41 protein-coding genes and 2 pseudogenes are annotated in these 44454 nt (G+C 70.5%); 29 read left to right on the top strand and 14 right to left on the bottom strand.

What is annotated here, in order from left to right; genetic code table 11:
• Positions 1–54 precede the first annotated feature (54 nt).
• Positions 55–1395: a UDP-N-acetylglucosamine 1-carboxyvinyltransferase gene (gene murA, locus ADL12_RS17515; RefSeq protein ID WP_062703450.1), complete on the bottom strand. Its 1341-nt coding sequence runs from the start codon at positions 1393–1395 to the stop codon at positions 55–57.
• Between the two features lie 252 nt (positions 1396–1647).
• Here murA and ADL12_RS17510 point away from each other — a divergent pair, with 252 nt between their 5' ends.
• The 12 genes and pseudogenes from ADL12_RS17510 to ADL12_RS17455 all read left to right on the top strand — a co-directional run bounded on the left by ADL12_RS17510 (position 1648) and on the right by ADL12_RS17455 (position 15280).
• Entirely contained in the window at positions 1648–2220 is a 573-nt protein-coding gene (locus ADL12_RS17510; RefSeq protein ID WP_062156127.1) for a YqgE/AlgH family protein, read from the top strand.
• A 30-nt stretch (positions 2221–2250) separates the two neighbouring features.
• A complete protein-coding gene (locus ADL12_RS17505) occupies positions 2251–2544 on the top strand; it encodes a DUF3039 domain-containing protein (protein WP_062703448.1) in 294 nt (97 codons plus the stop codon).
• Between the two features lie 185 nt (positions 2545–2729).
• Positions 2730–4022, top strand: coding sequence for an extracellular solute-binding protein (locus ADL12_RS17500; RefSeq protein ID WP_062703446.1), 1293 nt, complete (start codon positions 2730–2732; stop codon positions 4020–4022).
• A complete protein-coding gene (locus tag ADL12_RS17495; RefSeq protein WP_062703445.1) occupies positions 4019–5029 on the top strand; it encodes a carbohydrate ABC transporter permease in 1011 nt (336 codons plus the stop codon). Before ADL12_RS17500 ends, ADL12_RS17495 begins: the two co-directional genes overlap by 4 nt.
• Before the next feature lie 5 nt (positions 5030–5034).
• The gene (locus tag ADL12_RS17490; protein WP_244187923.1) at positions 5035–5886 is read left to right on the top strand and encodes a carbohydrate ABC transporter permease; all 852 of its coding nucleotides are present in this window, start codon (positions 5035–5037) and stop codon (positions 5884–5886) included.
• Between the two features lie 15 nt (positions 5887–5901).
• The gene (locus ADL12_RS17485) at positions 5902–7527 is read left to right on the top strand and encodes a beta-N-acetylhexosaminidase (protein ID WP_079052093.1); all 1626 of its coding nucleotides are present in this window, start codon (positions 5902–5904) and stop codon (positions 7525–7527) included.
• A gap of 225 nt (positions 7528–7752) precedes the next feature.
• Positions 7753–8646, top strand: a complete 894-nt coding sequence (locus ADL12_RS17480) for an FAD binding domain-containing protein (protein WP_062703439.1) — start codon at positions 7753–7755, stop codon at positions 8644–8646.
• Complete coding sequence (locus ADL12_RS17475) at positions 8643–10295, top strand: 2Fe-2S iron-sulfur cluster-binding protein (RefSeq protein ID WP_062703432.1); 1653 nt, start codon at positions 8643–8645, stop codon at positions 10293–10295. The genes ADL12_RS17480 and ADL12_RS17475 overlap by 4 nt, the downstream gene beginning before the upstream one ends.
• Positions 10292–12601, top strand: a complete 2310-nt coding sequence (locus tag ADL12_RS17470) for a xanthine dehydrogenase family protein molybdopterin-binding subunit (RefSeq protein WP_062703430.1) — start codon at positions 10292–10294, stop codon at positions 12599–12601. Before ADL12_RS17475 ends, ADL12_RS17470 begins: the two co-directional genes overlap by 4 nt.
• A gap of 66 nt (positions 12602–12667) precedes the next feature.
• Positions 12668–13196 (top strand): annotated as a pseudogene (locus tag ADL12_RS17465) (phosphotransferase).
• A gap of 191 nt (positions 13197–13387) precedes the next feature.
• A complete protein-coding gene (locus tag ADL12_RS17460; RefSeq protein WP_079052092.1) occupies positions 13388–14635 on the top strand; it encodes an SUKH-4 family immunity protein in 1248 nt (415 codons plus the stop codon).
• Between the two features lie 42 nt (positions 14636–14677).
• On the top strand, positions 14678–15280 hold the full coding sequence (locus tag ADL12_RS17455) for a GNAT family N-acetyltransferase (RefSeq protein WP_244187922.1): 603 nt from the start codon (positions 14678–14680) through the stop codon (positions 15278–15280).
• Here the strand turns inward: ADL12_RS17455 and ADL12_RS17450 are convergent.
• Positions 15237–16496, bottom strand: coding sequence for an LPXTG cell wall anchor domain-containing protein (locus ADL12_RS17450; RefSeq protein WP_062703424.1), 1260 nt, complete (start codon positions 16494–16496; stop codon positions 15237–15239). The two genes, ADL12_RS17455 and ADL12_RS17450, sit on opposite strands and share 44 nt — an antisense overlap.
• 237 nt (positions 16497–16733) lie before the next feature.
• Between ADL12_RS17450 and ADL12_RS17445 the strand changes: the two genes are divergently transcribed.
• The 8 genes from ADL12_RS17445 to ADL12_RS17410 all read left to right on the top strand — a co-directional run bounded on the left by ADL12_RS17445 (position 16734) and on the right by ADL12_RS17410 (position 24597).
• A complete protein-coding gene (locus ADL12_RS17445) occupies positions 16734–18194 on the top strand; it encodes an MFS transporter (protein WP_062703494.1) in 1461 nt (486 codons plus the stop codon).
• Between the two features lie 32 nt (positions 18195–18226).
• On the top strand, positions 18227–18424 hold the full coding sequence (locus ADL12_RS17440; protein WP_048583275.1) for a hypothetical protein: 198 nt from the start codon (positions 18227–18229) through the stop codon (positions 18422–18424).
• Positions 18424–18792, top strand: a complete 369-nt coding sequence (locus tag ADL12_RS17435; protein WP_062703422.1) for a type II toxin-antitoxin system death-on-curing family toxin — start codon at positions 18424–18426, stop codon at positions 18790–18792. The genes ADL12_RS17440 and ADL12_RS17435 overlap by 1 nt, the downstream gene beginning before the upstream one ends.
• A gap of 122 nt (positions 18793–18914) precedes the next feature.
• Positions 18915–20708 carry a DEAD/DEAH box helicase gene (locus ADL12_RS17430; protein WP_062703420.1) on the top strand — a complete coding sequence of 598 codons (1794 nt, stop codon included), beginning with the start codon at positions 18915–18917 and terminating at the stop codon, positions 20706–20708.
• Positions 20709–21120: 412 nt separating this feature from the next.
• A complete protein-coding gene (locus ADL12_RS17425; protein ID WP_062703418.1) occupies positions 21121–21762 on the top strand; it encodes an IclR family transcriptional regulator in 642 nt (213 codons plus the stop codon).
• A gap of 94 nt (positions 21763–21856) precedes the next feature.
• A complete protein-coding gene (locus tag ADL12_RS17420) occupies positions 21857–22633 on the top strand; it encodes a hypothetical protein (RefSeq protein WP_062703416.1) in 777 nt (258 codons plus the stop codon).
• Positions 22630–23739 (top strand): o-succinylbenzoate synthase, encoded by a 1110-nt coding sequence (gene menC, locus ADL12_RS17415; protein WP_062703414.1) that lies wholly within the window; start codon positions 22630–22632, stop codon positions 23737–23739. Before ADL12_RS17420 ends, menC begins: the two co-directional genes overlap by 4 nt.
• Positions 23740–23805: 66 nt before the next feature.
• Positions 23806–24597: a YlbL family protein gene (locus tag ADL12_RS17410; RefSeq protein WP_062703413.1), complete on the top strand. Its 792-nt coding sequence runs from the start codon at positions 23806–23808 to the stop codon at positions 24595–24597.
• Here ADL12_RS17410 and ADL12_RS17405 read toward each other — a convergent pair.
• From ADL12_RS17405 to ADL12_RS17375, 7 genes are all read right to left on the bottom strand, one after another.
• Positions 24594–24779 carry a hypothetical protein gene (locus ADL12_RS17405; protein ID WP_062703410.1) on the bottom strand — a complete coding sequence of 62 codons (186 nt, stop codon included), beginning with the start codon at positions 24777–24779 and terminating at the stop codon, positions 24594–24596. The two genes, ADL12_RS17410 and ADL12_RS17405, sit on opposite strands and share 4 nt — an antisense overlap.
• Positions 24780–24793: 14 nt before the next feature.
• Positions 24794–25378: an ArsR/SmtB family transcription factor gene (locus tag ADL12_RS17400; RefSeq protein WP_062703408.1), complete on the bottom strand. Its 585-nt coding sequence runs from the start codon at positions 25376–25378 to the stop codon at positions 24794–24796.
• 54 nt (positions 25379–25432) lie between these two features.
• A complete protein-coding gene (locus tag ADL12_RS17395; protein WP_062703406.1) occupies positions 25433–26353 on the bottom strand; it encodes a glycine betaine ABC transporter substrate-binding protein in 921 nt (306 codons plus the stop codon).
• Positions 26354–27036: 683 nt separating this feature from the next.
• Entirely contained in the window at positions 27037–27813 is a 777-nt protein-coding gene (locus ADL12_RS17390) for an ABC transporter permease (RefSeq protein WP_062703404.1), read from the bottom strand.
• A gap of 71 nt (positions 27814–27884) precedes the next feature.
• Complete coding sequence (locus ADL12_RS17385) at positions 27885–29123, bottom strand: ABC transporter ATP-binding protein (RefSeq protein WP_062703402.1); 1239 nt, start codon at positions 29121–29123, stop codon at positions 27885–27887.
• Positions 29116–29763 carry an ABC transporter permease gene (locus tag ADL12_RS17380; RefSeq protein WP_062703400.1) on the bottom strand — a complete coding sequence of 216 codons (648 nt, stop codon included), beginning with the start codon at positions 29761–29763 and terminating at the stop codon, positions 29116–29118. The genes ADL12_RS17385 and ADL12_RS17380 overlap by 8 nt, the downstream gene beginning before the upstream one ends.
• A gap of 25 nt (positions 29764–29788) precedes the next feature.
• A complete protein-coding gene (locus ADL12_RS17375; protein ID WP_062703398.1) occupies positions 29789–30268 on the bottom strand; it encodes an Lrp/AsnC family transcriptional regulator in 480 nt (159 codons plus the stop codon).
• 137 nt (positions 30269–30405) lie between these two features.
• Here ADL12_RS17375 and hppD point away from each other — a divergent pair, with 137 nt between their 5' ends.
• On the top strand, positions 30406–31551 hold the full coding sequence (hppD, locus tag ADL12_RS17370) for a 4-hydroxyphenylpyruvate dioxygenase (protein ID WP_062703395.1): 1146 nt from the start codon (positions 30406–30408) through the stop codon (positions 31549–31551).
• Positions 31552–31662: 111 nt separating this feature from the next.
• Complete coding sequence (locus ADL12_RS17365; RefSeq protein ID WP_062703393.1) at positions 31663–32529, top strand: phage baseplate protein; 867 nt, start codon at positions 31663–31665, stop codon at positions 32527–32529.
• Positions 32530–32535: 6 nt separating this feature from the next.
• On the opposite strand, the gene ADL12_RS17360 is transcribed toward ADL12_RS17365, so the two are convergent.
• Positions 32536–33909: a tetratricopeptide repeat protein gene (locus ADL12_RS17360; protein WP_425265107.1), complete on the bottom strand. Its 1374-nt coding sequence runs from the start codon at positions 33907–33909 to the stop codon at positions 32536–32538.
• Between the two features lie 43 nt (positions 33910–33952).
• Between ADL12_RS17360 and ADL12_RS58465 the strand changes: the two are divergent.
• The 3 genes and pseudogenes from ADL12_RS58465 to ADL12_RS17355 form a co-directional block, all read left to right on the top strand.
• Positions 33953–34012 (top strand): annotated as a pseudogene (locus ADL12_RS58465) (hypothetical protein); the annotation flags it as partial.
• Positions 34013–34116: 104 nt separating this feature from the next.
• Positions 34117–34176 (top strand): hypothetical protein, encoded by a 60-nt coding sequence (locus ADL12_RS58460; RefSeq protein ID WP_425265106.1) that lies wholly within the window; start codon positions 34117–34119, stop codon positions 34174–34176.
• An 85-nt stretch (positions 34177–34261) separates the two neighbouring features.
• On the top strand, positions 34262–35668 hold the full coding sequence (locus ADL12_RS17355; RefSeq protein ID WP_062703491.1) for an FAD-binding oxidoreductase: 1407 nt from the start codon (positions 34262–34264) through the stop codon (positions 35666–35668).
• Between the two features lie 23 nt (positions 35669–35691).
• On the opposite strand, the gene ADL12_RS17350 is transcribed toward ADL12_RS17355, so the two are convergent.
• The gene (locus ADL12_RS17350) at positions 35692–36105 is read right to left on the bottom strand and encodes an SsgA family sporulation/cell division regulator (protein WP_062703391.1); all 414 of its coding nucleotides are present in this window, start codon (positions 36103–36105) and stop codon (positions 35692–35694) included.
• Between the two features lie 262 nt (positions 36106–36367).
• Here ADL12_RS17350 and ADL12_RS17345 point away from each other — a divergent pair, with 262 nt between their 5' ends.
• Together ADL12_RS17345 and ADL12_RS17340 are read left to right on the top strand one after the other, a co-directional pair.
• Positions 36368–37948 (top strand): RDD family protein, encoded by a 1581-nt coding sequence (locus ADL12_RS17345; protein ID WP_062703389.1) that lies wholly within the window; start codon positions 36368–36370, stop codon positions 37946–37948.
• 89 nt (positions 37949–38037) lie between these two features.
• The gene (locus tag ADL12_RS17340) at positions 38038–38679 is read left to right on the top strand and encodes an RDD family protein (protein ID WP_062703387.1); all 642 of its coding nucleotides are present in this window, start codon (positions 38038–38040) and stop codon (positions 38677–38679) included.
• Between the two features lie 7 nt (positions 38680–38686).
• Here ADL12_RS17340 and ADL12_RS17335 read toward each other — a convergent pair whose 3' ends face one another.
• A complete protein-coding gene (locus tag ADL12_RS17335) occupies positions 38687–38938 on the bottom strand; it encodes a hypothetical protein (RefSeq protein WP_062703489.1) in 252 nt (83 codons plus the stop codon).
• 397 nt (positions 38939–39335) lie between these two features.
• Here ADL12_RS17335 and ADL12_RS17330 point away from each other — a divergent pair, with 397 nt between their 5' ends.
• Together ADL12_RS17330 and ADL12_RS17325 are read left to right on the top strand one after the other, a co-directional pair.
• Positions 39336–41684 carry an immune inhibitor A domain-containing protein gene (locus tag ADL12_RS17330; RefSeq protein WP_079052089.1) on the top strand — a complete coding sequence of 783 codons (2349 nt, stop codon included), beginning with the start codon at positions 39336–39338 and terminating at the stop codon, positions 41682–41684.
• 122 nt (positions 41685–41806) lie between these two features.
• Entirely contained in the window at positions 41807–42154 is a 348-nt protein-coding gene (locus tag ADL12_RS17325; RefSeq protein ID WP_062703385.1) for a hypothetical protein, read from the top strand.
• 103 nt (positions 42155–42257) lie between these two features.
• On the opposite strand, the gene ADL12_RS17320 is transcribed toward ADL12_RS17325, so the two are convergent.
• Complete coding sequence (locus ADL12_RS17320; protein ID WP_062703382.1) at positions 42258–42848, bottom strand: isochorismatase family protein; 591 nt, start codon at positions 42846–42848, stop codon at positions 42258–42260.
• Between the two features lie 136 nt (positions 42849–42984).
• Complete coding sequence (locus tag ADL12_RS17315; RefSeq protein WP_062703380.1) at positions 42985–44343, bottom strand: nicotinate phosphoribosyltransferase; 1359 nt, start codon at positions 44341–44343, stop codon at positions 42985–42987.
• Between the last annotated feature and the right edge of the window lie 111 nt (positions 44344–44454).

The following is a 44454-nucleotide window of genomic DNA, read 5'->3' as shown; positions in this document are numbered from 1 at the left end:
GCCCCGGACCCCAGCCGGAGCGCGTTGCCTCTGGCCGGGGACGAGAGCCTGGCGTCAGCCGAGTGCCTTGCCTGGCAACTCGACCTTCGCGCCGAGCTCCACGAGCTTCTCCATGAAGTTCTCGTAGCCGCGGTTGATGAGGTCGATGCCGTGGACGCGGGACGTGCCCTGGGCCGCCAGGGCCGCGATGAGGTACGAGAAGCCGCCGCGGAGGTCGGGGATGACGAGGTCGGCGCCCTGGAGCTTGGTGGGGCCCGAGACGACCGCGGAGTGCAGGAAGTTGCGCTGGCCGAAGCGGCAGTCGGAGCTGCCCAGGCACTCGCGGTAGAGCTGGATGTGGGCGCCCATCTGGTTCAGGGCGGAGGTGAAGCCGAGGCGGGACTCGTAGACCGTCTCGTGGATGATGGAGAGGCCTGTCGCCTGCGTGAGGGCCACGACCAGCGGCTGCTGCCAGTCCGTCTGGAAGCCCGGGTGCACGTCGGTTTCGAGGGCGATGGACTTCAACTGGCCGCCGGGGTGCCAGAAACGGATGCCCTCATCGTCGATCTGGAAGGCACCGCCCACCTTCCGGTAGGTGTTGAGGAACGTCATCATCGAGCGCTGCTGGGCGCCACGGACGTAGATGTTGCCCTCGGTCGCCAGCGCCGCGGACGCCCAGGAGGCGGCCTCCAGGCGGTCCGGCAGGGCCTTGTGGTTGTAGCCGCCGAGGCTGTCCACACCGGTGATGCGGATGGTGCGGTCGGTGTCCATCGCGATGATGGCGCCCATCTTCTGCAGCACGCAGATGAGGTCCTCGATCTCCGGCTCCACGGCCGCGTTCGAGAGCTCGGTGACGCCTTCGGCGAGGACGGCCGTCAGCAGCACCTGCTCGGTCGCGCCGACGGACGGGTACGGCAGCCGGATCTTCGTGCCGCGCAGCCGCTGAGGAGCCTCCAGGTACTGCCCGTCGGCCCGCTTCTCGATCGTCGCGCCGAACTGCCGCAGCACCTCGAAGTGGAAGTCGATGGGCCGGCCGCCGATGTCGCAGCCGCCGAGGCCTGGGATGAACGCGTGCCCGAGGCGGTGCAGCAGCGGACCGCACAGCAGGATCGGGATACGGCTGGAACCCGCGTGGGCATCGATGTCAGCGACGTTCGCGCTCTCCACGTGCGACGGGTCCATCACCAGCTCGCCCGGTTCCTCACCCGGGCGGACCGTCACCCCGTGCAGCTGCAGCAGCCCGCGTACGACGCGCACGTCACGGATGTCCGGCACGTTGCGCAGTCGACTTGGCTCGCCGCCCAGCAGAGCGGCGACCATCGCCTTCGGTACGAGGTTCTTCGCACCGCGGACACGGATCTCGCCCTCCAGCGGGGTTCCGCCGTGGACAAGCAGGACATCGTCGTTGACGGTCATGTATCTCGCGTTCCGATGAGTTGGGCAGGGGCCAGGAGGGAAAGGGTAATCGCCGCCGACCCCCCTTCAGTAAGCCCAGGGACGGCTCAGGAACGTCATAGCTCTGTCACAACACGAACCGTTCCCCATCGGCCACAAGCGGTCACCACTCCGGCCGTGCGCCGTGGGTGCTCCTTTCTGCCCTGAGCTGCATTCACTCCCGAACCCGGATTGCCTCCCCACACGAAGGGAAGATGCGGGATCATGTCTGGCATGACCGAGGTGTCCTCGCTCACAGGGCGGCTGCTCGTGGCAACGCCCGCCCTGGCGGACCCGAACTTCGACCGCGCGGTGGTGCTCCTTCTCGACCACGACGAGGAGGGCTCCCTCGGTGTCGTCCTCAACCGTCCGACCCCCGTCGACGTGGGCGACATCCTGGAGGGCTGGGCGGACCTCGCCGGTGAACCCGGCGTCGTCTTCCAGGGTGGCCCGGTGTCCCTCGACTCGGCGCTCGGTGTCGCCGTCATCCCCGGTGACGCGTCCGGCGAGAGCGCCCCGCTGGGCTGGCGCAGGGTGCACGGCGCGATCGGGCTCGTGGACCTGGAGGCGCCGCCGGAACTGCTCGCCTCGGCCGTCGGCAGTCTGAGAATCTTCGCCGGATACGCCGGCTGGGGCCCCGGCCAGCTGGAGGACGAGCTGGTGGAAGGCGCCTGGTACGTCGTCGAGTCCGAGCCGGGAGACGTCTCCTCGCCGTCGCCGGAGCGACTGTGGCGCGAGGTGCTGCGCCGCCAGCGCAACGAGCTCGCGATGGTGGCCACGTATCCGGACGACCCGTCGCTCAATTGATCCGTGTGACCTTCAGTACCCTTGGCACTTATGAGCACTCTTGAGCCCGAGCGCGGGACTGGTACGGGGACCCTCGTAGAGCCGACGCCACAGGTGTCCCACGGCGACGGCGACCACGAGCGCTTCGCCCACTACGTCCAGAAGGACAAGATCATGGCGAGCGCCCTCGACGGCACCCCCGTCGTGGCGCTCTGCGGCAAGGTCTGGGTGCCCGGCCGCGACCCGAAGAAGTACCCGGTGTGTCCCATGTGCAAGGAGATCTACGAGTCCATGGGCGCCGGTGGCGACGACAAGGGCAAGGGCAAGGGCGGGGACAAGAAGTAGTCCCTCCCGCCTGAGATTCATGTGAGGCCCCCGGGGCGCGTTCGGCGCGCTCCAGGGGCCTTCGCGTGTCACGAAGTGGTTGAGACCTCTTGTGGACATGTTCACGCAGTCCCTAGGCTCCGATGCGTTGTGCAGAGCGAAACCGTCATTGCATATGTTGCAACGCATGCTCGGAGGACCGCTCCATGAAGCTCGCCCCCAGACTCGCCGTACTGCTCACCGCCCTGGCCGTCACCGCCTGCGCCCCCCAGACCTCCACCAACTCCTCCTCCGACAAGGACGACAAGACCGGCACCCTGCGCGTCTGGCTCTTCCAGGAGGTCGGCAACGAGCCGAAGGAGAAGGTCGTCGACTCCGTCGTGGCCGCCTTCGAGAAGGAGCACAAAGGCACGAAGGCCGACGTCGAGTACATCCCGGTCGAGACCCGCGCCCAGCGCGTCAAGGCCGCCTTCAACGACCCGGACTCCGCCCCCGACGTGATGGAGTACGGCAACACCGACACCGCCGGCTATGTGAAGGACGGCGGACTCCTCGACGTCACCGGGGAGTTCGGCGACTGGAGCGAGACCAAGGACACCGACCCCACCGCCAAGCAGTCCGTCACCGTGGACGGCAAGGTCTACGGCGCGCCCTTCTACGTCGGCGTCCGCGCCCTGTACTACCGCACGGACGTCTTCGAGCAACTCGGCCTCGAAGTCCCCAAGACCATGGCCGAGTTGGCCGGGACGGCCCGCAAGATCCGCGCCGCGAAGCCCGAGCTGTACGGGCTCGTGGTCGGCGGGGCGTACACGTACGGCGCGATGCCGTTCGTGTGGGCCAACGGCGGTGAGATCGCGGCCGGCAAGGGCGGCTCGTACGCCTCGGCGATCGACAGCCCCGCCGCCCAGAAGGGCATCAAGGCCTACACCTCGCTCTTCACCGACGACAACTGTCCCGCCGCCAAGTGCGCGGGCATGGGCGGCAACGACACGATCACCGCGTTCGCGGCCGGCAAGGCGGGCATGGCGATCGGCGGCGACTTCAGCCATACGGCTGTGGAGGCCGGGAAGGTCAAGGGTAGGTACGCGGTCGTGCCGCTGCCCGGCGTCAAGGCCGGGTCGATCGCCCCTGCCTTCGCCGGCGGCAACAACATCGGCGTACTGAAGAGCACGTCGCACCGCACGCTGGCAGTCGAGCTGATGGAGCGGCTCACGTCGAAGAAGACGCAGGCGTCGATGTTCGAGGCGATGGGATTCCTGCCTACCTTCTCCGACGTGAGGCAGCAGGTTGCGGCGGAGGAGCCGTATGTGAAGCCGTTCGCGCAGACTCTGGCTGCGGGCACCAAGTTCGTTCCGGCCTCGCCTGCGTGGGTACAGATCGACTCCTCGCTGGTGCTGCCGACGATGTTCCAGGAGGTCATCAGCGGTAAGAGGGATGTGGCGGCGGCATCGAAGGACGCGGCGAAGAAGATGGACGACGCGTTCGGCTCCGCCGGATGACGGCGCCCAATAGCTCGGGAGCTGCGGATCGTTTGCGGCTGCCGGTAGTTCGTGGCTTGTCGCGCCCACGCGGCGGTAGCCGCACATTCAACACAGCCCCGCGCCCCTTGGGGCGTGGCAGCGCAGGGCGCCGGAAAGGTACCGCGGCTCCCTGGCTCTACCTCGCCCCTGCCCTGATCGTCCTTGGCGGACTGCTCGTCTACCCCATCTATCAGCTCGGGCTGATCTCGCTCTTCCAGTACACCCAGGCCCAGGTCAGCGGCGGGGAACCGACCACCTTCCAGGGCCTCGGGAACTACATGGAGCTCTTCGGGGACCCGCAGTTCTGGCAGGTGCTGTGGGCGACCGTGCTGTTCGCGGCGGCCTGCGTCGTGTCGACGCTCGCCGTCGGCTGTGCTCTCGCCGTGCTGCTCACGCGCGTGCGTGCCGTGCCGCGGCTGGTGCTGATGCTGGCCGCTATGGGGGCGTGGGCGACGCCCGCCATCACCGGGTCGACGGTGTGGCTGTTCCTGTTCGACCCGGACTTCGGGCCGGTGAACCGGATGCTGGGGCTCGGCGACCACTCGTGGACGTACGGGCGCTTCAGTGCCTTCTTCCTGGTCCTGCTCGAAGTGGTGTGGTGCTCCTTCCCGTTCGTGATGGTGACGGTGTACGCCGGCATCCGTGCCGTACCGGCGGAGGTGCTGGAGGCCGCCGCGCTGGACGGTGCCTCGCAGTGGCGGATCTGGCGGTCGGTGCTGGCGCCGATGCTGCGGCCGATCCTGGTGGTCGTCACCATCCAGTCCGTCATCTGGGACTTCAAGGTCTTCACGCAGATCTACGTCATGACGAACGGCGGCGGCATCGCGGGCCAGAACCTCGTGCTGAACGTGTACGCCTACCAAAAGGCCTTCGCGTCCTCGCAGTACAGCCTGGGCTCGGCGATCGGTGTGGTGATGCTGCTGATCCTGCTGGCGGTGACGCTGGTGTATCTGCGGTTGCTGCGCAGGCAGGGGGAGGAGCTGTGAAGTCCGTGAGGTCCGTAGGTTCCGTGACCTTCGTACGGCGTCCCTGGCGGCTGCTCGCCGAGACGTCCGCGCTGCTGATCGCTCTGGTGGTGGCCTTTCCGCTGTACTGGATGGTGCTCAGCGCCTTCAAGCCGGCCGGGGAGATCGAGTCCAGCGAGCCTCGGCCCTGGACACTGGCACCCTCCCTGGATTCCTTCCGGCGGGTCTTCGAGCAGAACGAATTCGGCCGTTACTTCCTCAACAGCCTTGTCGTCGCATGCACGGTCGTGATCGTCTCGGCGTTGATCGCGTTTCTCGCGGCGACCGCGGTGACCCGATTCCGCTTCCGCTTCCGGACCACCTTGCTGATCATGTTTCTGGTGGCCCAGATGGTGCCGGTGGAGGCCCTGACGATCCCGCTGTTCTTCCTCATGCGGGACTTCGGACAGCTGAACACGCTCGGCTCGCTGATCCTGCCGCACATCGCCTTCTCGCTGCCGTTCGCGATCTGGATGCTGCGGGGGTTTGTGAAGGCGGTTCCCGAGGCCCTGGAGGAGGCCGCGTACATCGACGGGGCGAGCCGGTCGAGATTCCTGTGGCAGATCCTTTTTCCGCTGGTCTTCCCGGGGCTCGTGGCCACGAGCGTGTTTTCCTTCATCTCGGCCTGGAACGACTTCCTGTTCGCCAAGTCCTTCATCATCAGCGACACTTCGCAGTCGACCCTGCCGATGGCCCTGCTCGTGTTCTACAAGCCGGACGAGCCGGACTGGGGCGGGGTGATGGCGGCGTCGACGGTGATGACGATTCCGGTGCTGATCTTCTTCGTACTCGTGCAGCGACGGCTGGTGTCGGGGCTGGGCGGGGCGGTCAAGGACTGAAGGGTCTGATCATTCATGGATCTCATTCCGGCACCTCGCCAGATGGAACGGGCGAAGGGCTTCTACGAACTCGGCGACGGCTTCGGGATCGAGGCCGGGCCGGGCACCGAGGACACCGCGCGCCGGCTGCGCGCGACGCTCGGCGCGGCGACCGGGCTGGCGCTGCCACCCAAGAAGGGGGACGAGTACGACGTCCTCCATCTGTCCGTCCGGCCCGGCCTCGACGCCGAGGCCTACCGCCTCGTCGTGGCCCCCCATGGCGTCCACATCCAGGGCGGCTCGCCCGCCGGTGTCTTCTGGGGCGCCCAGACGCTGCGTCAGCTCCTCGGCCCCGACGCCTTCCGGCGCGCACCTCTTCCCGGCCGTACCTGGCGGCTGCCCCTGACGGAGATCCGGGACGCCCCTCGATTCCGCTGGCGCGGCCTCATGCTCGACGTGGCCCGGCACTTCATGCCCAAGGACGGTGTGCTGCGTTACCTGGACCTGATGGCAGCCCACAAACTCAACGTCTTCCACTTCCACCTGACGGACGACCAGGGCTGGCGCATCGAGATCAGGAAGTACCCCCGGCTCACCGAGGTCGGATCCTGGCGGGCGCGCACGAAATTCGGCCATCGGGCCTCCCCGCTGTGGGACGAGAAGCCGCACGGTGGCTACTACACGCAGGACGACATCCGCGAGATCGTCGCCTACGCCGCCGAGCGGCATATCACCGTCGTCCCCGAAATCGACGTACCCGGCCACTCGCAGGCCGCGATCGCCGCGTACCCGGAACTCGGCAACACCGACGTCATCACTGCATCCATTGAGGGGGGCTCCGCACTCTCCGTCTGGGACACCTGGGGGATCAATCCGAACGTACTCGCCCCCACTGACAACACCCTGCGCTTCTACGAGGGCGTCTTCGAGGAAGTCCTGGAGCTGTTCCCCTCGGAGTTCATTCATGTCGGGGGTGACGAATGCCTCAAGGACCAGTGGCGGCAGTCGGCCGCGGCACAGGAGCGCATCAGGGAACTCGGGCTGAAGGACGAGGATGAGCTCCAGGCGTGGTTCATCGGCCACTTCGACACCTGGCTCGCCGCGCGCGGGCGCCGGCTGATCGGCTGGGACGAGATCCTCGAGGGTGGTCTCGCCCCGGGCGCGGCGGTGTCCTCCTGGCGCGGGTACGCGGGCGGCATCGCGGCGGCCCGCGCGGGCCACGACGTCGTCATGTGCCCCGAGCAGCAGGTGTATCTGGACCACCGTCAGGACGCGGGCGCCGACGAGCCGGTGCCGATCGGCTACGTCCGCACCCTGGAGGACGTCTACCGGTTCGAGCCCGTTCCCGCGGAGTTGACGCCGGACGAGGCCTCGCACGTGCTCGGGACGCAGGCCAACGTGTGGACCGAGGTGATGGAGGACCAAGCGCGGGTGGACTACCAGGCGTTCCCGCGCCTCGCCGCCTTCGCCGAGGTGGCCTGGAGCCGCCTGCCGGCCCCGGCGGAACGGGACTTCGCCGACTTCGAGCGGCGGATGGCCGCCCACTACGGCCGACTCGACGCCCTGGGAGTCGCCTACCGTCCGCCCACGGGACCGCGGCCGTGGCAGCGCCGCCCCGGGGTGCTCGGCCGCCCGATCGACGGCCCGCCCCCGAACAGGTAATGGAAAAAACCGGCAAGGTGTCACCGAAGAGTGTCAATCGTTACGCACCGGTGATGCCGTGCGAAAACGGACCATCTCCCCGATGAGGTGGGCGAATGCCTCCTAGCGGACCCCTGTCTTCGGGTCCTGCGAAGATGTGCCAGAGTTGCCACGTCCGCCCTGTCAGCACGTACCGTACGGCAGCACAGGTGGGACCAGGTGGGGCAGCGGGAAGGGGCAGCCGGTTTGACCACGCACGCACCGCAGGCGGCGCAGGCCGTCACGCTGCCCACGACGCTGGACGAGGCCGTGGCGGCACTCGCCACCACGCCCGCCGCCGTGCCCGTCGCGGGCGGCACCGACCTCATGGCCGCCGTGAACTCCGGGCAGCTCAGGCCCGCTGCGCTGGTCGGCCTCGGCCGGATCAGCGAGATCCGTGGCTGGCAGTACCAGGACGGCCACGCTCTGCTGGGTGCCGGACTCACGCACGCGCGTATGGGCCGCCCCGACTTCGCCGCCCTGATCCCGGCGCTCGCGGCCGCCGCGCGCGCCGCCGGTCCGCCGCAGATCCGCAACGCGGGCACCCTCGGCGGCAACATCGCCTCGGCGTCCCCGACCGGTGACGCGCTGCCGGTCCTGGCCGCCCTCGAAGCGACCCTGATCATCGCGGGCCCGGGCGGAGCCCGCCGGGAGATCCCGGTGTCGCACCTGCTGGCCGGCATGGAGATGCTGCGCGCCGGCGAACTCATCGGCTACGTGCGCGTGCCGCTGCTGCACGCCCCGCAGGTCTTCCTCAAGGCCACCGGCCGTACCGGCCCGGGGCGCGCGATGGCGTCCGTCGCGGTCGTCCTCGACCCCGCCCGGCGCGGAGTCAGGTGCGCCGTGGGTGCCATAGCGCCGATGGCGCTCAGGCCGCTGGAGGCCGAGCACTGGGTCGCCCAGCTGATCGACTGGGACAACAACCGCGCGATCGTCCCCGAGGCGCTGAACGCCTTCGGCGAGTACGTCGCCGCGGCCTGCATCCCCGACCCGGCCCCGGCCGAGGACGGCTCCGTGACCCAGCATCCGCCCGCCGTACTGCACCTGCGGCGCACCGTCGCCGCGCTGGCCCGACGAGCACTCGGGAGGGCGCTGTCGTGACCGACGACCAGCACGGAGAGAGCACGCCCCAGGGCGGGAGCCGCTGGGACCCGCTGCCCCAGGGTGACTACGACGACGGTGCCACCGCCTTCGTCAAACTCCCCGAAGGGGGCATCGACGCTCTCCTGGCCTCCTCCGACAGCCCGCTCGCCGCACCCGGCCACGGGTATGTGCCGCCGCAGATAACGGTCGCGCCGGGACCGGCCGAGGGCGCCGACCCCGCGGCCCCCGGTGGCTGGCCGGTCGCGGGCGCGCCCGTCGAGGGTGCCCAGTGGCCCGACCCGAACGCCGCCCCGCAGGACGCGGGCACCGGCCAGTTCACGTACCACCCCGGGGCCACCCAGCAGTGGAACTTCTCGGAGACGGTGGCCGGCCAGGACGCCGTCGCCGTGCCGGGCCAGGACGTCACCGGGCAGTGGTCGATTCCCGTCGCCGACGGTGACCTTCCGGACGAATCGGGCGAGTTCACCACGTCGTCGCTCGTCGAGCAGTGGGGCGGAACCCCGCCGGCCACACTGCCGGGCGGCGCGCCCGCACCCTGGGCGACCCAGGCGACCGGGCAGCCGTGGGGGCAGCAGGCCGAGGCCGCAGCGGCGACCGACGAGGCGGTGGGAGCCGCACCGGCGACCGGGGAGCTGACGGGAGCCGAGCACGCGCCCGGGCAGCCGGGACAGCCCGGGGCGCACGCCGACGGCCAGCACGCCGTACACCCCCCCGACCAGCCCGGTCCGGACCTCCACGCGCGCGTGGAGCCCGGCTCCGCCGCGCACGCTTCCGGGGAGCCGGTCGCGCCGGCATCCGAGCCGTCGGCCGAGATCGTCGCAGAGGCCGCGCAGAGCGCCCCTGAGCGCGGTGAGGCCGCCACGGACGCCCAAGACGCCCCAGAGGCCGCTGACGGCCCCGCAGAGGCCTCCGCCGAGCCCATCCCGGCCGAGGGCGGCGACTCCGCCCCGGAGGCCGCCGAGGACCCCGCGCAGGCCGCCGCCGACGACGTACCGGCGACCCACGGCGAGGAACACCCCCTCGCCTCCTACGTCCTGCGCGTCAACGGCGCCGACCGGCCCGTCTCGGACGCCTGGATCGGCGAGTCGCTGCTCTACGTGCTGCGCGAGCGGCTCGGACTCGCCGGCGCCAAGGACGGCTGTTCACAGGGCGAGTGCGGGGCCTGCAACGTGCAGGTCGACGGGCGGCTCGTCGCGTCCTGCCTGGTGCCCGCCGTGACCGCCGCCGGCAGCGAGGTCCGTACGGTCGAGGGCCTGGCCGTCGACGGGCAGTCCTCGGACGTGCAGCGGGCGCTCGCGCGCTGCGGCGCCGTGCAGTGCGGCTTCTGCGTGCCGGGCATGGCGATGACCGTGCACGACCTGCTGGAGGGCAACCCGGCGCCGAGCGAGCTGGAGGCCCGCCAGGCGCTGTGCGGCAACCTGTGCCGCTGCTCCGGCTACCGGGGTGTCCTGGAGGCCGTCAAGGAGGTCGTCGCCGAGCGCCAGGCGCACGCGGCGGCCGACGACGGCGAACGGGACGGCGACGAGCCGCGTATCCCTCACCAGGCGGGCCCGGGGGCCGGCGGGGTCAACCCGTCGGCGTTCGAGGCACGGGGTGCCGGGGGACCGCATGACCAGGCGTACGGACAGGACGGAGGCCAGGCGTGAGCAACGAAGCCGCCACCGCGACCACAGCCGCGGAGGCAGCACCGGCCCCCGAGCCGATCCCGCACGGCCTCGGCGCCTCCCTTCCGGCCGCCGACGCCCGCGCCAAGACCGAGGGCACCTTCCCGTACGCGGCCGACCTGTGGGCCGAGGGCCTGCTGTGGGCGGCCGTCCTGCGCTCGCCGCACCCGCACGCGCGCATCACGTCCATCGACACCTCCCACGCGCGCGAGATGCCCGGCGTACGGGCCGTCGTCACGCACGAGGACGTGCCGGGCAGCCCCCTGTTCGGACGCGGCAGAGCCGACCGGCCGGTCTTCGCCTCCGAGGTCGTACGCCACCACGGCGAGCCCATCGCCGCCGTCGCCGCCGACCACCCGGACACCGCGCGCCTGGCCGCCGCGGCCGTGATCGTCGAGTACGAAGTACTCGACCCGATCACCGACCCCGAGCAGGCCTTCGAGGCCGAGCCGCTGCACCCCGACGGCAACCTGATCCGCCACATCCCGCTGCGCCACGGCGACGCCGACGCGGCCGGCGACATCGTCGTGGAGGGCCTGTACCGCATCGGCCGCCAGGACCCGGCCCCCATCGGCGCCGAGGCGGGCCTCGCGGTTCCGCGCCCCGACGGCGGCGTGGAGCTCTACCTGGCCTCCACCGACCCGCACACCGACCGCGACCGGGCCGCCGCCTGCTACGGCCTGGAACCCGAGCGCGTGAAGGTCGTCGTCACCGGCGTCCCCGGCGCCACCGCCGACCGAGAGGACCAGGGCTTCCAGCTCCCGCTCGGTCTGCTGGCGCTGAAGACGGGCTGCCCGGTCAAACTCACCGCCACGCGCGAGGAGTCCTTCCTCGGCCACACGCACCGGCACCCCACCCTCCTGCGCTACCGCCACCACGCGGACGCCGAGGGCAGGCTGGTGAAGGTCGAGGCGCAGATCCTGCTGGACGCGGGCGCGTACGCCGACACCTCCTCCGAGGCCCTCGCCGCCGCGGTCGCCTTCGCCTGCGGCCCGTACGTCGTCCCGAACGCCTTCATCGAGGGCTGGGCCGTACGCACCAACAACCCGCCCTCCGGCCATGTGCGCGGCGAGGGCGCCATGCAGGTGTGCGCCGCCTACGAGGCGCAGATGGACAAGCTGGCCAAGAAGCTCGGCGTGGACCCGGCGGAGCTGCGCCTGCGCAACGTGATGGCGACGGGCGACGTACTCCCGACGGGCCAGACGGTGACCTGCCCGGCCCCGGTCGCGGAACTCCTCCAGGCCGTACGGGACTACCCGCTGCCCGCCCTCCCCAAGGACACACCCGAGGACGAGTGGCTGCTGCCCGGCGGCCCCGAGGGCGCGGGCGAACCGGGCGCGGTGCGGCGGGGCGTCGGCTACGGCCTGGGCATGGTGCACATGCTCGGCGCCGAGGGCGCGGACGAGGTCTCCACGGCGACGGTGAAGGTCCACGACGGCGTCGCGACCGTGCTGTGCGCGGCGGTCGAGTCGGGCCAGGGCTTCACGACGCTGGCCCGGCAGATCGTCCAGGAGACGCTCGGCATCGACGAAGTGCACGTGGCGCCCGTGGACACCGACCAGCCTCCCGCGGGCGCGGGCTGCCGCGGCCGCCACACGTGGGTGTCGGGCGGCGCCGTGGAGCGGGCGGCGAAGATGGTCCGTACACAGCTCCTGCAGCCCCTGGCGCACAAGTTCGGCATGTCCACCGAGCTGCTCCAGATCACCGACGGCAAGATCACGTCGTACGACGGCGTCCTGTCGACCACCGTCACTGAGGCGATGGACGGCAAGGAACTGTGGGCGACGGCCCAGTGCCGCCCGCACCCGACCGAGCCGCTGAACGAATCCGGCCAGGGCGACGCCTTCGTCGGCATGTCCTTCTGCGCGATCCGCGCGGTGGTGGACGTCGACATCGAACTGGGCTCGGTACGGGTCGTCGAGCTGGCGCTCGCCCAGGACGTCGGCCATGTGCTGAACCCGGCCCAGCTGGAGGCGCGGATCGAGGCGGGCGTGACGCAGGGCGTGGGCATAGCGCTCACGGAGAACCTGCGCTCGGCACGCGGCCTGATCCGCCACCCCGACCTGACGGGCTACGCGCTGCCGACGGCCCTGGACGCACCGGACATCCGGATCGTGAAGCTGGTCGAGGAACGCGACGTGGTCGCGCCCTTCGGCGCGAAGGCGGTGAGCGCGGTGCCGGTGGTGACCTCGCCGGCGGCCATCGCGTCGGCCGTACGGGCCGCGACCGGCCGCCCGGTGAACCGCCTGCCGATCCGGCCGCAGGCGGCGGTGGTGACCGGCCAGTGAGCGCGCCCCGGCCGTCCTGATGGACGGGGACTTCTGAAGGACGGGGTTGTTCTCGTCACCGGCGTGATGGCTGCTGGGAAGTCCACGGTCGCGCAGGCGCTGGCGGAGCGGTTGCCGAGGGCGGCGCACGTCCGCGGGGACCTGTTCCGGCGGATGATCGTCTCGGGACGCGTGGACTACGAGCCCGCAGCCGAGGAAGCCCAGGGCGGCGAGGGCGAGGCTCAACTCCGGCTGCGCTACCGGCTACCGGCTGGCGGCGGCGACGGCGACGCGTACGCGCAGGCCGGGTTCACGGCCGTCGTGGAGGACGTGGTGCTGGGTGCCGACCTGGCGGCGTACGTACGGCTGGTGCGCACGCGTCCGCTGTACGTGGTCGTCCTCGCGCCGAGCGCTGCGGCCGTGGCGACGCGGGAGGCCGGGCGGGCGAAGACGGGTTACGGGACGGGCCAAGGGGCTTGGAGGGTCGAGGAGCTGGACGGGGTGCTGCGGGCGGAGACGCCGCGGATCCGGCTGTGGGTGGACTCGTCGGAGCTGACCGTGGGGGGAGACCGTGGAGGCGATTCTGACGGGGCGGGAACGCGCGAGGGTGGACTGAGCGTCTTACCTATGTGAAGCGCTGTCAGTGGTCGTGCTGATCCGGGGCGTTGTGGGTGAGCGTGCTGATCCGGGGCGTTGTCAGTGGTGGCGCGTAGTGTTCTGAGCAGTGGGGGCGGCAGCCGGGCCCGGCGGGCCGGTCGGTGGGCCGTGCCCTGCCCGGGGCGGTGAGCAAGCGCATGCGGGGGAACCATGAGCACGACGATTACGACCTACGGCAGTACGCATTACGTGAGTACGAACAGCGCCGGTGACACGGCGATCGTCCTGACCGACGCCGAGCTGGCTCCGTACGTCACGCACGCGTCGACGCGGCGCTGGCTGACGGGACCCGGACTGCCCTGCGACAGCGGAGTGTTGAGCTTCGCCGAGCTGTGCCGGGAAGGGCGGGAGGGCCGGGCGGGCCTGCGGACGGTGGCGGACTCGACAGGCGATCCGGGCGACCGGCTGGCGGCGGAGCTGCGGGACCAGCTGGTGATAGGCCAACTGCTGGGCCCCGGCGGCCTGCGGACGGAGTCGGTCCTGCTGGACGGCGCGACGGGCGAGATCTCGACGACGTACTTCCTGCACGACCGCCCCGACCTGATGGACCGCCGCCCGCTGGCCCCGTCCCTGCGGACGCTGGTCCGCTTCGCCGAGGCGACGGACGAACTGGCGGGTCTGCGCGGCCAGTTCGCCACCTACGTCGGCCGTTACGGCCCGAAGGCGGTGGCGCAGGCCTCGCAACACCTGCTGGCGGTGTTCGAGGAGGGCGCGGACGGCGAGCCGGCGCCGTACTGGAAGATGGCGGCCCTGATCCGCCCCTTGGCGCTCGTCGCGGGCCGGGCCGGAGAGTCGGGGCTGGCCCTTGACCTGCCGCCGCGCCTCCTGGACCAGGAGTTCGGCCAGGGCAAGGTGGTGCGCGTCGAGGAGGTCGACTTCCCCGCCACGCTCACGCACGAGCCGACCCGCCGCTTCCTGCGCGAGGTGGGCCTGCCGGAGGACGGCTTCCTGTTCTCGCTGGAAACGGATGTGCCGCTGCAGACGCTGGCCGAGTACTACGCCGACGAGGAGCGGATCACCGAACTGCCCGCCCGGGCCGACCACTTGATACGCCTCGGCCATCTCGTCGAGGACAACAGCCTGGTCGTCGACGGTGAGACGGGCGCGGTCCTGAACTGGAGCGAGCCCGAGGCGAGACTGTTCCCCCTGAACACGGACGTCTCGACCCTCGCCTTCACACTCTGGCTGCTGCACCGCGAGCAGGCGATCGACGAGCAGTCGGGCCACGAGCTGACGACCGACACCTACGACCAACTGGCCATGACGATGCTCCAGGTCCTGTCGACGGTCGACCCGACCGGCACCAGGGCCGCCGGCAGGGACGACCGGCACTACTGGACGGAGGCGTTCCAGGACGAGGCGAGTGGGGTGCTGGAGTCGGTCGGTGGGCTGCGGTGAAATGACCGGCGGACAGTGGGACAACAGATCCACAATGCCCGTATGGACGACGACGACATCACCATCCGCCCGGCCGAGCCCGGCGAGTTGGCGGCCGTCGCGGGCCTGCGCTGGCACTGGGTCCTTGAGAACGGCAGCGCACCGGCGGCCGTCGACCGTAACGCATTCGTGCACCACTTCGTCGAGTGGGCCGAGCAGAACTCCTCCTCGCACCGCTGCATGGTCATCGTCGACGGTGACGGACACATCCTCGGCATGGCCTGGCTGGCCGTCGTCCACCGCGTCCCGACGCCGCACGCGCTGCACCGGGCCTCCGGTGACCTGCAGTGCGTGTACGTGGTCCCGCAGGCGCGCGACGCGGGGCTCGGCGGCCGGCTGATCACCGAGACCCTGGCCAGGGCGAAGGACCTCGGGCTGGAGCGGGTCACCGTCCACTCCTCGCCCCGGGCGCTGCATCCATCAGCGAGCTCCGCTCGCGGGCTGCCTACGCTCGCCAGGGGTTCGAGAACTCGCCGCGCCTGCTCCAGGCCCGCGTCGCGGGGACTGTGCCGCATCCCTGAGGCCGGGTGCCTTTGGCTCTCGGCCTCAGGGACAGGTGGCGTCAGGAGGACTTGGCGGCGGCGCGACGGCGGCGTACGGCCATGACCAGGACGCCGCCGAGGGCGGCCGCGGCCGCTGCGGCACCGGCGATGAGCGGGGTGCCGTCGGAGCCGGTGCTGGCCAGGTTGCCGTCGATGGATCCGCTGGTGGAGCCGCCGGTCGAGGTGCCCGTGGAGGTGCCGGCCGAGGTGGCGCCCGTGCTGCCGGTGCTGCCCGTGCCGCCGGTGGACTGGCCGTCGGGGTCGTTGCCGTCGCCGCCCGTCGTGGAGCCGCCGTCCGTCGAGCCGCCCGTGGAGGAGCCGCCGGAGGTGGCGGGGCCGGGTTCGTTGTCGGTGGGGATGGCGATGCGGATCTGGGCCTTGTCGTTGGCGGGGTTCTTGTCGAAGGCCGGGTGGATGTCGTACACGGAGGTCGCCTTCACCTCACCCGTGGTCGTCTTCGCGTCGTCCTTGATGTCCAGCATGAAGGTGAAGGAGAGCGACTCGCCGACCTCGATGGTGTGGTCGGCCGGCCAGCAGACGTACTTGGCCTTGCCCGGCGTCCCCCCGGGCCCGGACGGACCGTCGATCCCGAACGGCGCGCACTCCTTGGGTACTTCGGTGGCGACCGTGCCCGGCGGGATCTGCACCATCAGCGCCGTCTGGTCGTCGCTCTCCTGGTTCTGGATCCAGCCCGGGCCGGCGTTGCGGAGCTGTGTCGTGACCGACTGCTTGCCGCCGGCGAGCGCCTCGGTGTCGTCGCCGACCGCGACGAGGTCGGCCGAGCTGTCCGCGGTCAGGGTCAGGCGGTGGTAGCTGTCGCCGAACCCCTCGGCCGGGGTCTCACCGGTGGGCCCGGTGCCGTACTCGACGGCCTCCATCAGTGCCTTGGGCAGCGCCTTGAACCGCACGGGGGTCTCTATGGAGGCGCCGGGCTCGATGACCGTGTCGAGCTCGCAGAGCGCCTGCCTGACCTCGTCCGCGACGGTCGAGTAGGTGCAGCCCTCGACGGGCTCGGGGAAGTCGAGCCCCCGGGTCAGCCGGATCCGGAAGGTGACGCCGTCCGCGGTCGCGGTGCCCTTGTTGGTGATGACGACGGACTCGTCGTACACCTCGCCAGGCTTGGGAGACGTACGCGGCAGACTCGAGATCACCAGGGAGGGCTCGCCCTCCTCGGCATACGCCGCGGGAGCGGCCACCGCGGGAACGGCGCCGACGATCGCGGCAGCGGCCACGAAGGCCGCCGAGTTTCGGAGGTGCGAGGGGCGGATGCGCTGGCGCACGGGTTGGTCTCCTCGTCGGGACAGAAGGCACGGCGACCGGAGGTTTGTACTCCAGTCATGTTCTGGACAGCTGGAAGGCGTCCAGGGTTGTGCTGCCGTTTGTGAGGAGATCGGGGAGGAGGGGACAAGGGGGGGGAAGAACGTTCATGAAACCCCGTGGTCGTACGACCAAGGTCTCAGGGCGGGGCCGTCTCTCGACAGGGGTCAAAGTCGGTTGTGGCCCTTACGCTGACGACCATGACTGCCCTCGAGCCGCGCGACACCGGTGTCGCGAAGACAGCCGATGTTCCCTCGGGCCCCGAGTCCGATGAGACCGTGCTGAGCAGGTCCTATCGGGCTCTCAGCGTCGGGATCGTCTCCGTCGTGTTGCTCATCGCCTTCGAGGCCACCGCCGTCGGGACGGCCATGCCCGTTGCCGCGCGGGAGCTGGACGGGGTGTCGTTGTACGCCTTCGCGTTCTCGGGGTACTTCACCACCAGCCTGTTCGGGATGGTGCTGGCGGGGCAGTGGTCGGATCGGCGGGGGCCGCTCGGGGCGCTGACAGCGGGGATCGCCTCCTTCGGGGCGGGGCTGCTGCTGTCCGGGACCGCGGGAGCCATGTGGCTGTTCATTCTCGGGCGGGCCGTGCAGGGGCTCGGGGGCGGGCTGGTGATCGTCGCCTTGTACGTCGTCGTCGGGCGGGCCTACCCCGAGCGGTTGCGGCCGGCGATCATGGCGGCGTTCTCGGCGAGCTGGGTCGTGCCGTCGATCGTGGGGCCGCTGGCTTCCGGGGCGGTGACCGAGCATCTGGGCTGGCGCTGGGTGTTCGTCGGGATTCCGGTGCTCGTCGTGTTTCCGCTCGCGCTCGCGCTGCCGCAGATACGGCGCCGGGCGGGCGGACCGGTCGACGACACCGCCCGACCTGCCTCCTTCGACCGGCGGCGGATCCGGCTCGCCCTCGGCGTCTCCCTCGGCGCGGGGCTGTTGCAGTACGCCGCCCAGGACCTGCGGTGGCTCTCCCTTCTGCCCGGCGTCGCGGGCGCCGCGTTTCTCGTGCCGGCGGTGCTCGGGCTGCTGCCGCGCGGTACGTATCGGGCGGCGCGTGGGCTGCCGTCCGTGGTGCTGTTGCGTGGGGTCGCCGCGGGGTCGTTCATCGCCGCCGAGTCCTTTGTGCCGTTGATGCTCGTCACTCAGCGGGGGCTGTCGCCCACGCTCGCCGGGTTCTCGCTCGCCGCGGGTGGCGTCACTTGGGCGCTGGGGTCGTGGATGCAGTCGCGGCCGCGGGTGGAGCCGTATCGGGAGCGCCTGATGACGTTGGGGATGGTGCTGGTGGCGGCCTCCATCGCCGCCGCGCCGAGTGTGCTGATCGACTCCGTGCCTGCCTGGACCGTCGCCGTGGCGTGGGCGTTCGGGTGCTTCGGGATGGGGCTGGTGATCTCCTCCAGCAGCGTGCTCCTGCTCCACCTCTCCGCCCCCGAGGAGGCCGGCACCAACTCCGCCGCGCTCCAGATCTCCGATGCCTTGTCCAACGTCGTGCTGCTGGCCGCCGGGGGTGCCGCCTTCGCGGCGCTGGGCGGCGGCGCGGTGAGCCGTGCGGCGACGGAGGCGTCCGGCGCCGGGTCGCATCCGGCGGCGTTCGCGGCGGTGTTCCTGCCGATGGCGGGGGTGGCGTTGGTCGGGGCCTGGGTGACCACGCGGTTGCGCACGGAATCCCGGTGACACCGAGTGGTACCGCGTAGTACCGTCTAGGTATGGCTGGACTGAACCTGCGTTTCTCGGACGAAGAGCTCGACGCCCTGCGTGAGCGCGCGGCGGCGGAAGGGCGCAGCATGCAGGCCTTCGCGCACGATGCCGTGATCGCGGCCATAAACGAGCACTCACGGTTGTTCAACGAGGCTGCCGAGCACGTGCTGAAGGCCAGCGCGGAGCTGAACCGGAGGCTCGCCTGATGCACTACCTCACTCTGCCCGAGCTGCTGAATCTGGCGCAGCGGCTCGGGGCGGACGAGGTGCGCGACTACGGCCTGCTGGATTCCGCGCTGGCTCGTCCTCAGTCGAGCGTGTTCGGGCAGGACGCCTACCCGGACGTATGGCAGAAGGCCGCTGCGCTGATGGAGTCCTTGGCCCGCAACCATGCACTCGTCGATGGGAACAAGCGCATCGCCTGGTACGCGACCTGGGTCTTCCTGCACATGAATGGGCACCCGCTGGATGCGGACTTCGACGTCGACGAGGCTGAGCGGTTCGTGCTGGACGTCTGCCAGGGGGCTCTGGACGTGCCCAAGATCGCGGCTCAACTGCCGCGCTTCGCACGCTGACTGTGACCTCGGTCCCACCCGCGGGCGACCCGGCCCCGTCCGTGCGTTAACCCAACCGGGCCGCCGGTAGGGTGGCCCGGTTGTCATACGTAGCCGAGCCGCCCGACCCCCTTACGGAGACCGTGACTACCACCGCCGCCTCCTCCTCGCACCACCTTTCCCCCGCCTTCCCCGGCCGCGCCCCCTGGGGCACCGCCAGCAAGCTGCGTGCCTGGCAGCAGGGGGCGATGGAGAAGTACATCCAGGAGCAGCCGCGTGACTTCCTCGCGGTCGCCACGCCGGGCGCCGGCAAGACGACCTTCGCCCTGACGCTCGCCTCCTGGCTGCTGCACCACCATGTCGTGCAGCAGGTCACCGTGGTCGCGCCGACCGAGCATCTGAAGAAGCAGTGGGCGGAGGCGGCCGCGCGGATAGGGATCAAGCTGGATCCCGAGTACAGCGCGGGTCCGCTCGGCAAGGACTATCAGGGCGTCGCCGTCACGTACGCCGGTGTCGGTGTGCGGCCCATGCTCCATCGCAATCGGGTCGAGCAGCGCAAGACCCTGGTGATCCTCGACGAGATCCACCACGCCGGTGACTCCAAGTCCTGGGGTGAGGCGTGTCTTGAAGCCTTCGAGCCCGCCACTCGGCGGCTCGCGCTTACCGGTACGCCCTTCCGGTCCGACACCAACCCCATCCCCTTCGTCACGTACGAGGAAGGCAACGACGGGATCCGGCGGTCCGCCGCCGACTACACCTATGGGTACGGCAACGCGCTGGCCGACCATGTCGTCCGGCCCGTCATCTTCCTCTCCTACAGCGGCAACATGCGCTGGCGGACCAAGGCGGGGGATGAAATCGCCGCTCGGCTCGGCGAGCCCATGACCAAGGACGCCATCAGTCAGGCCTGGCGTACGGCGCTGGATCCGCGCGGTGAGTGGATGCCCAGCGTGCTGCGCGCCGCCGACCAGCGGCTGACCGAGGTCAGGAAGGCCATTCCGGACGCCGGTGCCCTCGTCATCGCCTCCGACCAGGACTCCGCGCGCGCGTACGCCAAGCTCATCCGTGAGATCACCGGCACCAAGGCGACCCTCGTCCTTTCCGACGACGCCGGCGCGTCCCAGCGGATCGACGACTTCAGCGGCAACAACGACCGGTGGATGGTCGCGGTGCGGATGGTGTCGGAAGGCGTCGACGTTCCGCGGCTGGCGGTGGGGGTGTACGCCACCACCATTTCCACCCCGCTCTTCTTCGCGCAGGCCGTCGGCCGCTTCGTGCGTTCCCGGCGGCGCGGCGAGACCGCCTCCGTCTTCCTGCCGACTGTCCCCGACCTCCTCACCTTCGCCAACGAGATGGAGGTCGAGCGCGACCACGCCCTCGACAAGCCGAAGAAGGAGGGCGAGGAGGACCCGTACGCCGAATCCGAGAAGGAGATGGAGGAGGCGAACAAGGAGCAGGACGAGGACACCGGCGAGCAGGAGCAGTTCTCCTTCGAGGCGCTGGAGTCCGAGGCCGTCTTCGACCGGGTGCTGTACGACGGTGCCGAGTTCGGTATGCAGGCCCACCCCGGGAGCGAGGAGGAGCAGGACTACCTCGGGATTCCGGGGCTGCTGGAACCCGATCAGGTTCAGCTGCTGCTCCAGAAGCGGCAGGCCCGGCAGATCGCCCACAGCCGTAAGAAGCCGGACGCCGAGGCCGACCTGTTGGAGCTGCCCGCCGAGCGGAGGCCCGTCGTCTCGCACAAGGAGATGATGGAGCTCCGTAAGCAGCTCAACACGATGGTCAGCGCCTACGTCCACCAGAGCGGCAAGCCGCACGGCGTGATCCACACCGAGTTGCGGCGGGTGTGCGGCGGACCGCCGAGCGCCGAGGCCACGGCGGGGCAGCTGCGGCAGCGGATCGCCAAGGTGCAGGAGTGGGCCACCCGGATGCGCTGATGCTGGGCGCTGTGCCTTGGCGAGGTTCTTGCGGGGGGGGCCTGTCGTGTTTTGGCCGCGGGCCCGTGGGGGCTTGTCGCGCCCACGCGGCGGAGCCGCACATTGACACAGCCCCGCGCCCCTTACAGGGCGCTGCGCGCCCCGTGCGTTTCAGGGCAAACGGGTGTGGTCCGTACCCGCCGCTGCCCGGATTCTGGACGGAGCCTTCCGCTCAGCGAACCGCCTTCGCTAATGTCCCGCTACGCACACGCCCCGTGGCAGCGCCGCCGCGGAGCGCAGCCGTGAAGCGACGCGGTCCGGAAGGCCGGACCGCCGGCCGATCGGCGGCCTCTGAAGCGCGTCACCGACGGGACTCGGTGCACGCATCCGCCGCGAGGGGGTCGCCGACCTCACCACTTAAGGAGTGGGCGTCGTGACCGCGGAGACCTCTCAGACGCTCGACCGAGGACTGCGCGTCCTCAAGCTGCTGGCCGATACGGACCATGGGCTGACCGTCACCGAGCTTTCCAACAAACTGGGCGTGAACCGGACCGTCGTGTACCGGCTGCTCGCCACACTCGAACAGCACGCCCTCGTACGCCGTGACCTGGGTGGCCGCGCCCGGGTCGGACTCGGCGTGCTGCGACTGGGACGGCAGGTGCATCCGCTGGTACGGGAGGCGGCGCTGCCCGCGCTGCGCTCACTGGCCGAGGACATCGGGGCGACGGCCCATCTGACCCTGGTGGACGGCACGGAGGCACTGGCCGTCGCCGTGGTCGAGCCGACATGGACGGACTATCACGTGGCCTACCGGGCCGGTTTCCGGCACCCCCTGGACCGGGGGGCCGCGGGCCGGGCGATACTCGCCGCCCGGCAGCAGCCGCTGGAGGAGCCCGGATACACCCTCACCCATGGCGAGTTGGAGGCCGGGGCGAGCGGGGCGGCCGCGCCGTTGCTCGGGGTCACGGGCGTCGAGGGCAGCGTGGGTGTGGTGATGCTGGCCGACGCGGTGCCGGAGCGGGTGGGGCCGCGGGTCATGGACGCGGCGCGGGAGGTGGCGGAGGCGTTGCGCTGAGGGGCGTCTGAGAGGCGTCTGAGGGGTGTCTGTTTCGGAGGCTGTGTACCCGCGCGCTCTAGGCAGGGCCTGCGCGGCCTCCGACACTCGACACATGACCTCACTGAGCATCCGCACCGTCCACGACGTCGCCGGGTTCGCGGCGGTCGCCGACTACTTCAGTGACGTATGGAATTCGCCCCGAAGCGCCCCGCCGCTACTGCCCGAGACGCTGAACAGCCTCGCCCACGCGGGGGGCGCGGTGCATGCCGCGTACGACGGGACGCGGCTGGCCGGGGCATCCGTCGCGGTGTTCGGGCCGCCCGCGTCCAGAGAGACGTACTCCCTCCTCGCCGCCGCCGACCGGGGGCTCGGGACGGACGTCAAGCAGGCTCAGCGGGAGTGGGCCCTGGAGCACGGGGCCCGGACCATGCGCTGGACCTTCGATCCCCTGGCCGGCCGTAACGCCCGCTTCAACCTGGTCAAGCTCGGCGCCGAGGCGACCGAGTACCTCGTCGACTTCTACGGCCCCATGGTCGACGGCGTGAACGATGGCGACGAGAGCGACCGGCTGGCGGTGAGCTGGGATCTCACGGCGCCGTCACCGTCGTACGACTGGCCGAGCGAGGCGGCCGATCGCCACACCGCACCCACCACGCACACCGCCCCCGACGGCGACCCGCTCGCCCGTCGTGACCTCGACGACCGGTACATCTGGTGTCGCGTCCCGGACGACGTGGTCGCGCTGCGGGCCGCGGACCCGGCGCTCGCGCTGCGCTGGCGGCGGGCCGTGCGCGAGGTGTTCACCAAGGCCTTCGCCGACGGGTTCAGGGCGACGGGGATGTCCCGGGACGGCTGGTACACGCTCACCCGCCCGGAGGCCGCCGCGTGAAACTGGAACGCGTCGAGATCGTCCACGTGGCGATTCCGCTGGTCAGCCCCTTCCGTACGTCCTTCGGCACGATGACCACGAAGGACACCTTCCTCTTGCACGTCGTCACGGACACGGCCGAGGGCTGGTCGGAGTTCGCGGCCGACCCCGAGCCGCTGTACTGCTCCGAGTTCGTGGCCGGCGCGGAGATCGTGCTGCGCGACTTCCTGCTGCCGCGCGTCGCCGCCCTCCCCGTGCTCGCTACGGCCCACCTCGCCCCGGCGACGGAGAAGATCAAGGGGCACGAGCTGGCGAAGGCGGCGCTGGAGACGGCGGTCCTCGACGCGGAGCTGCGGTCGTACGGGATGCCGCTGGCGACGTATCTCGGGGCGGTGCGGGAACGGGTGCCGGCCGGGGTGTCGGTCGGGATCAAGGGGAGCGTCGGGGAGCTGCTGGACGCCGTCGAGGGGTATCTCGCCGAGGGCTACGTCCGGATCAAGCTGAAGATCGAGCCCGGCTGGGACCTGGAGCCCGTACGGGCCGTGCGCGAGCGCTTCGGGGCTGAGCTGCCGCTGCAGGTCGACGCCAACACGGCGTACACGCTCGCGGACGCCGAGCATCTGCGGCGCCTCGACGCGTTCGGACTGCTGCTGATCGAGGAGCCCCTCGCCGAGAACAACCTGTACGCCCACGCCCGCCTCCAGCAGCGCCTCACGACCCCCGTCTGCCTCGACGAGTCCCTGCACAACGCCCGCGACACCGCGTCCGCGATCGCGATGGACGCGTGCCGGGTCGTGAATGTGAAGCCCGCGCGGGTCGGGGGCTACCTGGAGGCGCGGCGGGTCCATGACGTGGCGTACGCGCACGGGGTGCCGGTGTGGTGCGGCGGCATGCTGGAGACCGGCGTCGGCCGCGCACCGAACCTGGCGCTCGCCGCCCTGCCCGGCTGCACGCTCCCCGGGGACACCTCCGCGTCCAGCCGCTACTTCGCCGAGGACATCACGGAGCCGTTCGTGCTGGTCGACGGCCATCTGCCGGTGCCACGGTCGCCGGGGATCGGGGTGCAGCCGCTGCCGGAGGCGCTGCGGCGCTTCACCAAGGAACGGCGAGACCTGTACGTGACCTGAATGGGGCAACCTTGGCAGCTCCGACCTGCGCCTGGCCGGAACTCGCCGCCACGTTAGATTGATCCCGTGCTCTCTCGTCTCACGCGCCCCCGAGCCGTCGCCGTCTGCGCCCTGCCGGTCGTGGCCCTGCTCGCCACGGCTGCCTTCGCGCCGCTGCCGTTCTCGGTGGCGCAGCCCGGCCTGACGGCGAATGTGCTGGGCGAGAACAAGGGCGACCCGGTGATCACCATCTCCGGTGCGCCGACCCGCGACACGAGCGGCGAGCTGCGGATGACGACCATCGAGGCCACCTCCCCCGACACGGACGTGCGGCTCGGCGACGTGATCGACGCCTGGTTCCGTACGGACAAGGCGGTCATGCCGCGCGACTCGGTCTATCCCAGCGGCCGCAGCACCCGGGAGATCGAGCAGTACAACACCGAGCAGATGAAGGAGTCCCAGGACGCCGCGACCGAGGCCGCGCTGAACTACCTGGACCTCAACGACAAGAACATCAAGGTCACCCTGAAGCTCGCGGACGTCGGCGGCCCCAGCGCCGGCCTCCTCTTCTCCCTGGGGATCATCGACAAGCTCAACGGCACCGGCGCCGACGACGACCTCACGGGCGGCCGCACCATCGCCGGTACGGGCACGATCGACGCCGCCGGCAAGGTCGGCGCCGTCGGCGGCGTGTCCCTGAAGACCCAGGCGGCCAAGCGGGACGGGGCGACGGTCTTCCTGGTACCGAAGGAAGAGTGCTCCGACGCGAAGGCGGAACTGCCGAAGGGGCTGCGGCTGATCCCGGTGACCACGCTGAAGGGGGCGGTGGGGGCGCTGGAGGCGCTGGACAGCGGGAAGGGTTCCGTCCCCAGCTGCTAGGTGTTCAGCGCCGGCCTCGGGGCCGCGAGGCGCAGGCCGACTTCTACGAGGGTCCAGCCGACCCTCGTACGCAGGTCCCGGGCGGGTTTGACGCCGGCCGCGAGGGCGTGCGCGTGCGCCTCGGCTCGGAGGTGGGCGGCGCGGGCGTGGTGCAGGGCGAGGCGGGTCTCGGGGTGCTGCATCGGGCTTCGGCCTCTCAGTCCGTGCTGAAGGGGAAGGTGCGGGTCTGCACGCGAACGGTGCTCGCCTCGGGGTCGTCCTCGGCATCGGGCCGGTCGCGGTAGCTGTTGACCAAGTCGTGGATCTTGTGGGCGAGTTCGCTCGCGAGCTGCGGGGTCAGGCGGAGCGTCATGCTGCTCATGTCCGTGCTGCGGTTCCACTCCTCGGACCACTCCTGGCGGGTGCCGAGCCAGGTCGACAGCTCCCGGGCCTGTGCGGTGGCGACCTCGTGCAGATACAGGTCGGCCGCCCCGCGTACGTCGGGGTTCGCATCGTGCAGGAGGGCGTCGTCGAACCGCAGCCCCTGCACCGCCGCCCTCCACCACCGCTCCCGCCCCTTGCCCCGCTCGGGGTCGTCCTCGACGAAGCCGTGGGCTGCGAGCTGGCGTAGGTGGTAGCTGGTGGCCCCACTGGACTCGCCCAGTCTTTCGGCGAGTTGGGACGCGGTGGCCGGCCCGCTGAAGCGCAGGGCGTCGAGCAGTTGCATGCGCAGGGGGTGGGCGAGCCCACGCAGGGAACGGGCGTCGAGGTTGTGCACCTTGGGCTGGTCGGACTCCGTCATGCGTACAAAGGTATCTATGCAAAAACTCCTTTGCAACGGGTTCTTTGGAACTCGTTACTTCACGAACCCCTCCTCCTTCATCCAGTCCAGCGCCACCTGATGCGGGTCCTCCCCGTCCACATCCACCTTCGCGTTCAGGTCCTGCGCCACCGCGTTGTTCAGCTTCTTGGTGATCGGGTCGAGGACGTCCGCGATCGCCGGCCACTTCTTCAGGGTCGCGGAGTTGATCATGGGGGCGGCGTTGTAGTTGGGGAAGAACTTCTTGTCGTCCGCCATCACCGCCAGGTTCATCGACTTGATGCGGCCGTCCGTGGTGAAGACCTCGCCGTAGACGCAACTCCCCTTCGCGGCCTGGGTGTAGATGATCCCGGTGTCCATCTGCGTGATGTTCTTCGTCGGCGCGCTCATCCCGTACTCCTGCTGCATGCCCGGCAGCCCGTCCGCCCGGTTGGCGAACTCCACCTCCACGCAGAGCGTCACGGCATCGGGGTCGGACTTCGACAGTGCGGCGACGTCGGAGAGCGTGTTCGTGCCGTACTTCTTGTGGTTGGACTGGTTCATCGCCAGGGCGTAGGTGTTGTTCAGCGCGGAGGGCGCCAGCCAGCTCACCCCGTTCTTCGCGTCGGCCTCGCGCACCGCCTCCCACTGCTCGCGCGGGTCGGGGATGGGCTCGCTGCGGCCCAGGTACGTGATCCAGGCCGTGCCCGTGTACTCGTACCCGGCGTCCGCGTCCCCCTTCCTGACCGCCTCGCGGCTGCCGATGGAGCCCTGGATCCCGGTGCGGTCGAGCACCTCCGCGCCGGCCGCCTCGAAGGCGATGCCCATGATCGCGCCGAGGATGAGCTGCTCGGTGAACGACTTCGACGTCACCGTCAGATCGGCGCCCTTCAGCGGCTCACCGCGTCCGATCGTGCCGGGCCGCACGTCGTCGGCCATGGGGGAGCCGCTGGTCAGACCACAGCCGGAGGTCGCCATCAGCAGTGCCGCGAGCAGCAGCCTTGCTGTCTGATGTCCTGCGGCCGGTGGTGTTGCCGTCCGGCGCCTCGCGGTCGGTGGTGTTGCCGATTGTCGCTCCGCCATCAGCAACCTGGCCGTCTGCCGTCCCGCGACTGTCGGAGTTGCCGCCTGTCGTCCTGCGGCTGGTGGTGTTGCTGTCGGGCGCCCGGCGGTCGGTGGTGTGGCTGACGGTTGCTTCGTCATCAGCAGCCTGGCTGCCTGTCGTCCCGCGGTCAGCGGCGTTGCCGCCCGGCGCCCCGCCACCAGCAGCCTGGCCACCCGTCGCCCCGTGACCGGCAGCGTTGTCGCCTGTCGCCCCGTGACCGGCAGCGTTGTCGCCTGTCGCCCCGTGACCGGCAGCCTGGCCGCCTGTCGCCCCGCGACCGGCAGCGTTGTCGCTTGTCGCCCCGTGACCGGCAGCGTTGTCGCTTGTCGCCCCGTGACCGGCAGCCTGGCCACCCGTCGCCCCGTGACCGGCAGCGTTGTCGCCTGTCGCGCCGTCATCAGCAGCCTGGCCACCCGTCGCCCCGTGACCGGCAGCGTTGTCGCCTGTCGCGCCGTCATCAGCAACCTGGCCACCCGTCGCCCCGCCACCAGTAGCCTCGCCGCCACCGGCACCCCCGCACCCAGCAGCCCCGCCGACGACAGGCTCACAGGGCGCCTCACGTCTCCAACCCCCGTGGCCGCAGCAGCAGTTCCGCCAGTGACGCCAGCCAGTCCACCAGCAGGGCCAGGGCGACCGTGAGGATTGAGCCCAGTACCAGTACCGGCATGCGCTGGTTGGTGATGCCGGCCGTGATCAGGACGCCCAGGCCGCCGCCTCCGCCGAAGACCGCCAGGGTCGCCGTACCGACGTTCAGGACCAGGGCCGTGCGCACGCCCGCGAGGATGAGTGGGACCGCGAGCGGTAGTTCCACCCGTGTCAGCACCCCCGTCGGGGACATGCCGATGCCGCGCGCCGCCTCCAGCAGGGTCGGGTCGTTCGCCTTCAGACCGGCGATCGTGTTGGACAGCACCGGCAGGACGGCGTAGGCGATCATGCCGATCAGGGCCGCTCTCCGGCCGATGCCCAGCCAGATCACCAGCAGGGCGAGGAGGCCGATCGCGGGGGTCGCCTGGCCCATGTTGGCGAACGCCATGGCCACCGGGGTGGCCTTTCGGAACGCCCGCCGGGTGAGCAGGATGCCCAGCGGGATCGCGATGATCAGCACGAAGAAGGTGGAGATCACCGTGAGTTCGATGTGCTGCCACAGGGCCTTGGAGACCTGGCCGTTCGCCAGCGCGTTCTCGGAGACCGTGTCCAGGTCGGCCTGCTCAAACCACAGCCAGGTCGCGAGCAGCATCGCCACCAGCAGGGTGGGCAGGACGGTCAACTTCTGCCAACTCACCTTGCGGGCCGGGGGCTTCGTGGGCGCGGGGGAGGGGGCCTCCCCGGTCACCCCGGTGTCCTCCGCAAGCGTCGGCTCGGAAGCCTCGGGAACCTCAGAAGCCTCTGGAGCCTCGGGAGCGGTCACGCCTTCGCCTCCCCTCCGATGCCCTCCTGCTCGGCATGTGTCCGGTCGGCCCGGGCCTCCTCCAGCTCGTGCTGGGCCTCCAGCGCTTCCAGCCGGTCGGCCTCCAGCAGCTCGTGCACGGAGTTCATCAGCGTCTCCATGTCGACGACGCCGGTGTACTCACCGCGTCGCCCGGTCACCGCGACCCGCCCCGCGTTGTCGATGAGGACCGCTTCCAGGGCGTCCCGCAGCGTGGCGTCCCGGGTCACCGTGTCGTGCACCAGCGTCCCCGCCCGCGCCAGCGAACCCCTGGCCCACATCAGGTCGCCGCGCCGGAGCCACTTGTACGGCCGGCCCCGCTTGTCGAGGAGCAGGATCTCGTTGGTGCCGCTGGACCGGAGCCGGTTGAAGATCTCCTGGAGCGGGTCGTCGACGGTCACCGTCGGATAGTCGGTGACCTCCACATCCCGTACGCGGGTCAGGTTCAGCCGCTTCAACGCCGCCCCGGCGCCCACGAACCCGGACACGAAGTCGTCCGCCGGGTTGGTGAGGATCGCCTCGGGGGTGTCGAACTGAGCGATGTGCGACCGTTCGCGCAGCACGGCGATGCGGTCGCCGAGCTTGATCGCCTCGTCGAAGTCGTGCGTGACGAAGACGATCGTCTTGTGCAGCTCGTGCTGCAGCCTGATCAACTCGTCCTGGAGATGATCACGGGTGATCGGGTCGACCGCGCCGAACGGCTCGTCCATCAGCAGGACGGGAGGATCGGCCGCCAACGCCCGCGCCACGCCCACGCGTTGCTGCTGCCCGCCGGAGAGCTGACGCGGATAGCGGCCGTGGAACTCCCCGGGGTCCAGGCCGACCAGGTCGAGCAACTCCTCGACCCGCGACGCGATCCGGCCCTTCGGCCAGCCGATCATCCTCGGTACGAGCGCGATGTTCTGCGCGACCGTCATGTGCGGGAACAGGCCGGCGGACTGGATGGCGTAGCCGACCTTGCGGCGCAGCTTCACCGGGTCGATGTCGGTGACGTCCTCGCCGTTGATGCGGATGCGGCCACCGGTCGGTTCGATCAGCCGGTTGATCATCTTGAGCGTGGTGGACTTCCCGCACCCCGAGGGACCGACGAAGATGACCACCTCGCCCGCCTTGATCTCCATGCTCACGTTGTCCACGGCCGGCTGCGTATTGCCGGGATACCGCTTGGTCAGGTTCTCCAGCTCGATGGAGGCTCCATGACGGCCGTTCTCAGGCACGGATCCCCCTGGGAATGGTCAGCCGTCCCAGCAGGACGTACGCGGCGTCGAACAGCAGCGCCAGGACGATGATCCCGAGAGTGCCCGCGAGCACCTGGTTGAGTGCGTTCGCGCTGCCCAGCGAGGCGAGGCCGCGGAAGATCACATTGCCGAGGCCGGGGCCGGAGGCGTACGCCGCGATCGCCGCGATGCCCATCAGCATCTGCGTCGAGACCCGGATCCCGGTCAGGATCGGCGGCCAGGCCAGCGGCAGCTCCACCTTCAGCAGCTGGGCCGGCCGGGACATCCCAATGCCGCGGGCGGCGTCCACCAGCGACGGGTCGACGCCGCGCAGCCCGACGATCGCGTTGCGCACGATCGGCAGCAGCCCGTACAGCGTCAATGCGATCACCGTGGGCGGTACGCCCAGCCCCACGATCGGGATGAGCAGACCGATCATGGCGAGCGACGGAATGGTCAGGATGGTCGAGGTGGTCGTCGTGGCGAGACTGCCGGCCAGGTCGCTGCGGTAGGTGGCCACACCGATCAGCACCCCGAGCAGGGTCGCCACGACCATGCACTGGAGGACGGCGCTGGCGTGCTGGTAGGCGTCGGTGAGCAGCTGCTGGTGACGGTTGCCCAGGTACTCCCAGAAGCTCACTCGGACTCACCCCACCAGGTCGTGGCTAGCTGCTCTCCCGGTCCTGGGCCGCCTGCTCCACCAGCGGGATGATCCGCAGCGGAACGGCGTTCTCCATCACGATCGCGGTGGAGGCCCGGACGATCCCATCGAAACCGACAACCCGGTCGATCACACGCTGGAGATCGGCGTTGGAACGCGCCACCAGCCGGCACATCATGTCCCCGGTGCCGGTGGTCGTGTGCAGCTCCAGCACCTCCGGCACGGTCGCCAAGTGCGCCCGTACGTCGGCCCCTTGCCCCTGCCGGATCTGCAGTGTGGCGAAGGCGGTGACCGGATATCCGAGCGCGGCCGGATCCACCTCGGGCCCGAATCCGCGGATGACTCCGTTCGACTGAAGCCGGTCGAGCCGCGCCTGCACCGTCCCGCGGGCCACCCCCAGCCGCCGGGACATCTCCAGCACCCCGATCCGCGGCTCCCGCGCCAGCAGCACGATGATCCGCCCGTCCAGATGATCGATCGCCACGACAGCCCGCCCTCTCTCCCTCTTCACGGTGGTCATCCTGTACAGAAAGTCCGCCTACACTGGCGAAACACTGAACAGATTGCCCAGTGGATACGCAAACTATTGCGCACCTTGCCGGGCCGGGTGAGGCTGCGGCTATGACGCAGACCACACACCACACTCCCGACACCGCCCGGCAGGCCGATCCCTTCCCGGTCAAGGGAATGGACGCGGTCGTCTTCGCCGTGGGCAACGCCAAGCAGGCGGCGCACTACTACTCGACCGCCTTCGGCATGCGGCTGGTCGCCTACTCCGGACCGGAGAACGGCAGCCGCGAGACCGCGAGCTACGTGCTGGAGAACGGCTCCGCCCGTTTCGTCCTCACCTCCGTCATCAAGCCCGCCACCACCTGGGGCCACTTCCTCGCCCAGCACGTGGCCGAGCACGGCGACGGCGTCATCGACCTCGCCATCGAGGTCCCGGACGCCCGCCGCGCGTACGCCTACGCCCTCGAACACGGCGCCCGCTCGGTGGCCGAGCCGTACGAGCTGAAGGACGAGCACGGCACGGTCGTCCTGGCCGCCATCGCGACGTACGGCGAGACCCGCCACACCCTCGTCGAGCGCACCCGCTACGAGGGCCCGTATCTCCCCGGCTACGTCTCCGCCGCGCCGATGGTCGAACCGCCCGCCCAGCGCACCTTCCAGGCCATCGACCACTGCGTCGGCAACGTAGAGCTCGGCCGTATGAACGAATGGGTCGGCTTCTACAACAAGGTCATGGGCTTCACGAACATGAAGGAGTTCGTGGGCGACGACATCGCGACCGAGTACAGCGCGCTGATGTCGAAGGTCGTGGCCGACGGCACGCTCAAGGTCAAGTTCCCGATCAACGAGCCCGCCATCGCCAAGAAGAAGTCCCAGATCGACGAGTACCTGGAGTTCTACGGCGGCGCCGGCGTCCAGCACATCGCGCTCAACACGAACGACATCGTGGCGACGGTACGCACGATGCGTGCGGCAGGCGTGCAGTTCCTCGACACCCCCGACTCGTACTACGACACCCTCGGCGAGTGGGTCGGCGACACCCGCGTCCCCGTCGAGACCCTGCGCGAGCTGAAGATCCTCGCCGACCGCGACGAGGACGGCTACCTGCTGCAGATCTTCACCAAGCCGGTCCAGGACCGTCCGACCGTCTTCTTCGAGATCATCGAACGGCACGGCTCGATGGGCTTCGGCAAGGGCAACTTCAAGGCCCTGTTCGAGGCGATCGAGAGGGAGCAGGCCAAGCGTGGCAACCTCTGAGGCTGCTGCGAAACCTGTGAATTCGTAGAACATGCAACCAATAAAGCGAGGTTGACACTCTCAGGTCCTGCCGGGCGCTCAGGGGAGCGCCCACAGGACCTGGGGTGGACAGTGAACGCACGCATCGACCTCGCCGTACCGGCCGTCCGCTGGCTGTGGCAGAAGGGAACCCTCAAGGAGGGCACCGTCCTTCAGTCGTTCGCCTTTGACGAGGTGAACCGGCACCTGTACGCCCTCCAACTCCGGCGCGGCGGCGGCAAGGCCGGGAACCTGTGCCTGAACAAGCTCGACCTCCAGGGCAAGCGGCTGGGCCACATGTACCTCCAGAACTTCGGGCACGGGGTCAGCATGGGCGTGCAGAACGCCTCCGACGGCACGGTGTGGATCTGGACCGAGGCCGACGCCGACGACGGCTACGGCCAGGGCGTCACCCGCTTCCGCTTCGTCGACGGCGCCGTCCGCACGGAGAAGGACGTCAAGGTCCGCCACCCGATCCCGGGCTCCACCAACAACCAGCCGTCGGTCTGCATGGCCACCGAGCGCATCGCCGTCCGCCACCGCATCGACGGCAAGCCCCGCTACCGCGTCTGGGACCTGGACGCCTTCGTCGCCCGTGACTACTCCGCACCGATAGCCGACTTCGCGCAGACCGGCGCGCACCCCGACCCCGAGATCCCGTTCCAGGGGCACGCCCTGCACGGCGACCTCATCTACCAGCTGGCCGGGACGGCGTACGACGCCAAGTCCAACCCGCGTGCGAAGCGCGGCAACACCTACCTCTCCTGCCTCGACATCCACACCGGCAAGCTGGTCCAGCGGCGGCGCACGGAGGCCGGCCACTCCCTCGACCACCGCGAGCCGGAGGGCCTGGCCGTCCGCCACGGCGCCGGACCGGGGCCGCGGCTGCTGCTGGGACTCGCCTCGGGGGCGGCGGGGGAGCGCAGGTTCTCGATCTACTACAAGCCGCACAAGGCATGACGCAGCTCACCCGCGCCGCGGCTTCGCGTCCACTTCCGCGTCCATCTCCGGTACGTCCTGAATCGACGGCTCGCCCAGCTCCTTCAACGCGGCCTCCGCCAGCGGCACCCGCGTCGGCGAGAAGTGCGGATTGATCCGCAGCGCCTCCTGCAGATGCCGCCGCGCGGGCCCCGCCAGCTCCAGTTCCCGCTCGATCATCCCCCGGTGATACACGTACAGCGCACTGCGCACCCCACCCCCGTGCGCCTTGTCGGTCGCGATCCTGGCGAACTTCAACGCCTCCTTGTCCTCCCCGGACCGGTGCAGCGCCCACCCCAGCGCGTCGGCCACCGCGATCCCGGGCTGGCGCCGCCACTCGGTCCGCAGCCGCCGTACCGCGGACGGCGCGTGGCCGTGGTCCGCCTCGAAGAGGCCCAGCACCAGCTCCTCGTCCACCCCGCCCGCCGCGGCCCGCGCCGCCCGCTCCCGCAGCAGGTCGTACTGCACGCGCGCCGCCTGCCCCAGCCCCAGCGATTCGTACAACTCGCCCAGTTCCAGCGCGTACTCGGGGCACGGCTGCTTGGCGAGCGCCACCCGGTAGGCGTTCAGCGCCTCCGTCGTGCGGCCCAGCGCCGCCATCGTCCGCCCCTGCCCGGCGAGCGCGGCCCGCTGGTCGGGGTCGAGGCGTACCGCCTCCTGGAAGTGCCGCAGCGCCACGTCCAAGTCGCCGCGTTCCCAGGCGAGTTGACCGGCGCGTTCGAGATAGCCCGCCCGCTCGGCCGGGGCTTCGGCGGCCGCCGCCGCGTCGGACAGCGCCGCCGCCGCGTCCTCACGCCGGCCCCGGTCCCGGTAGACGGCCGCCGCCCGCGCCTGCACCGCCGGCCCCGAGCGCAGCTTCAGCAGCCGGTCCAGGGTCCGCTTGGCCGCCTTGTACTCGCCCAGCCCCGTGTACGCGTCGATCAGCTGCGGATACGTCGTCCAGCGTTTCCGGTTCACCTGAAGCGCCGCCTCGCCCCACGTCAGCGCCGCCCGGTAGTCCCGCCGGGCGTTCGCCAGCGCCGCCATGCCGTTCAGCGCCTCGGCGTTCCTCGCCCGCACCCTCAGCGACGTACGCAGCGCCTTCTCGGCCTTCGGGTAGTTCACCGGTTCCGCGGTCCGCCGCCCCTGCTCCACATACGCCACCCCCAGCACCGCCCACGACTTCGCATCCCGGGGATGCGTCCGCAGATGGGCCTCGCGCTCGTCGATCAGTACCGCCAGGTCGGGCAGGGCGGCCGGCACCCCCGTGGTGACCGCGGTGAGCGCCTGCGCACCCGGTGCCGGTGGTGCGGCCTCCCGCGTCCCGGCCGGCCCCCACGGCAGCAGCGCCAGCACCCCGCCGAGCACGGCACACCCCGCCACCGCGGCGATCAGCACCCGTTGCCGGATACGCGACCGGTCCGGCGTGGGCTGTGCATTCTCCGAGACGTCGCTCTCCGAGACGTCGCTCTCCGAGACGTCGCTCTCCGAGACGTCGCTCTCCGAGACGTCGCTCTCCGAGACGTCGCTCTCCGAGGGGGCGTTCTCGTTCTTCGAGGCGTCGTTCTCCGCGGAGCTGTTCTCCGTGGCATCGTTCTCCGCGGCGCTGTTCTCCATGGGGCTGTTCTCCATGGCGATCACTGTGCGTGAAACCTTGCGTCAATACGACGACCACACCCGTCTGCCGCCGGCTGCCGTACGCGGGGTTCACACCGATGGCCCCGGGTGTCACGCTGTGATCATGAGCCGTACCGAAGCCGCACCCGACCAGGCCCGGGGTGACCTCACCGAGCGGCTGCTCGCGGGTCTGCCTGCCGAGGCCGTCCTCACCGACCCCGACGTCACGGGCTCCTACGCCAACGACATGGCCAGCTTCTGCCCGGCCGGCGCCCCCGCCGTGGTCGTCCTGCCGCGGACCGTCGAAGAGGTCCAGCACGTCATGCGCACCGCCACCGAGCTGCGCGTCCCGGTCGTCCCGCAGGGCGCCCGCACGGGCCTGTCGGGCGGGGCCAACGCCTCCGACGGCTGCATCGTGCTGTCCCTGACCAAGATGGACCGCATCCTGGAGATCAACCCGGTCGACCGCATCGCGGTCGTCGAGCCCGGCGTCATCAACGCCGCCCTCTCCCGCGCGGTCAACGAACAGGGCCTCTACTACCCGCCGGACCCCTCCAGCTGGGAGATGTGCACGATCGGCGGCAACATCGGCACAGCCTCGGGCGGCCTGTGCTGTGTGAAGTACGGGGTGACGGCCGAGTACGTCCTCGGCCTGGACGTCGTCCTCGCCGACGGACGCCTGATGTCCACGGGCCGCCGTACGGCCAAGGGCGTCGCGGGATACGACCTGACCCGCCTCTTCGTCGGCTCCGAGGGCTCGCTCGGCATCGTCGTACGGGCCGTCCTGGCGCTGAAGCCGCAGCCGCCGCAGCAGCTGGTCCTCGCCGCCGAGTTCGCGTCCGCTGCCGCCGCCTGCGACGCCGTGTGCCGGATCATGGCCGGCGGGCACGTCCCGTCACTGCTCGAACTGATGGACCGTACGACGGTCAAAGCGGTCAACGACATCGCGAACATGGGACTGCCGGAAACGACCGAGGCCCTCCTCCTCGCCGCCTTCGACACCCCGGACCCCGCCCCGGACCTCGCCGCGGTCGCCGCGCTCTGCGAGGCGGCCGGCGCCACCCAGGTGGTCCCGGCGGACGACGCGGCCGAGTCCGAACTCCTCCTCCAGGCGCGGCGGTTGTCCCTCACCGCGCTGGAAGCGGTGCGGGGCGTGACGATGATCGACGACGTGTGCGTGCCCCGGTCCAGGCTCGGCGACCTCATCGAGGGCGTCGAGCGGATCGCCGAGAAGCACCAACTCACCATCGGGGTCGTCGCGCACGCCGGCGACGGCAACACCCACCCGACCGTGTGCTTCGACGCGACCGACCCGGACGAGTCCGGGCGCGCCCGCGAATCCTTCGACGAGATCATGGCCCTCGGCCTGGAACTCGGCGGCACGATCACCGGCGAGCACGGCGTGGGCGTCCTGAAGAAGGAGTGGCTGGCGCGCGAGATCGGCCCGGTGGGGATCGAGATGCAGCGGGCGATCAAGCGGGCCTTCGACCCGCTGGGCATCCTGAACCCGGGCAAGCTGTTCTGACCCGTCCCTTCGGTCGGTACGGCTCACTGGGCGAGCAACTGGTCGAGCGCGTCGTCGATCCCCAGCTGCTCGCCCTCGGTCCCCGGGGGCACCACCCTGAGCGTCCGCTCCAGCCAGGCCGACACCGGCGCCGCCGGCGCCTCCAGCAGGGCGTCCCCGTCGGGCGAACTCAGCCCCATGAGCACGACGCTGCGGCCCTCGACCTTCGTCGGCCACACCCGCACATCCCCGTGCCCGCACGGCCGGAACACCCCCTCGACCAGCAGATCGCGGGAGAACGTCCAGTACACGGGGTGCTCGGAGTTGATGTGGAAGGTGACGTGGACGGCGTACGGGTCGTCGCTGTGATAGCTCAGCAGCGCCGGGACGGCGATGCGGCGCTCGGGCGACAGGATCAGCTTGAGCTCCAGTTCGCGCTCTACGACGGTGTGATGCATGGCGTGGGTGTCCTCTCTCGTGACGCGTGCGGGTCCTGTGGGCGGGCCCGTACGAGTGGAGAGCGAGGAGAGGGGCGGATCATTACGCGGGTTCGCAGAAGTTTTTTCCGGCCTGTTCCCGGGGCGGTTCCGTACATGTGAAGTACGTGTACGAGGTTGCCCGGATAGGAGTGGGTCCTACGGGACTGGCGGTGCTGGTTGCGTCCGTCTGATAGATGTGGAGGCCCCCAATCGACCCTCGAGCAGATACCGGACGACGGACATGAGCGCCCCAACCCCGGCCCCCGGTGACGACAGGCCCCGCGAAGGGTATTACCCGGACCCGTCCATTCCTGGATATGTCCGGTACTGGAACGGTGCCTCATGGGTACCGGGCACCAGCCGTCCGGCACCGACGGACGGCGAACCGCTCGCCCCGCCCCCGGGCGCGAACCCGGCCCAGCCCACGTCGGCCTCGGCCGCCCCGCTCGAGGAGACGGGCCCGCACTTCTTCGACGAGGACCCGGCCCAGGCGCCCCCGCAGGCCGACGCCCAGCACGGCAGCCGCCCCGAGCCGGCGTCCGCCTGGGGCGCCGACTCCGCCCACCAGTCCGGCTTCGGCGGCGACCAGGACCGCCGCGTCTCCTGGGGTGCCCAGCAGGGCGCCGACCCGAGGGACCCGGACGGCCACGGCGCCCGTGCGGACGGCACTGCCTCCGTCCCGCCCGCCGAGCCGGACGCGGGCGCCGGGGGCGTCGCCTCCGGTGACACGTTCATGATCCGCCGGCCGGTCGCGGAGTCCGGGGGAGCGTCGGCGTCCGGCGCCTCGGGGCAGGCCACTCCCCGTATCCCGAACCCCGCCGGCTCCGCGCCCGTCGACGGCACCATGGCCATCCGCGCGCTGTCCCCGCGCACGGGGCAGCAGGGCGGGGCGGCCGGGGCGCAGGCCGGGAGCACGGGCGCGTCCGCCGGCCCGGGCGCCGCTCATCCGGATGCCCACCACCCCTCGGCGGCCGGTGCCCCGCAGGGCCCCGGCTTCGGTGCCGGGAAGGCCGCCGCCGAGCGCGCCGCGGTGACCCAGGGACAGGCCCAGGGGCAGCCTCAGGCGGGCGCTCAGGCCGCGGCTGCCGCCCAGGCGCCCGGTGTTGCCCCCACGGCTCTCTCCGGCCCGCAGCAGGCCGCCCCGACCGTCCCCCAGCAGGCCGGCCCCCAGTCCGCGGCCGCGGCGTCCGCGCCCATGAGTCCCGGTGCCGGTGGCGGCCAGTCTTCCTGGGCGCAGCAGGTCCACCGGCTCGCGGGCCCGGCCGACGACGACCAGCCGGTCGCGCCCTGGAAGCCCCCGGTCGAGGACATCTTCCAGGCGGCCGCCAGGCGCCAGGCCGCCGCACGCCCCGCCGGCCTCGGCAAGCGGCTGGCCGCACGGCTGCTGGACACCGTCGTGCTGGCCGCCGTCACCGCGGTGGCCGCCGTGCCGCTGGGCACCCAGGCGCTCGACCACGTCAACGACAAGATCGACGCCGCCAAGCTCTCCGGCGAGACGGTCACCGTCTGGCTGCTGGACGGCACGACGTCGACGTATCTCGGCATCGTCCTGGCTGTCCTGCTCCTGTTCGGTGTCGTCTACGAGGTCGTGCCCACCGTCAAGTGGGGCCGCACGCTCGGCAAGAAGGTGCTCGGTCTGGAGGTGCGGGACATCGAGGCCCACGAGCCCCCGACCTTCGGTCCCGCGCTGCGCCGCTGGCTCGTCTACAGCATTCCCGGCCTGCTCGGCATCGGGATCGTCGGCGTCCTGTGGTGCTTGTTCGACCGGCCGTGGCACCAGTGCTGGCACGACAAGGCGGCGCGTACGTTCGTCGCGGGCTGACCGCATACGGCAAACGGCCCGGACGATTCCGTACTCCGGACGGCCCCGCGCCGGATGCGAAGCCGGGGGGTTCGCGGTCGACTCGGGCCATGAGCAGTGAACCGCCTCCCGGCTCCGGTCAGCAGCCCCCGGAAGACGACCCGTTCAGGAAGCAGCCCCCGCCGTCCGGGGGCTCGGGCTCGCCGTACGGCGAGCAGCCCCCGTACGGCGGTCAGCCGCCGCCCCCCTCCGGCGGCGGCCCGTACGGCGGCGGCGGTTACCCCGCCGACCCGCTCGCCGGGATGCCGCCACTCGCCGACAGCGGCAAGCGCACGCTGGCGCGCATCATCGACATGATCCTCGTGGGCGTCGTGGTCTGGCTGCTCACCTGGGGCTTCGGCGTCACCGAGTACGACGTGGACGCCGACGACGTGGAGTACAGCAAGTCCTTCGTGCAGTCGCTGATCGCCGCCCTGCTCTTCATCGGCTACGACACCTACATGACCGTCAGGACGGGGCAGACGCTCGGCAAGAAGCTGCTCAACCTGCGGGTGGCCAACCTCGACAACGGTGCCACGCCCTCCGTGCAGACCGCGCTGATCCGGGCGGCGGTGCTGTGGATCCCGTTCGCGTTCTGCTGCGCCTGTGTCTGGACCGCGATCTGCGGCGGCTGGAGCTTCTTCGACCGGCCCTACAAGCAGGGCCTGCATGACAAGTCGGCGAAGACGGTGGTGGTCAGCACCAATGCGTGAGAACGGGTCAGGACTGGGTCAGCACCGGTTCTTCGGTCTGTTCCCGTTCCGCGGCGGCGGGCTTGCGCAGCGCCACCACGCGAGGCTTCTTCGGCATCGGCACCGTCATGGCGACCAGCAGCCCGAGCATGAGCGCCGAGACGGCGATGACCGCGATCCCCACACCCGAACGCGTCTGGGACAGCAGCAGCATGGCGAGCGTCGAGAAGATCACGGTGCACGAGCCGTAGGAGAGCTGTGCGGCAGTCGGACGAGGCATGATCATCGTGTCCTCGGAATCTGGGGTGCACGGGGGTCTCGGCCTGGCTTTCCGCCGACGTCCGGGCGTTCCGCCATCCGACTCTAACCGCGTGCATGCCCGAGGGGAACAAACCGTAAGCGTGACCTAACCAACAGTGCCGGTGCACAGGGGGCGCACGGAGTCATGCGGTCCACCAAGTGGACGGCGCCACGCGCCCGTTGAAGAAAGATCGTTGTTCGTTAAACGAACATTGACTCCGCATAGTGCAATTGAGGTGTTCAAGTCAAGGTCTGTCTTTTCTGCTTAACCTCTAGTCAAATGTCGTCACTTGACTACACGCGTTGATCAGGCGCGCGCGGAAACTCCATGACCAGGACCCTTCCTTCCGCGTGCCCGGACGCGGGGGAGGAAGCAAGTGACCAGCAGATCCTGGACGTTCAGAGCGGCGGCAACCGCCGTCGCGCTCGCGGCGGCCGCGGCGACGGGCTCGACCTACGCGGTGGCGCAGGCCGGCGAAGACACCTCGGCGGCATCCGTGGAGCGGCACGACCCGGCGGAGCACACTTCCGTCGACCACGACCTGGAAGGCCCCCTGAGCAAGACTCAGGAGGCTCAGCGCGAAGAAGCCTTGAACCAGGTCATATCCGGCAAGGCCAAGGTGAAGGAGCGCGCGGGCTCGCAGGTCGTCGAGCTCAAGAGCAAGAAGGGCGACAGCAAGTACGTCGAGCTGGGCCGCGAGAAGACCGACAAGATCTTCACGATCCTGGTCGAGTTCGGCGACAAGATCGGTGAGTTCGGCGGCACGCCCGGCCCGGCCCACAACCAGATAGCCCAGCCCGACCGCGAGCAGGACAACTCGACGGCCTGGCAGGCGGACTACAACCAGAAGCACTACCAGGACCTCTACTTCGGCACCGGCAAGAACGTCGAGTCGATGAAGAAGTACTACGAGAAGCAGTCCTCGGGCCGCTACTCGATCGAGGGCGAGGTCGCCGACTGGGTCAAGGTCCCCTACAACGAGGCCCGTTACGGCAACAACGCCTGCGGCCAGACCAACTGCTCCAGCGTCTGGAACGTCGTCAGCGACGGTCTGAGCGCGTGGGTCGCCCAGCAGAAGGCAGCTGGGAAGACCGACGCCGAGATCAAGGCGGCCGTCGCGCAGTTCGACCAGTGGGACCGCTACGACTTCGACGGCGACGGCAACTTCAACGAGGCCGACGGCTACATCGACCACTTCCAGATCGTGCACGCCGGTGAGGACGAGTCCGCGGGCGGCGGCGCGCAGGGCACCGACGCGATCTGGGCCCACCGCTGGTACGCGTTCGGCACCGACGCCGGTGCCACTGGCCCCGCGGACAACAAGCTGGGCGGCGCGCAGATCGGCTCCACCGGCATCTGGGTCGGCGACTACACCATCCAGCCGGAGAACGGCGGGCTCGGCGTCTTCGCCCACGAGTACGGCCACGACCTCGGTCTGCCGGACCACTACGACACCTCCGGCGGCGAGAACTCCACCGGCTTCTGGACCCTGATGTCCTCCGGTTCCTGGCTCGGCACCGGCAAGGACGCCATCGGTGACCTGCCCGGCGACATGACCGCCTGGGACAAGCTGCAGCTGGGCTGGCTGAACTACGACAAGGCGAAGGCCGCGACGGAGTCCGAGCACAAGCTGGGCGTGGCCGAGTACAACACCCGGCACAAGCAGGCCCTCGTCGTCGAGCTGCCCAAGAAGACGGTCACCACGCCGATCGTGGAGCCGGCCCAGGGCGCGAACCAGTGGTGGAGCGGCAGCGGCGACAACCTCGCCAACACGCTGACCCGTTCCGTGGACCTCACGGGCAAGTCCTCCGCCTCGCTCACGCTCGACGGCTGGTACGACATCGAGGCCGAGTTCGACTACCTCTACACCGAGGTCTCGACCGACGGCGGCGCCAACTGGACGGCGGTCGACGGCACCGTCGACGGCGCGGCGCTCCCGAAGGACGCCAGCGGCAAGCCCGCGCTCACCGGCACGGTGGACGCCTACAAGAAGCTGGTCTTCCCGCTCGACGCCTACGCGGGCAAGAAGATCGACCTGCGCTTCCGCTACCAGACGGACGGCGGCGTGGCCCAGAAGGGCTTCGCGGCCGACCAGATCACCGTGACCGCCGACGGCACGGCCCTGTTTGCCGACAACGCCGAGAGCGCGGACGCCGCTTGGGCGACGAAGGGCTTCAAGCGCATCGGCGGGTCCATCACGGACGACTACGCGCAGTACTACATCGCCGAGAACCGCCAGTACGTGTCGTACGACAAGACCCTGAAGACGGGCCCGTACAACTTCGGCTTCTCGTCGACCCGTCCGGACTGGGTGGAGCACTACGCGTACCAGAACGGCCTGTTGATCTGGAAGTGGGACACCTCCCAGGCGGACAACAACACCAGCAAGCACCCCGGTGTGGGCCTCGTCCTCCCGGTCGACTCCCACCCGACCGCGCTGAAGTGGTCCGACGGCACGCTGATCCGCAACCGCATCCAGTCCTACGACTCGCCGTTCAGCCGGTTCCGCACGGACGGCATGACGCTGCACAACGCGGACGTCGCGATGAAGATCCCGTCGCGTGCGGGGGTGCCGGTCTTCAACGACCGCACCAACACGTACTACGACGCGGCGACCCCGTTCGCGGGCGTCAAGATCACTGACACCAACACCAAGATCAAGATCATCAAGGAGGCCTGGGACGGCTCGACGATCACGGTCGAGGTCGGCGCTGCGGTGAAGTAAACAGCGTTTTAGCAGGTCAGAGCGTGATCGGCGGCAGCCCCCTGGCGGGGTTGCCGCCGATCGTGTTTAGGTGCACCCTGTGCTTCCCTTATTGACACCGACTCGCACGGGGGTGTGACCGCATGGCCGCAGGAGGTTTCTGCAAGCTGCCGACCGGCAGCGTGGTGGTGGCGCTGAACCTGCCCAGACCCACCGCCGACGGCACGGGCTGCGTCCGTGTCCTCGTCCACGCCCACAACCGCGCCCGAGCCCTGACCAGGCTCCGCAACCTGGGCATGCGGGCCGTCTACCTGCGGGGCAACGCCGCCCCGCCGACCCCGGACGAGATCACGGCGGTCCTGCACCACCCCGACGGCCTGATATGGCGAACGGCTCCTGACATCGGTGTCGGCACGGGCGGTCCCGAACTCGCACAGGAGCTGTGGCACCCGATCAGGGCACTGATGAGGCGCCCGGCGGCAACGACCTAAAGGGGCGCGGGGCTGTGCCGATATGCGGCTCCGCCGCGCGGGCGCGACCAGCCACGACGCGCCCGCAGCCGCCGACGGCCATTCGCGGCACCCCCGCGGAGCGCTACGCGACGACCGGCTTCCCCGACAGCTCGACCCCCGCCTCCCGCATCTCCTCCAGCGCCCGCTCGGTACTCTCCGTCGCCACCCCGGCGGTCAGATCCAGCAGCACGTGCGTACGGAAGCCCGCGCGTACCGCGTCCAGCGCGGTCGCCCGCACGCAGTGGTCCGTGGCGATCCCCACCACGTCCACCTCCGAGACCTCCCTGGCCCGCAGCCAGTCCGCCAGCTTCACCCCGTTCTCGTCGGCCCCCTCGAACCCGCTGTACGCCGCCGCGTACGCCCCCTTGTCGAACACGGCGTCGATCGCGCCGGAGGCGACGGCCGGGGCGAAGTTCGGGTGGAACCCGACGCCCTCCGTGCCGGCGACGCAGTGCGCCGGCCAGGAGTGGGCGAAGTCGGGGTTCGTGGAGAAGTGACCGCCGGGGGCGATGTGGTGGTCGCGGGTGGCTACGACGTGCTGGTAGCCGGACCCGGCCGCCTGCCCGATCAGCTCGGTGACGGCGGCGGCCACGTCGGCACCGCCGGCCACCGCGAGGCTGCCTCCCTCGCAGAAGTCGTTCTGCACATCTACGACGATCAAGGCGCGGCGCATGGTCGGTGTCCTTCGGTTATGGACGCTGAGGTCGGGACGGTGAAAGCCTGCGGGCCCGGCCGTGAACTTCCGAGCCTAGAGACTTCGGGCACGGCGCGGGAGGGGGCACGGGGTGAGCACGCAGGGCGCACTCGCTTCACGCCCCTGTCCGGCTACCCGAGCGCCCGTTGACATACTCCGTCGGGATGACAGGCTCCCCGCGCGAGAGCTGCGTCGCGGACAGCGGCAGATTGGCGCGAGCGGCTGTATGCCGGTCCCGTACGACGTCCAGCGACTCGCGCGCCACCACGTCACCGCCCTTGACCAGCTCGACCAGCAGCTGCCGTTCGGCGAGCTCCGCCGGAACCGGCCCGGTGCCGACGACCTCGGCCTCCGCGACGCCGTACTCGTCGAGGCGCCGCGCGGCCCACTTGCGGCCGCCGATGGAGGTCTTGCCGCCGGTCGACTTCTTCGCCACCGGCACCAGCGGCGCACCGGGGTCGGCGGACTCGGCGCGGGCGACCAGCTTGTAGACCATTGAGCAGGTCGGATGCCCGGACCCGGTCACCAGCTGGGTACCGACGCCGTACGCGTCCACCGGCGCCGCCGCCAGCGAGGCGATGGCGTACTCGTCCAGGTCGGAGGTCACGATGATCTTCGTGCTGGTCGCGCCCAGCTCGTCCAGCTGCTGCCGGACCCGGTGCGCGACCAGCAGCAGGTCGCCCGAGTCGATGCGGACGGCGCCCAGCTCGGGCCCGGCGACCTCCACGGCCGTACGGACCGCCTCGGCGACGTCGTACGTGTCCACGAGCAGCGTGGTGCCGCGGCCCATGGAGTTGACCTGGGCCTGGAAGGCGTCCCGCTCGCGGTCGTGCAGGAGGGTGAAGGCGTGGGCGCTGGTGCCGACGGTGGGGATGCCGTAACGGAAGCCGGCGGCCAGGTCGGAGGTGGAGGTGAAGCCGCCGACGTACGCGGCGCGGGAGGCGGCCACCGCGGCCAGCTCGTGTGTGCGCCGGGCGCCCATCTCGATGATCGGGCGGTCACCGGCCGCCGACGACATGCGTGAGGCGGCCGCGGCTGTCGCGGAGTCGTGGTTGAGGATGGACAGGATCACGGTCTCCAGCAGCACGCACTCGGCGAAGGTGCCCTCGACCCGCATGATCGGCGAGCCCGGGAAGTAGACCTCGCCCTCGGGGTAGCCCCAGATGTCGCCGGAGAAGCGGTAGCCCGCGAGCCACGCCAGGGTCTCCTCGTCGACTATTTTCCGCTCGCGCAGGAAGCCGAGGACGTCGGCGTCGAAGCGGAAGTTCTCGACGGCGTCCAGCACACGGCCGGTGCCCGCCACGACGCCGTAGCGCCGCCCCTCGGGCAGTCGCCGGGTGAAGACCTCGAACACGCTCCGCCGCTCGGCGGTGCCCGCCTTCATGGCGGCCTGCAGCATCGTGAACTCGTACTGATCCGTGAAGAGCGCCGTCGAGGGAACATCCACCGGCAGCCCAAGGTCCGCTACATCCACGAAAGCTCTCCTAGCCACGATTCTCCGGGTGCCCCCAGTCGGCCGGGGGTCCGGGGGTTGTCCCCCGGTGTATGCAGCATGTCGAGAGATGGTACCCCCATTTCGTCACTC

Source organism: Streptomyces regalis (genome assembly GCF_001509475.1).
In the GTDB taxonomy this organism is placed as follows: domain Bacteria; phylum Actinomycetota; class Actinomycetes; order Streptomycetales; family Streptomycetaceae; genus Streptomyces; species Streptomyces regalis.
The sequence above is the reverse complement of the archived record's forward strand: the minus strand, read 5'-3'. Positions and strand labels throughout refer to the sequence as shown.

Excerpts from the sequence above, each read along its gene's own strand:
- hppD (WP_062703395.1), top strand. The coding sequence starts at position 30,406 with ATGACGCAGACCACACACCACACTCCCGACACCGCCCGGCAGGCCGAT.
- ADL12_RS17350 (WP_062703391.1), bottom strand. The coding sequence starts at position 36,105 with ATGCATCACACCGTCGTAGAGCGCGAACTGGAGCTCAAGCTGATCCTG.
- ADL12_RS17485 (WP_079052093.1), top strand. The coding sequence starts at position 5,902 with ATGGATCTCATTCCGGCACCTCGCCAGATGGAACGGGCGAAGGGCTTC.
- ADL12_RS17345 (WP_062703389.1), top strand. The coding sequence starts at position 36,368 with ATGAGCGCCCCAACCCCGGCCCCCGGTGACGACAGGCCCCGCGAAGGG.
- ADL12_RS17400 (WP_062703408.1), bottom strand. The coding sequence starts at position 25,378 with ATGACGGAGTCCGACCAGCCCAAGGTGCACAACCTCGACGCCCGTTCC.
- ADL12_RS17325 (WP_062703385.1), top strand. The coding sequence starts at position 41,807 with ATGGCCGCAGGAGGTTTCTGCAAGCTGCCGACCGGCAGCGTGGTGGTG.
- ADL12_RS17405 (WP_062703410.1), bottom strand. The coding sequence starts at position 24,779 with ATGCAGCACCCCGAGACCCGCCTCGCCCTGCACCACGCCCGCGCCGCC.
- murA (WP_062703450.1), bottom strand. The coding sequence starts at position 1,395 with ATGACCGTCAACGACGATGTCCTGCTTGTCCACGGCGGAACCCCGCTG.
- ADL12_RS17340 (WP_062703387.1), top strand. The coding sequence starts at position 38,038 with ATGAGCAGTGAACCGCCTCCCGGCTCCGGTCAGCAGCCCCCGGAAGAC.
- ADL12_RS17320 (WP_062703382.1), bottom strand. The coding sequence starts at position 42,848 with ATGCGCCGCGCCTTGATCGTCGTAGATGTGCAGAACGACTTCTGCGAG.
- ADL12_RS17455 (WP_244187922.1), top strand. The coding sequence starts at position 14,678 with ATGGACGACGACGACATCACCATCCGCCCGGCCGAGCCCGGCGAGTTG.
- ADL12_RS17445 (WP_062703494.1), top strand. The coding sequence starts at position 16,734 with ATGACTGCCCTCGAGCCGCGCGACACCGGTGTCGCGAAGACAGCCGAT.
- ADL12_RS17420 (WP_062703416.1), top strand. The coding sequence starts at position 21,857 with ATGACCTCACTGAGCATCCGCACCGTCCACGACGTCGCCGGGTTCGCG.
- ADL12_RS17500 (WP_062703446.1), top strand. The coding sequence starts at position 2,730 with ATGAAGCTCGCCCCCAGACTCGCCGTACTGCTCACCGCCCTGGCCGTC.
- ADL12_RS17395 (WP_062703406.1), bottom strand. The coding sequence starts at position 26,353 with ATGGCGACCTCCGGCTGTGGTCTGACCAGCGGCTCCCCCATGGCCGAC.
- ADL12_RS17505 (WP_062703448.1), top strand. The coding sequence starts at position 2,251 with ATGAGCACTCTTGAGCCCGAGCGCGGGACTGGTACGGGGACCCTCGTA.
- ADL12_RS17495 (WP_062703445.1), top strand. The coding sequence starts at position 4,019 with ATGACGGCGCCCAATAGCTCGGGAGCTGCGGATCGTTTGCGGCTGCCG.
- ADL12_RS17440 (WP_048583275.1), top strand. The coding sequence starts at position 18,227 with ATGGCTGGACTGAACCTGCGTTTCTCGGACGAAGAGCTCGACGCCCTG.
- ADL12_RS17435 (WP_062703422.1), top strand. The coding sequence starts at position 18,424 with ATGCACTACCTCACTCTGCCCGAGCTGCTGAATCTGGCGCAGCGGCTC.
- ADL12_RS17510 (WP_062156127.1), top strand. The coding sequence starts at position 1,648 with ATGACCGAGGTGTCCTCGCTCACAGGGCGGCTGCTCGTGGCAACGCCC.
- ADL12_RS17335 (WP_062703489.1), bottom strand. The coding sequence starts at position 38,938 with ATGCCTCGTCCGACTGCCGCACAGCTCTCCTACGGCTCGTGCACCGTG.
- ADL12_RS17460 (WP_079052092.1), top strand. The coding sequence starts at position 13,388 with ATGAGCACGACGATTACGACCTACGGCAGTACGCATTACGTGAGTACG.